Origin of the sequence: Aminobacter aganoensis, assembly GCF_014206975.1 — a bacterium.
GTDB lineage: Bacteria > Pseudomonadota > Alphaproteobacteria > Rhizobiales > Rhizobiaceae > Aminobacter > Aminobacter aganoensis.
The window spans coordinates 1-55252 of record NZ_JACHOU010000024.1; the positions used below are offsets into that span (position 1 = coordinate 1).

A 55252-nucleotide genomic window follows, 5' to 3' on the forward strand; every position below is an offset into this window, starting at 1 on the left:
ATCGGCCACCTCGTCGAAACCATCGAGGCAGCCGAATGCAGGAACTACTTCGAAAACGCCGGATACGCTTCCGTTAAAACATGAAGGGCTCTAGCGTCCGTACTGGCGGTCCAGGTCGTCGACGCCCCAGTTCACGCCCGGCAGCACGTTGCGGATGATGGCGTAGCCGACGAGCAGCGCCGGGATGGCGATGAAGCCGCCGATGGCGCCCCACAGCCAGATCCAGAATGCCAGGGCGAGCAGCACGACGAAGGGATTGAGCGTCATCGTGCGGCCGATGACCATCGGCGTGACGAACTGGCCCTCGATGGTGTTGACGCCGAGATAGAGCGCGACCGGCAGCAGGCTGGTGCCGATGGTGTCGAACTCGGTCAGGCCGACGGCGAACAGGATGACCACCATGACCAGGGGGCCGACGAAAGGCACGAAATTGGTGACGATCGCCAACGCCCCCCACAGGGGTGCCGAGGGCACGCCGAGAAGGTAAAGCCCGATGCCGACAGTCAGGCCTTCGGCGAAGTTGATCGCGGTGATCGACAGCAGATATTGCGAGACGAGCTGTTCGACGTCGCGGAAGATATGGGCGACGCGCCAGCGCAGGCGGCGGTTGAAGCAGACGCGAAGGACGGCGGTGCGGGTCTGGTAGCGGGTTGCTACAAAGAAATAGAGACTGGCGAAAAACAGCAGCACCTGGGCGACGACGGCAGGAGCGAGGGTCGCCATCGTCTCGACACCCATGCCTTCGTCGACGGAAACCGAAACGCCTTCGCCGCCGGTGACCTGGCGCAATTGCTCGCGCATGCTCTTGAAGGTTTCGAGAGGCCCCTGCAGTTCGGACAGCTGCCTGGCCAGCTGGGCCCATATCTGCGGCAGGCGCTGAAGCCAGAAGCTGAGCGGCGAGGCGACCAGAAGCGCAAAGATGCCGACGGCGAGGATGAACAGCAACACCACGACGGCGGCGGACAGCGCCGGCGGGACGCCGGGCCGCTCGAGCCGGGAGGCCAGCGGGCCCAGCATCAGGCCGATGACGACGCCGAGGCCGATCGGGGTGAGGATGAACTCGCCGGCGTGGAGCGCGAACACGGTGGCGATGATCCCGACGAAGATGATCGACACCTGCGAACCGCGCACCAGCAGCAGTTCGAAGTTCGATTTCGGCGGCAGGCGAACGGTCGGTGCCTTCTTGATGGTGCGGTTCGACATCGACGGTTTCCAGCTCGACGGGACTGGCAAAACGTCCGGCGGTCGGCGATGGTTCCTGCGGCGACGGGAACCGACGGGCGCATAGGGCGTTTCGACCCCATCGAACGCAAGGAGTATCGACATGGCGACAGCTGCAGGAAAGCCCGGCAACGGCACCAAGACGCCCCCGGACCTCGAAGCCGACATCAAGCAATTGAAGGCCGACATCGAAGCGCTCGCCAAGCAGCTGGCGGCGACTGGAGAGCACGGCTATGGCGCCGCGCGACGGGCGGCGGCGCAAGGCGCGGACCAGCTGAAGGCGCAAAGCGATGCAGCCGTCGAGGCCTTGCGCAGCAATGCCAGGGACATCGAGGAACAGTTCATGGCCACCGTGCGCGAAAAGCCGGTGACGTCCCTGGCCATCGCCGCCGGCGTCGGTTTTCTCGTTGCGCTTCTGGCGCGGCGCTAGTCGGTGGCCGGGGGACCCATGCTGGCATCACTGATTGCGGGTTTCGCCACCGGCGAGACGACACTGGCCCTGCGGCGCGCCCGCAGGGCGGCGGTCGCTTATCTGGCGGCCGGACTGGCCGCATTGTGCGGCGTGGGCTTCCTTGTCGGCGCCGCCTTCGTCTGGGCGGCACGAAGGTTTGGTCACGTCGAGGCAGCGCTCGGCTTCGGCCTGGGCTTCCTGGTGCTCGCCGGACTGATCCTGCTCATCCACAAGCTCGCCGCCGGCTCCCGCGCTCGCGCCGACCGGAACCGCCGGCGCACCGACCTTGCCGCACTCGGCACTACGGCGGCCGTAGCCTTGCTGCCGGCATTGCTGCGCAGCAAGGGCGGCATCGGCGCGATGCTGGGGCCGGTCGTGGCACTGGCTGCCTATGCCATCTACCGCGAAAACAGGAAGCCGGACGACAGCGACGGGGTGGCCGGCGAATGACCGCCTAGGCGGTGGTTTCTGCGGGCTCGCCGAACGGCAAGGAGATCTCCGCCCGCACGCCTTCGGGAGGGAATTCGTGCCTGACCTCGCTCGAGATCACCTTGGCCAGGCTGCGCCGGATGAGGATCGAACCGAAGCCATGATGCTGGGGCGGTTCGACTTCCGGGCCGCCGCGCTCCATCCATTCGAGGTGCAGGCGCTTTGCGCCCTTGCCGCCCCTGATCGTCCATGACAGGGACACCTTGCCGCCCGGCACCGACAGCGCGCCGTATTTCAGCGCGTTGCTGGCGAGTTCGTGGAGGATGAGCGCGAGGCCCAGCGCCTGGTCGGGCGTCAGCAGCGCATCCTGGCCGACGATCGAAATTCGCGGCACGTCGGCGTCGTCGAACGGGCTGAGCTCCATCCTGGAGAGATCGCGGATGCCGATGCCGCGCCACTCATATTCCGACAGAAGCCCATGGGCGAGGCCGAGGGCGCGCAGCCGCTGGCTGAAGGCGTCGAGGAACTCGCGCGGCTCGCGGGCATAGCGCACGGTCTGGGTGGCGAGCGCCTGCACGGTCGCCAGCGTGTTCTTGACGCGATGGTTGATCTCGCGCAGCAGCAGGCGCTGGCGCTCCTCGGCGTGGCGGCGTTCGGTGACGTCGTAGTTGACGCCGAAGACCAGCGTCGGCCGCCCGTCGGCATCGCGTTCGACGACCCGGCCGCGGGCCGCCAGCCAGCGCAGGGGATGGGGACCCTTGATGCGGTATTCGCCGGAGTAGTCGTCGCTGCCTTCGAGGGCCTCGCGGAACATCTTGCGCGTCTTGTCGATGTCGCGCCGGTCGATGGCAACGACGATGTCGCGCGCCCGCATCCTGGTTGCCGGGGGCATGTTGAAGAGTTCGGGCAGGAGCGTGTCGCATTCGACCACGCCCGTGCGCGGATCCCAGACCCAGCTTGCCAGCGCCGCCGCTTCGAGCGCGACCGCCCGGCGGGTCTCGGCATGGGCCAGGGCGGCCTCGGCGCGGGCGCCAGCCTGCGATCGGGTGCGCAGCATGACCAGGCTGGCGGCGATCCCGGCGATCGCCTCGAGGTGCTGGACCTGTACAGGCTCAGGCGGCGGACGCTGCTCGCGGTCGAGGATGATGAGCGATCCGACCTGGCTGCCAGCGGCGACAATCGGCACGGCGAAGCGGAAGGCGAAAGCCGGGCTCGGCGAAGCGGCAGCGATCACGTCGGCGGCCTCGCCGGCATCGATGCCGACATGCGAGTGGATCGATTGCACACCTGCCGTATCGACCAGCGTGAGCAGGACGGCGGGTGCCTGACAGAGTGCCGCCGCGAGGCTGGTCAGCCGGTCGAAATCCGGATCGGGCAGGGCTTCGGCAGCGCCGGCAACGCTTGCCTTGTCCTGGTCGCTTTCGACCACGCCAGCGTCGATGGTTTCGTTGTCCTGCACGACGGCCCCCTTCCCAGAATGGAAACTAGACGGGCGAAGCGCGCTTGAAAAGCCTTGGCCGAAACAGCGGAACCATGCCGGAAGACGGTCGTTAGCCCTATCCGAACCCGAAGGGAGAGTACCGATGACCAAGATCATTCCAGCCCGGAAAGCGCGTCAGGGGACGCGCGGCCGCCATGTGCTGCTCGTGCTCCTGGCGGCAATGCTGCTGGCCTTCGCTGCCTGGGGCGGCGCAGAATTCTACGGCGAGATGATCGACAAGAACGCCACCCAGTCGACCACGACGCCGGGCTAAATAGACGTCAGCAAAGAACTTTTCGAATTGCCCGCTGGGTCAGCGGAGCATGGTACCGGAACCCGTATCGGGGGAAATCAGCGGGGCAAAATTCGGAACCATGACGGGATCGCGACGTTGTGAACCGGTAAGGGCCGCGCCGGACCCTTCCCGCAAAAGACTGATCCAGGCGCGGCATGCATGAAACACGCACGAGGAGACTTTACCATGATCCGCAATCTTTTGGCCACGACCGCTATCGCAGCTCTGCTCGCCACCGGCGCCTATGCCCAGGACACCACGGCTCCTGCGCCGGCTCCGGCCACGCCGACTGAAGCAGCTCCGGCAACCCCGGAGGTGATTCCGCACGCCGACGGCTTCCTCGCCACCAACATCATCGGCGAGAAGGTCTACAACAGTGCTGCCGACGACGCCGAGAATATCGGTAACGTCAACGACATCGTGCTTGCCGCCGACGGCACGGCCGACCAGCTGATCATCGGCGTCGGCGGGTTCCTCGGCATCGGCGAAAAGAACGTCGCCCTGCCGTACAAAGAATTCGACTGGGCCGAGAAGAACGGCGACCGCTGGCTGGTGATGGCGACGACCAAGGAACAGCTGCAGGCGCTGCCCGATTTCGACCGCCGCGGCTATGATCCCGCCCCTGCACCCGTAGCGGCGACCGATCCGGCAGCGCCGGCGGCCGACCAGACCGCGCAGGCACCGGTTGCGCCGGCAACGCCGGAAGCCACGACCCCGCCGGCCGACCAGAGTGCCGAGGCCCCGGCGGCGACGACGCCTGACGCGGCCACGACCGACGACACCAAGACCGCGGCGATCGACAAGTCGACGCTCAAGGAAATGCCTGCCGCCGACCTGCGTGCCGAAGAGCTGATGGGCACCACGGTCTACGGTGCCGATGACGCCAATATCGGCGAGATCGGCGATATCCTGATGACGGCGGACGGCAAGATCGACGCCTATGTCATCGATGTCGGCGGCTTCCTCGGCATGGGCGAAAAGAAGGTCGCGGTCGGCAGCGACAACCTTGCCTTCATGGTCGACGCCGATGGCAACAAGTATCTCTACACGAACTTCAACAAGGAGCAGCTCGAGGCCCAGCCGGCCTACGACGCCAGCAGCTGGGCTGCGAAGCGTGACGAGCAGCGCCTGATCATCACCCAGTAGATGCGGCGGACCAGGTGCCGCGCGACAGAACCGTCGCGCGGCATCGGAGCCGGAAGGCCCGCGCTTCGGCGCGGGTCTTCTGCGTTTCAGGGCAGCCTGGCAAAATGGCCGGTAGCGCCGCCGGCGGCGAGTTCCGACAGGGCAAGCGACTGGTCGAGATGCCGTGCACGCCAGGCCAGCAGCCGCTCGGCGAATTCCAGGCGTATGCGTAGCCAGGCCGGATCATCGGCCAGGTTGCGCGTTTCGCCGGGGTCGTTGGCGAGGTCATAGAGCAGCGGCGGCAGGCCGCCGCCGAAATGCACATACTTGACCGCTTCCGTGCGGATGACAGCGAGGTTGAGGGCGCGCGAGCCGAGGCCGAAATACGCTTCGGTGGTGCCTTCGGCGACCGAGCGGAAATCATATTCCCAAAAGGCTGCGTCGCGCCAGTTTTCGGGTTCTTCGCGGTCCAGGAATGGTTTCAGCGACTGGCCGTCGAGATGCGGCAAGGGTTCGCCGCCGATCAGGTCGAGCAGGGTCGGCATGATGTCGACGGCACTGGTGAAATGGTCGACCCGGGTGCCTGCCGCCGCGTCGTGACCGGGGGCCTTGACGATGAGCGGGAGGTGATAGCTGCCGTCGAACCAGCCGCCCTTGCCGAGCATGAAATGGTCGCCCATCATCTCGGCGTGGTCGGAAGTAAGAATGACGATGGTGTCGTCCCAGTCGCCCTTGTCCCTGATGCCCTGCCAGATGCGGCCGAGCTGGGAATCGACCTCCGAGATCATGCCGTAGTAGAGCGCGCGGATCTTGCGGAACTCGTCCTCGCTCCAATCGCCGACGGTGCCTGTTGCCCCGGGGATGAAGCTCGATTTTTTCTGGTGATGCTCGAGGTGATAGGCGAGGAAGGGATGGCTGGCCTTCTCCGCTTCGACGCTTGCGGCGCCATGATAGGCAGGCCCTTCGGCCGGGTCGTACATGGTGTTGAACGGCTCCGGGACGATGAAGGGCGGATGCGGGCTGAGGAACGAGACATGGGCGAACCAGGGCTCGCTTTGGTCCTGTTCGCCGAGCCAGCGCAGGAATTCGCCGGCGAGGAAGGCGGCCGGGGTCTCGTCGGCGGAATAGACGGGCACGGCGGAGCTCACTTCCGGTGCCCCGGTGTCGGCCGGGCGATGAATGTCGGGGAAGCCGGCGCTGGAATCGATGCCGCGCATGGCGAGCCAGGACAGCCAGGCCTTCTGGTGTTCGGGCAGAAGCTGCCTGGTGGTGAAGCCGGGCAAGACGCCTTCATAGGTGCGCAGGAACGGGTCGCCGGGCGCGCGGGTGCGCGGGTCGGGGGAGACGTCGGTATAGCCGAACAGGGTCGGGTCATAGCCGACGCGGCGGGCGGCGCGGGCGATGTTGTCGTGCCTGTCGTCGAGCGGCGTGCCGTTGCGGCAGACGCGGTTGTTCATCTGATAGAGACCGGTATAGAGGCAGGCACGTGCCGGCGAGCAGGGCGCGGTGCCGGCGTAATGGCGGCTGAACAGCACGCCTTCGCGGGCGAGCGCGTCGGCATTGGGCGTGCGGACGACCGGATGGCCGACGGCCGACAGGCTGTCGCCGCGCCATTGGTCACAGGTGATGAGCAGGATGTTCTTTCGTCGGCCGGTGTTTGCCACGCTGGTCCCCAAATGTTCAGAAGCGTGGCCAAGGAAGCGGGATTCACCGGTCCGGACAAGCGCCATTGTGCGACGAACAACCATACCAAAAAGTGTGAACGGATTTGTCTTTATTGTTCACAAAATGAGTACAGACCATTCTGCGACCGGCGCCTATGCCGCACCGGTCGATGCGCCCATATTCCTCCCGACGCCGCGGCAAGGGCCGGGGCAAGCGAAAGGAGCGAGATCATGCTCAACCAGATCAAGGGCCTGCACCACGTCACTTCGATGGCCAGGGATGCGGCCGAGAACAATCAGTTCTTCACCCACAAGCTCGGTCTGCGCCGGGTCAAGAAGACGGTCAATTTCGACGCGCCCGACGTCTATCATCTCTATTATGCTGACGAGCTTGGCACGCCGGGTTCGGTGATGACCTATTTTCCGTTCCCCAATATCGGCAAGGGCCGCCCCGGCGTCGGCGAGGTGGGCACGACCGTGTTCTCCGTTCCCGAGGGTGCGCTGCCGTTCTGGGAAAAGCGTTTTGCCGATGCAGGCGTGAGAGGGCTCGCCCGCGATGAAAAGTTCGGCGAGCAGCGCCTCGGCTTTGCCGGCCCGGATGGCGACGGTTTCGCGCTCGTCGAGGCCAAGGGCGACAACCGCGCCCCGTGGGTCAAGGGTGGCGTGGCCGCCGACCAGGCGATCCGCGGCTTTCATTCGGCTTCGCTTCGGCTGCGCGATGGCGGCGCTACCGAGGAGTTGCTGAAGTTCATGGGTTATGAGGACGTCGATGCGTCGGGCAACACCAAACGCCTGGCGGTGAAGAATGGCAATGGCGCCGACTTCATCGACATCGAGACGCTGCCGGGTGCCGGCGCAGCGGGACTGGGCGCCGGGTCGGTTCATCACATCGCCTTTGCGGTGGAGAACCGGGCCAAGCAGCTCGAAGTTCGCAAGGCGCTGATGGATACGGGCTACCAGGTGACGCCGGTGATCGACCGCGATTATTTCTGGGCGATCTATTTCCGCACGCCTGGCGGCGTGCTGTTCGAGGTGGCGACAAACGAGCCCGGCTTCGACCGCGACGAGGATACGGCTCATCTCGGCGAAGCGCTGAAGCTGCCATCGCAGCATGCGCATCTGCGCGACTACCTGGAAAAGAACCTGCAGCCGCTGGGCGACTGAGGAGGGACAGATGAGCAAGGACGCCTACATTCACAAGCTGCTGCCCGGCAATCAGGGCAGCCCGCTGGTTTTTGCCTTCCATGGCACGGGCGGCGACGAAAACCAGCTGATCGGTTTTGCCAGGGACCTGGTGCCGGGGGCGACCGTTGTGTCGCCCCGCGGCGACGTTTCCGAGATGGGGGCGGCGCGCTTCTTTCGCCGTACCGGCGAGGGCGTCTACGACATGGACGACCTTGCCCGGGCGACGGCGAAGATGGCCGGGTTCGTGAAGGCTCATGTCGAGGCGGAGAAGCCTTCGGAGGTTTACGCGCTGGGCTATTCCAACGGCGCCAACATCCTGGCTTCGGTGCTGTTTGCCGCGCCCGATGCGTTCGATGCGACGGCGCTGATGCATCCGCTGATCCCGTTCGCACCCGACTTGAAAGGCAGCCTGGCCGGGCGCCGCGTGCTGATCACTGCCGGGCGGCGCGACCCGATCTGCCCGCCCGACATGACCAGCCGGCTCGAGTCCCATCTGCGGGACGCAGGTGCGACTGTCAGCCTGGAATGGCATGAAGGCGGGCACGAAGTACGGCCCAATGAAATCGAAGCCGCGAAGCGGTTCTTCGCCAAGACGGAGCAGGAATGATGTCGGAACAACTTCAAGAGATCGAGTTCGAGGATCATGGCGCCAAGGGACGCTACGTCATTCGCGCTCCGAACGGCGAAGAGGCGGAAATGACGTTCGTGAAGGTCGGCGACGACCAGATCATCATCGACCACACCGGGGTGCCCGATGCCTTCCGCGGCCAGGGCGCGGGCCTGAGGCTGGTGACCCGGGCGGTGCACGATGCGCGGGCCGCGGGCAAGAAGATCATCCCGCTCTGCCCATTCGCCGCGGCACAGTTCCGCCGACATCCAGAATGGGCCGATGTGCTGAAGAGCTGACAAAGGCGGTGGGCTTCAGGGCCGATCCGCACGAACGGGTGAACTCGAAAGGGCCGATGCAAGACCGTTGCGTCGGCCCTTTCGTTTGGTTCGAATTTTATCCGCTCACTGCAAGAGCTGTTACACGGGCGACGTGGGTCATTTCTCAAAATGGTACAGACAATTGCCCGATGTGACGGAAATTGCGGATTATTGTGACCGATTTGGCAGTATTACTGACTGGTTTTGTGGTTTCTGGATTGTTGCATTAGGTGCTTCTGATCAGCATCCGCGCGTTACAAAGCGCGGATATGTTCATTTTAATAGGGGAATGAAATTTAGCGAAAAAGGCAAATCCGATGTCCGGCACCAAGCAGGTTTCCGAATTCGACCGTCAGTTCCAGCCGCGCGCGCATATCTACCGCCGCCCGCGCCTGGCTCTTCGCCAGCGTGCGAACGAGCACCCGATGGCGATGTTTTCGGTGCTGGTCATCGCCTCGCTTTCGTCGATGGCCTGGGCGCCGGGCAGCGGGCCGGCATTCGCCTCGGTTGGCTCGGCGCCACGGATGATGGACGGTGCGCGCACGACGCCAAAGACCGACCGGCTGCCGCAGTCGGAGACCGATATCGCCTGCCGCGGGCAGGCCTGGGGTGTCGAGAACGAGATCTGCCTCGAGGCCATCGCCAAGGAGGCCGGCATTCGCGAGGCACGCAAGGTGCGGCTGATCGCCAGCGCCGAGCCGCTCCGCACCACACCCAACATCTTCTGATCAGCGTTCGGGGCGATGGCCCCGCAACGTGGCACGTTCCCTGCCGCGCACTCAGATCCTCCAGCGCGTACCTGCCCCTGCAGCTTCGGCTGTGGGGGCTTTTTTTGTCCGGTAGGCGGGGTCGACTCTGTAAAATGGGGGTGTCAGAGTTAGCGTGGGGAGAGCCTGTGCTGACCTCCGTGCCGCGTTTGCTGCGGACCCCGGGACGGGGTCGTCTACTCGTTGTCCGCGACCTGATCGCTGACTGCACTCAGGGCACTGCGCACGTCGAAGGTGCTGAACGGCTTTTCGAGAATGTGCGGCTTGAGGTTCGGCGGCAGCTGCTCGAGCTCGGCCTTGGCGCCGATCAGGTCGCCGGTGACGAGCACGAAACGCTGCGCCATGCCGGGCTGCTTGGCGACGATCTCGCGGAAAATGGTGATGCCGCTCCGGTCGGGCATGCGCAGATCGGAGAAGATGATGTCGACCGGCTGATCCAGCAGCGCTTCGGCATCCGAATCCCAGGTCGAGAAGATCCGCGCCTTGACGCCCATCAGTTCGAGGATGTCGGACAGCGAACCTGCGACATCGGGCTCGTCGTCGATGATGACCGCATGGCGCAGGCCGCTCGACTTGGGAACTGATTCCATGGCCGTGCCGTGGCCGGCCTGCATGGGAGGGAGCTCGACGACGAAACGCGCGCCGGCCGGCTCCACCGGCTCGAACCAGATCTTGCCGTTGTGGCGGTCGACGATGGCTTTCGAGATGGACAGGCCGATGCCGGTGCCGACGCCGACCGGCTTGGTGGTGAAGTAGGACTCGAAGATGCGGTCGCGGATGGTCTCGGCGATGCCGGGGCCTGAGTCCTCGACCGAGAAACCGGCGCTGCCGTCGGCATTGCGGAACGTCCGGACCTTGATGCTGCGCAGCTCGCTTGCGGCGGCAAGGGCATGCTGGCTGTTGACCAGGAAGTTGGCTGCCACCTGGGTCATGTGGTCGGCGTCGGCCATCACGCTGAGCGGGCCCGGCGCCAGGTCGGTGTCGATGCTGATGCCGCTCGAACGCGCGCCATAGGCGGTCACTTCGAGGGCGGCGCGGATGACCTGGTTGAGGTCCGTCTCGGAGCGGGCGGTGGGATGCAGGCGCACCATGCCAAGGAAGCTCTTGACGATGCGGCCACAGCGCTCGGCGGCTGCGCGCACCTTTTCGGCCCGCAGCTTGGTCTGCGGGTCGGGGGCAAACTCGTACAGCAGCGTCGACTGGGCAACGACGACCGCGAGCGGGTTGTTGAGTTCGTGCGAGACACCGGCGAGCAGCGAGCCCATGGCCGCCATCTTCTCGTTCTGGTGCAGCTTCTCGCGCTGGCGGTTGATCTCTTCTTCGGCGTGGTGCTTTTCCCTGAGGTCGCGGATCGAGCCGAGGATCAGCCGCCGGTCGGCAAGCCGCATCTCGTTGGCGGTGAGTTCGATCGGAATGATCTCGCCGGCCGCATTCTGGGTCACCGTCTCGAGCCGGTGGCCGACCATCGGCGAGCCGCGGCCCGCGAGGTATTCGGCGCCGTTGTTGTAGCCCTTGCGGTAGTAGGTGGGGATGACCGTATCGAGCAGGTCCTTGCCGAGGACCTCGTCGCGCGTCCAGCCGAACATCTTCTCGGCGGCCGGGTTGAACTCGATGATCGAACCAGTCTCGTCGACCACCATGATCGCGTCGAGAGAGGCTTGCAACATGGTGCGGCGGATGATCTCGCTGACATGGTATTCCGACAGCGAGCGTTCGACGGCGTCGCCAAGGGCTGCGGCGATGATTTCGAGGGCGGCGATTTCGTCGTCTGTCCAGTTGCGTTCGACGATGCAATCGTTGACCGCCAGCGTGCCCCAGAGATGGCCGTGTGCCGAGACCGCCACCGACAGAAACGACTTGATGTGCTGCTGTTCGAAATCGTTGCGCAGGAAGCCGGTCAGGTCCCGCGTCAGCCCGGCGAAGATCTTGCCCTGGCGGCCTTCCTCGGCGAGGCGTTCGAGCAGCGGGTCGGACTCCACCAGTGCCTGGTTGATCGTCGTCGGCGGTGCTGCGAAGGCGTCGATCCTGGGGTCGACCCAATAGGCGGCGATGGACTGCGCGAAGCCCTGGCCGGGCAGGTCGCGCAGCCGGAACAGGATGGTGCGATGGCCGCCGAAGCCGCGGGCAAAACATTCCAGGATGTGATCGATCTCGATCTGCCAATCCTGGGCCTGACGCAGCCGACGCACGATCTGTCCCGCCACGATGGTGGGGCTCGGCGTGCCCGACGGATTGTCGGTGCGTGAGACGGTCAACAAGGTCATCGCGGTTCCTGGCTGGGCCGGAGGCTTTGGAGCGCCGTGCGTCCCATCAGACGCACAAAGGACGCTCCAAGTGTCTAATATTGCGCATCGTGCTTTCCGAAAATCGACTCCGATTTTCGGGCCGATGCGCTAGTAGCCTTCGCTGCCGGGCAGGGAGAAGATATAGCCTTCCCCGCGTACGGTGCGCAGAAATTTCGGGTTCGCCGGATCGTCCTCGATCTTTTTCCTGAGCCGCATGATGCGGATGTCGACGGCGCGCGAGGATTCGGGGTCTTCGGCGAAGCCGATGGCCTCCGAGATCGTGGCGCGGCTGAGCAGCCGGTTGGGCCGGGTCAGGAAGACCTCGAGCATGTCGAACTCGCTCTTGGCCATGTCGATGATGGTGCCGGCGCTGCCGGTGACCAGGCGGCCGTCGAGATCGGCCTGGAAGGCGCCGAAGGCGATGGTGCGGCGTGGCGGCTGGGCGGCGAGCAGCGACTGCCTGAAGCTCTCGGGTTGCGGCACGCGTCGGATGACGCTGCGAACGCGCGCGAGAAGCTCACGCAATTCGTAGGGCTTGACCATGTAGTCGTCGGCGCCGATCTCGAGCCCGACGATGCGGTCGAGCGCGGTGCCCGCTGCGGTGGCGTAGATGATGCCGATCGGCATCCTGGAGCGCAGCCAGCGGCCAAGCGACAGACCGTCCTCGCCGGGCATGGCGATGTCGAGAATGGCAAGCTGGAACTGTTCGGTCTCGATCAGGGCGCGCAGGGCAGCTGCGCTTTCGACGGCGGTCACGTCAAAGCCGTTCGCGCCGAGATACTCGGCCACGGCATCCCTCAGGTCGGGCTCATCTTCAACGATGACAATCCGAGCGCGCAGTTTAGTCTCGCCTCCGCTATCGGCGGAAAGTAGATTGGGTATAAACATGATGTCCAGTGATCATTTGGCGTGGGCAGTTGCTAACGGCGTTGTGCCTCGTTAGGGGCGAATAGAGGCTTCGAACGTCCAGACTGGGGATCCATCCCCGGCCAAGCGCGTCTCGCGGCATCTTCTTGCCCCTGGGAGCGGCGACAAGACCGGCCCGGCAGGCAATGGTCGCGACGACACTGTTGCTGCGGGATGGAACATGGCTGGAAGATCGGTCGTAGCACTTGTTGCCATAGCGGAGGTCGTTGCCTCCGACCTGACCGATCATCTCGACCGGCGCGGCCATGACGTGCGCACGGCGCGTCGGCTGTGGGAGGCCGAGTCGCTGCTTTCGGCGCGCGGTATCGACGTGGTCGTGGTGGGCGACGGCCTGACGCCATCGCAAGGCCGCGACCTGCTGCGCTCCTTTGGCGGCGAGGGCGGACCCGATTTCATCCTGATCTGCCGGCCGACCGAACTGGTCGACAAGGTGCTGGCACTGGAACTCGGCGCCGCCGATGTCGTGGAGAGCCCTCTCAATGTCAGAGAGCTTGCCGCGCGCATCGGCGGTCTCCTGGCGCGCCGGGGACGCGGCACCCAGGAATTGGTGGTGCTGGAGAATTCGACCGTCGACCTGAGGTCGGCGCTGGTGATGCACCGTTCCGGCGAGGAGGAGCAGTTGTCGCCAGGACAGATCGCCTTGCTCAAGCTGTTCCTGTCGCAGCCCAGGAAGGTGCTGACGCGCGACGACATCATGGCCGCGGCGCCGGCCGAGAGCGCCGACGCCTTCGACCGCTCGATCGACTCGCGCATCGTGCGCCTGCGCCGCAAGCTCGATACGGAAAGCATCACCACGATCCGCGGATCGGGCTACCGGTTCGATCCGCCGACAAAGGCGGCCGGCCAGGAGGCCGGCTCTGCTCCAGCCGAAAATCCGAACTGACGTCGCTGCGGCGACCAAGATTTCAGCGCGCCGGCGCGGCTGCGGCCGGTACGGCCGTCTCGACGATGCCGGTCGTCATCGTTTCGGCGTGGGCCCTGTCCTTCAGGAGCACGCTCGCCACTGCGGCGAAGCCAAGAAGCCCCTGGGTGTAGAGAAGTGCCGAAAGCACGGATGCGACGAATTTGTTCTTCATGGTCGTGGGTTCCGTTTCCGTCCCAGGGGTTGGTGGTGTCGGCCTGCAATCAACCGAATACCCGCGCCGCCTGACCTGCCGTGGACGGCGCGGGTATCCTGTCCTCGCTGCGAGTGACGCGCGAGGTTCTGCTCACCCAGGCCAGGCACCCACGCCCATGGACCCGACCGATGTGCAGAGTTGCGACGAACAATGCTGTTGCGAAGACAAGAATGGCGTGGTCTGCCGGCGCCATGTCCTGCACCGGCAGCAAATCCGCTGCCATGGCGTTGCCCGGGTCGGCCAGAACTCCGATCCCCGACAGTATCGCCGTAGCGACGCCCACCCGCAGGAACCATCTTGCAGCCAACCGTTTCGCGCCCATCCTGCTTTCGCAACGTTCGTTTCGTCGGGAGTGAATTTGGCGGGCCGCTGTATCGGGAAGATGCCGCCGGGTTGTCCCTGACAGGCCTCTATTGTTGCAATGCTGTTGCGGATTCAGCCGTGGCGGCCATTTTTCGCCGGATGTGCGATGAGGAATGCCCGTCGCGCAGGTGCCAACGGATATCATGGGCTCTCCGCCAGCCAATTTTCGGTGGCGGATAGGTCAGAAACTGAAACGGCGTGTATAATTTATGAAACACAACCGAAACGAGAAAATAGCTCAAACGAAATATTAACGAAACATGGAGCGCGCATAACGCTGCCCATCAATTCAACGTCCGGCGTGGCCGGCAGATGGAGCAAGACATGCAGTTCGCCCTTTCCACCCGGTTCATCAACATCACGGCCGTCGCAATGACCGGCGCGGCCCTTCTCCTCGGGGTCGGGCAGGGTGCGGCGCAGGCTGCCAGCAAGATCGTCGCCCGTGTGTCGATCGGCGAGCAGAGGATGCATGTCATGATCGACGGACGCACCACTTTCGTCTGGAAGGTCTCCACTGGCGGCAAGGGCTATGTCACGCCGAAGGGCTCCTTCAAGCCGACGCGTATGCACGAGATGTGGTACTCGCGGAAATACGACAACGCGCCGATGCCGCATTCGGTGTTCTTCAACGGCGGCTATGCCGTACACGCCACCGACCACATCAGCCGGCTCGGCCGGCCGGCGTCGCATGGCTGCGTGCGCCTGCATCCTGACAATGCCGAGGATTTCTACGAACTGGTCGAGGCCTTCGGTCCGGCCAATACCAGCATCCAGATCGTCAAGTAGGCTCGCCGGATATCTGGCTCGAGCTTCGAGGCCCGCCCTGGGTCGGCCGCTACGCCGTTCCCGGGGCGGGCTTTTTGCTGCCCGCAGCGGGTGAAAACTCAACTTGCACGGCAGTGCACAATTTTCTCTGATCTCATGCTGCGTTGCCGACGGAAAGCTCATTGCAAACGAATAAATTAGGCTTTTCATCCAATTTTTGCTGTTTTGCACGCCTGTGCAAAAATATGACGAATCCGGATTGACATGAACGTGCCGCGGATGGAATGAATATGCCAACAGGCGCAGCGATGGGCCGGTCTGCCCGGAGGAGGGCGGGCGTGCCTGAAGCAAGGGCGGCGAGGAAGCAGCGGACCTAGTCCGCCAGGCCCAGCCACAGGCACCAGCGGAGGAGAATGCATGTTCGTGCCAACGCATGAAGGACTGGCCGCGCGTCCGATGGATCGCGGCTGTCGCCAAGGCGCCGTCCCGACTGGGGAAGGGAGGGGGGCTTCGTGAGCGGGCCTGCCCAGACATCGACCAAACCCGCAGTCATGGCACCCAGGTCGGCATCCCGGCTTGCGGCGCCGACGCGGGGCCAGCGCCTGCGCTATCGGATGAAGGTGGCGCTGCGCGAACCGACGACGACCATCGGAATCCTGGCCGCCGCGCTGTTTGCCTATCTCATCGTCGTGCCGATCATCTCGATGCTGTCGGACGCGATGCGCGTCCAGTTCGGCGACGAGCGCCGCATCAAGCAGGATGTCGGCGAGCTGACCTGGTATTATCTCGATCGCGTCTTTCTCTCGCGCATCTCGCACGATTTGTTCTGGGAGCCACTGGTCAACACGCTGAGCGTGGCGGCGGGCGCCATCGTGCTGTCGATGTTGGTGGGCGGCACGCTGGCCTGGCTGCTCAGCCGCACCGACATGTTCGGACGGCGCTGGTTCGCGACAGCCCTCATCGTGCCCTACATGCTGCCGGCCTGGACCTTCGCGCTGGCATGGACGACGCTGTTCAAGAACCGCACCGTCGGCGGCCAGCCCGGCTGGCTGGAGTCGCTTGGCTTTTCGCCGCCCGACTGGCTGTCCTATGGCCAGCTGCCGGTGACGATCATCCTGGCGCTGCATTACTCGCCCTTCGTCATCCTGCTGTTCGGCAACGCGCTGCGCCGCTTCGATTCCCAGCTCGAGGACTCGGCCCGCATCCTCGGTGCCGGCAGGCTGACAGTGGCGAGCAAGATCATCATGCCGCTGATGCGCCCGTCCCTGATGTCGGCGATGGTGCTGATCTTCGCCAAGTGCCTCGGCGAATTCGGCGTGCCCTACGTGCTCGGCCTGCCGGTCAATTTCGACGTGCTGGCGACATCGCTGTACCAGAACATCTCGTCGCGCCAGGTCGGCGTCGGTGCCGTGCTCGCAGGTGCGATCATGCTGATCGGCATCATCACCATCACCATCGACGCCCGGCTGATGCGCGAGGCGCGCCGCTTCGTCACCATCGGCTCGAAGGGCTCGATGAACCGGTTGAGCCCGCTCGGCATCCTGAGAATGCCGGCAACCGGCTTCGCGGCGCTGATGTTCGTGCTCAGCGTCGGCCTGCCGATCGGCACGCTGTTCCTGTCGACGATCATGCGGGTGCCGGGCCAGTTCAATCTCGACAATTTCACGCTCGACTACTGGATAGGCACCAACCTTAACACAGTAGCGCTCCAGACCGGCATCCTGTTGAGTCCAGACCTGTGGAATGCGGCGTGGAACAGCCTGCGCATCGTCGGCGTCGCCTCGATCACCTCCGGCATTCTTGGGCTTCTGGTCGGTTATGTCGTGGCCCGCACGCCGGTGAGGCCGCTCGGCACCTTCCTGCGCCAGGTGACGTTCCTGCCTTATCTGGTGCCGGGCATCGCCTTTGCCGCGGCCTATCTGTCGCTGTTCGCCGTGCCGCGCGGCCCGATCCCCGCGCTCTACGGCACGACGCTGATCCTGATGCTGGCGCTGATCGCCGACCAGATGCCCTATGCCTCGCGCGCCGGCATCGCCGCGATGACGCAACTCGGCAAGGACCCGGAGGAAGCGGCGCAGATCGCCGGCGCCGGCTGGTTCCGCCGCATGACCTCGATCGTCATCCCGATCCAGAAGGGGTCGCTGACGACGGGCATCCTGCTGCCCTTCATCTCGGGCATCAAGGGGCTCAGCCTGTTCGTCGTGCTGGCGGTGCCGTCGACCGACGTGCTGACCACCTATTCGCTCAGGCTGGTCGACTACCACTACACGCAGGCCGCCAATGCCGTCGTGCTCATCATCGCGGGCCTCGCCTATTTCGGTGCGCTGCTCGGCCAGAAGCTGACCAAGACCAATCTCGCGCAAGGACTGGGGAACTGACATGCCGAAGATCAACCTGAGCGGCGTCGAGAAGAACTACGGCGGCAATTCCGCCAATGCGGTGGCCGACCTCGATCTCGAAATCGGCGATGGCGAGTTCATGTGCCTTTTGGGACCGTCCGGCTGTGGCAAGACGACGACCTTGCGCATGATCGCGGGGCTGGAGCACCTGACGGCGGGCGAGATCCGCGTCGGGCCCAAGGTGGTCGATTCCGTGGTCGAGGGCGTGTTCGTGCCGCCGGAACGGCGCGAGATGGGGCTGGTGTTCCAGAGCTACGCGCTGTGGCCGCATCTGACCATCGAGCGTAACACCGACTTCGGCCTGCGCCTGCGCAAGATGCCGAAGGCCGAGCGCGAGGCGCGCGTCGACCAGGTGATGAAGACGCTGGGCATCGAGAAGTACCGCGACCGCTATCCCTCGCAGCTGTCGGGCGGCCAGCAGCAGCGCGTGGCTTTGGCCCGCATGCTGGCGGTCAATCCGGAGGTGCTCCTGCTCGACGAGCCGCTGTCCAACCTCGACGCTGCCCTTCGCCTGGAGATGCGGGCCGAGCTCAAGCGGCTGCATGCCGAGTTCAAGACGACGATCGTCTTCGTGACCCACGACCAGTGGGAGGCGATGACGCTCGCCACCACCATCGCCGTGATGAGCGAGGGCCAGCTGCAGCAGGTCGGTACGCCCAACGACATCTATGACCGCCCGGCCAACCGCTTCGTGGCGCAGTTCGTCGGCAACCCGCCGATCAACATCGTCGAACTGGACGATGGCAATTCGGAGGTGTCGCGGCGGGTCAATGCCTATCTCGGCACGCGCTTTGCCGAGCTGCGCGACGCCGGTTCGATCGGCATCCGGCCGGAGGCGATCCGCCTCGCCGACGCCGAGCGCGGCGTTGCGGAAGGGGCGCTGTCGGGCAAGGCGGAGGTGACCGGCATCCTGCCCACGGGCGGCAGCTGGATCATCGAGCTGACCGCTGCCGGCGAAAAACTGTTCTTGACCACCCACCAGTCGCCCGAGGTCGAGGTCGGCGAGGCCGTGACCTGGTGGGTCAAGCCCAAGGCGCTGCATGTCTTCGACAAGGCCGGCCAACGCGTGGAGGCGGCCGACCGGGCGACGCGACCGGCCAAGTTGCATTGAGACGTTCGGTGGGCGGCGGAGGACCGTCCGCCGGGAATGAAGCAGGACTATCGGGAAACAAGACGGCCGGCATGGAGCCGGCCCGAAAGAGGGAGGAAGAGATGAGCAGACATTTCGATGTGAAACGGCTCCTTGCTGCGACGGCGCTCGGCATTGCCGCCGGCCTGTTTGCCGGTGCAACGCAGGCCGAGGAGTTCGACCTCAACGCGCTGATCGAGGCGGCCAAGAAGGAGCCGCCGCTCAACGTCTATTCGAGCACCGGCAAGATCGTGAAACAGGCCGAGAATTTCACCAAGAAGTACGGCGTGCAGGCGACCGGCACCAAGGCCAATGCCGCGGCGCAGCTGGAAATGGTGATCCGCGAAGGCCAGGCCAAGAATGTGCAGGGCGACGTCATCCAGATCTCCGACGTGCCGGCCGGCGTGGCGCAGCTGGTGCCGCAGGGCTTCGTCGAGAGCTGGCTGCCGCCGGATCTCGCCGACAAGATTCCGGCGCAGTATCAGAACCCGCTGACCGTCTCCAACGAGGCCAACGTCTTTGCCTACAACACCCAGCTCAACGAAAGCTGCCCGGTGAAGAACATCTGGGAGCTGACGGAGGCCAAGTGGAAGGGCAAGCTCGCCATGCAGGACCCGCTCAACAAGGCGTCCTATGTCGACTGGTTCAACCAGATGGCGACCAATGCCGACGACAAGGTGGCTGCGGCCTACAAGGACCATTTCGGCAAGGAGCTGGTGACCGACGAGGAGGGCGCGACCGCCGCCTGGGTCAAGGCGCTGGCCGCCAACGGCCCGCTCCTGACCGATGCCGACGAAGGCGCGGCGCAGGCTGTCGGCGCACCCGACCAGAAGGAGCAGTTCATCGGCCTGATCAGCTCGGCCAAGTTCCGCAACAACCAGGATGTCGGTTCGAAGCTCGGCCTGTGCACCGGCCTGAAGCCGTTCGCCGGCTGGATGTATCCGAGCCTCGGCTTCATCGCCAAGGGCACCGACAGCCCGAATGCGTCCAAGCTGTTCATCCACTACCTGATGACCGAGGAAGGCATCGCCCCGCAGGCGGCCGACGGCAAGATGTCGACGAACACCGACGCCAAGCTGCCTGACGACGAGCCTTCGGGTATCGGCAAGGCGCTGGACCAGATCTTCCCCTACGACTCGGCGTCGGCCCAGGGCGACTGGGACGCGCGCCAGGATTGGCAGGACCTGTGGCGCATCAACTACAAGAAATAGTGCTTGCGATTGCCGCGCCCGGCGTTCGGCCGGGCGCGTTTCAGCCGGATTTTTCGGGAGGAAACAATGAAGCCGGCATTTGGAACGAGCAGGAAAATTGCACTCGCGACGACCGCGCTGGCGGGCATGATGGCGGCAGCGGTGCTGGCGTCGGCCCCGGCGCGGGCCGAGGCCTTCGACCTCAACGCGCTGGTCGAGGCGGCGAAAAAGGAAGCGCCGATCAACATCTACGACAGCACCGGCAAGATCGTCGAAATGGCCGAGAACTTCTCGGCCAAGTACGGCGTGAAGGCGACCGGCATCAAGGTGTCGGCGAGCGCGCAGCTCGAGATGATCGTGCGCGAGGGCCAGGCCAAGAACGTCAAGGGCGACGTGGTGCTGATCACCGATGCGCCGGCCGGGCTGGCACAGCTCCTGCCGCAGAAGTTCGTAGAAAGCTACCTGCCGCCGGACATGGCCGACAAGATCCCGGCCAAGTTCCAGAACCCGCTGGCGATTACCACCAATGCCAGCGTCTGGGCCTACAATACGGAAGTCCATGACGCTTGCCCGGTGAAGAACATCTGGGAGCTCACCGATCCCAAGTGGAAAGGCAAGGTCGCCTTCTACGACCCGCTGTCCAAGGGCACCTATCCCGACTGGTTCAACCAGACCGCGACGCATGACGACGACAAGATGAAGGCGGCCTACAAGGCACATTTCGGCAAGGACATCGAGGTCGGCGAAGACAGCGCCACGGCTGCCTGGGTGAAGGCGTTTGCGGGCAATGCACCACTGCTTTCCGATTCGGACGATGCCATATCGGAAAGCGTGGGTGCGCCGGGCCAGAAGGAGCCGTTCTTCGGATTGATGAGTTCGGCCAAGTTCCGCGACAACGCCGACAAGGGCTTCAAGCTCGGTCTGTGCGAAGGCCTCGATCCGTGGCCGGGCTGGACCTATGTCAAGCTCGGGCTGATCGCCACCGGCACCAAGAGCCCGAACGCCGCCAAGCTGTTCATCCACTATATCCTGACCGAAGAAGGCATCGCGCCGCAGGTAAAGGACGGCAAGCTGCCGACCAATCCCGATATCGGGCTGCCGGCAGACGAGCCTTCGGGCATCGGCAAGGTGCTGGACAAGCTGCAGCAATACGACGCCTCGACGGCGCTCGAAGACTGGGATGCGCGCCAGGATTGGCAGGACCTCTGGCGCGTCGCCTACAAGAAATAGTTTCCCGGTGGGCTAGGGACGGGGCCCGTCTCCTTCGGCTCCGTCCCGCTTTTTTCCACTGGCTCGATCTGGAGATCATGGCATGACCGAACCCTCGGCGAGAACCCTCGCGGCGCCAAAGGCGCTGTTGCTCGACTTTGGCGGCGTGATCGTTTCGACGGCGCATGTGCCGGGGTGGCGCGAACGGCTGGCCTCGCATGTGCACGGGCTGCTCGGCAAGGCTGGGGTATCAGGGCTTTCGGCCGAGCAGATCGCCGCCGACATCAAGGCGGGCGGCATTGCCGATTCGCATTGGAAGGATGCGATGTCGCGGCCGTTTGCGCCGCGCGAACTGAAGCACGAGGAATTCTGGGGCGATTTCGTTGCCGGCGACTGGCCAAAACAGGCACGCGACGTGGTGGTGGCCGAGGCCTACGACCTGTGCCGCAAGATGGGCAGCTGGAAGAGCGAGCGCGTGTTGCGCACCGGCATGCTCGACCTGCTCGATGCAGCGGATGCAGCCGGCGTGCCGGTCGGCATCGTCAGCAACGCGCTGTGCGGCCAGGTGCATGTCGATTTCCTCGACGCCCATGGGTTGACCGGGCGGTTCGCCACGGTCGTCCACAGCGACGAGGCGAAGGTGCGCAAGCCGAACCCGGAGATGATCTGGCTGGCGACGCGTGAGCTGGGCATAGAGGCTGGCGAGGCCTGGTATGTCGGCGACAATTTCGACCGTGACGTGCTGTGCGGCAAACGCGCCGGGGTCGGCGGCAACATCCTGATGGAGGACAAGGGCACCTATGACCTGCCCTACGAGTTGAAGCTCAAGCCCGATGCCGTCGTTGCCGATCCAGTCGGGCTGCTGGCGCTGTTCGCCAAGACGACGCGGGGGATCGCGGCATGACCGGCATCGAGGAATCCCGGCACCTGCGAGCGATTGCCGAGAGGGCGTCGCGGTTGATGCGCGAGCCGCTCCTGGCGGCGTTCCGCTCCAGCATGGCTGTCGACTACAAGGTCGACCTGCACGACGTGGTGACGAAACACGACAAGGAGGCGGAGGTGGCGATCCGCGCCTTCATCCTGGGCGAGGTGCCCGACTCCGTCGTGGTCGGCGAGGAGGCCGGCGAGATCGTCGCCGGCGCGGTCTACGACCCTGTTGCCGGCATGCTGTTTTCGGCCGACCTGACCGGTGCCTGGCTGAACGGCGCGCCCCTGCGTTCGCGCGCCATAGCCGACGAGCGGCATGCGACGCTGATCACTGGCTATCCGGTGGCGCGCGACCTCAGGCTGGACGGGCGCGAGCGGGCGCTGGAGAATTTCGGCGTGCTGGCCGAGACATTCTCGACCCTGCGGCGGCCGGGCAGCGGGGCGCTCAGCCTCTGCCACGTCGCTGCCGGCTGGGTCGATGCCTCCGCCGGGTTCGGCTCCAACCCGTGGGACGTGGCGGCGGCGGTGCTCATCCTCAAGCAGGCCGGCGGCAGCTATCACCCGCTGAGCCTAGGCAAGGTCGATGCCGGCACGCCTGACTTCATGTGTCCAGGCTATGTCGCGCTGGGCGAGGGCGCCGACTATCCGACACTGATGCGCGTGGCTCGCGAAATTTCCGACAGCCGCGATGCAGCGATGGTCGGCGGGCCGAAGCTTTCGGTTGCTGGAGGCGCGGCATGATCATGCCCGGCACGGCTGTGCATCAGCGCATTCGGTGCGGCGCCATCACCTTCCGTGCAACGGAAAAACATTATTCGTCTTATAACGTTGACCAATTTGCACACGTGTGCAACTTGACCTCGAAAGCCACACATGAGCATTGACATGACCGTTCACGCAGTCGCCCCGCAGCTGAATGCCGACGCCGAGCTGGACCGGCGTACCGCCTTCTGCCGCGAGATCGCCATGTCCGCCGGTGCCGTGGCGCTCGACGGCTTCAGGAACAGGACGCCGGGCTTTGGCATGAAGGGCCCGCAGGATTTCCTGACCGAGACCGATGCCGCGGTGGAGCGTCATCTCAAGGCGCGCATCGCCGAGGCGTTCCCCGACGATGGCTTTCTTGGCGAAGAAACCGGTGGCGCGATCAAGTCGGACGTATGGGTAGTGGACCCGATCGACGGCACGGCAAATTTTGCGCGCGACATCCCGCATTTCTGCATCTCCATCGCCTTTGTCAGCAAAGGCGAGATCGAAATCGGCGCGATCTACAATCCGGCGCTCGACGAGCTCTACGTCGCCAGGCGAGGCGAGGGGGCGACCCGTGACGGCAAACCGATCTCGGTGTCCAAGACCAGCGATTTCGATGCCGCCTGCGTCGAGTTCGGGTGGTCGAACCGCAAGACCAACACGCGTTACCTCGAAGTGCTGTCCAACATCCTCGAGCGTGGCGCCAATGTACGCCGCGGCGCCTCCGGTGCGCTCGGCCTCGCCTATGTCGCCGACGGCCGTTCCGATGCCTACGCGGAATTGCACATGCATGCCTGGGATTGCCTGGCCGGGCTTTTGCTGGTCAAGGAGGCCGGCGGTGTGGTCGCACCGTTTCTTTCGCTCGACGGCCTGACCAAGGGCGGGGCGGTTCTGGCGGCGGCACCCGGCGTGGCGCAGGGCATCAGTGAAGCAACGGGCATCAGCCTCGAAGGCGCGCGCTGACGGCGGCCGGACAACGACGAACGGAAGGCCAAACATCCATGGACATGACCAGCCCGCGCCATGAGCGGCCTGCACTCAGCCTGATCGAACGCGACATCGCCGGCTACGGCGTCGACATCTATGTCGGCGGCATGGATGGCGCGGGCGATCTCGAATTGCTGCGCGACAAGAACATCACCACCGTGGTGAACTGCGCCGTCAATCTCGACTTCAACTATGCGACCGAGCCATTCGGCGAAGGCGAGGCGGCAGACGCGATCTACGGTGTCGGTGCGGTGCGCTATTACAAGCTCGGGCTGATAGACGGACACGGCAACCCCGAGACCATGATGCTGTCGGGTTTCTACCTGCTGCGCGGCGCCTTCAGCCAGGTGCTGCCGGAGAAGGCGACCTATCGACGGCGCGAGAAGGGCAATGTGCTGGTCAATTGCCGCGGCGGCCGCAGCCGCTCGGTGTCGCTGGTCGCGCTGTTCCTGCATGTCGAGATGCCGGAGAAATTCCCGACGCTGGACGCCGCGCTCGACCATGTGCGGACCCAGCGCGAGTTGCGCCGCGACGAATGGCACGAGGCACCCAAGCCGATGCTGGTCGAGGCCGCCCGCAAGGCGGCGCAGTGGATCGCCATGATCGACAGGGGATTGCCGGCGCCGGTCACGGCGCTGGCCGACAACGACTGACGGCGAGGCCGCCCAGCTGTGAGAATGAAATGAAGATTGCCGTCATCGCCGACCCCCATTTCCACGATATCGACTACCGCCAGGGCGTGGGGCGCGGGGACAGGGTGGCGGTGCGGACGCTGGTCGACACAAGTGCCTCGACACGCGTCTTCAACGAGAGTTTCCATGCCACAAAGGCGCTGCTCGACGACATCGTGCGGCGTGGCATCTCGCTGGTCATCGTTGCGGGCGACCTGACCGACGACGGCCAGCAATCGACGATGGCTGCGGCGACGGCGCTGCTTGCGGACTACTCCCGGCGGTTCGGCCTGCGCTTCGTGGCGACCGCGGGCAATCATGACCTCTATGCCAGCCATGGCCGGCACCAGAGCAAGCGTTTCCTCAACGCAGACGGCTCGCACACGCTGGTGACCAGCGACCCTGCGATGGCGTATGGGGATTCCGTCGAGCGCATCGTTTCGGATGAGATGTACTGCGGTGGCTATGGCTCGGCGATCCCAGCGATGGGAGCATATGGCTTCTTTCGCAGCGAAGACGACAGGCACTGGGAATGTCCGTTCGGGACCGATGACAGACTGGAGGCGCGGACCTTCGAGATCGCCTCGGCCGATGGCCGGACAGTCCGGCGCATGGTGGACGCCTCGTTCCTGGTCGAGCCGGTGGACGGGCTTTGGTTGCTGTCGATCGACGCCAATGTTTTCGAGCCGAAGGACGGCGATCTCGATGAAAGGCTGGAGAAGAGCTATCACGACAGTACCGACGCCGGCTGGAACGCGATGCCGCGCAACAAGGGTTTCGTGCTCGACTGGATGAAGGACGTTGCCGCCCGGGCAAAGGCCTTGGGCAAGCGGCTGGTCGCGTTTTCGCACTATCCGGCCATCGACCCGCTGAACGGTACCTCGGCGGATGAGGCGAAACTGCTCAACGACACCAGTTTCCTGCGCCGGACACCGCTGCCGGAGGCGTCGAAGGCTGTGGCGGCGACCGGCATCAAGGTGCATCTCAGCGGCCATTTGCACATCAACGACACGGCCCTTTTCCGCGACGGCGACGACTGGCTGGTCAACATCGCCGTGCCGTCGATGGTTGGCTTTCCGCCGGCATACAAAGTCCTGGAGATCGGCGACCGGCGGCTGGAGGTCGAAACGGTGGTCGTCGCCGACGTGCCCGGCCATGACGCCGCCTTCGCGCACTACCGTGTCGAGGTGGCGCGGGAGGGGACGTCCGCTGCCGTCACAGAGGCCACAAGCCATGCCGATTTCCTGAGCCGGCATCTCGCCGAGATGGTCAGGCACCGCTACCTGCCCAAGGAGTGGCCCAGGGATCTCGCGGCGCTGGTGCCGCACGTGAACCTCGGCGATCTGGAACGGCTGGCGGAAACGGCTTCACCCTTGTCGGTGACCGACGCCCTGCCGCTTCTGGCCTCGTCTGCCCGCATGGCCGGCGACGATTGGCGCGCGCTGCCGTTCTTCGAAATGATCGTCGACTGGTACAGGCTGCGCAAGGGACGCGAGGTGGCGCTCGATTTCATCGATCCGCTGCGCATCGCCGCCTATCGACATCTCGCGGCGCGGTTCGCCGTCGGCGCGTGGCCGGAGGGCTGCCTGCAGGACCGGCTGGCATCGTTCATGCGGATGATGATGGATTGGCTGGCCAGCGCTCCGTCACGCGATTTCGCGGTCGACCTCGCGACCGGCGAGGTGACGTCGAGGGATCATCTGGGACGGACCGTGCGACGCCAGACCGGGTCGGCGTGAAAGCAGGCACGGCCGCCTTGCGCGGGTTCGGGGTCGTCGCTGTCGAGCAGCTTGGTGATATGGTCGGCGACCTGGGCGATTGGCTGGCGGAAGGTGGTCAGCTGGTATGATGCCCAGCCCGCCTGTTCGATGTCGTCGAAACCGACGACGCACAGCTCGGCCGGCACGTTCATGCCGAATTCGACGCGCGCGGCATCCATGAATCCGCAGGCGAGCAGGTCGGTGACGCAGAAGGCGGCATCGGGCCGGTCCGAGCCGCTGAGCAGCAGGCGCCCCGCCTCGAAGCCGGCGCCATAGCCGGTGGGCCCGGCACGGGTGATGGTGACCGACAGGCCGGCCTCGCCGGCGGCAGCCTCGAAGGCGCGCTCGCGCGCAACCAGGCTCGGCGTGCCTGCTTGCGACGACACCACGGCGATGCGGCGGCAGCCGGCGCGGTGCAGCATGTGGAAGGCTTCGCGGGCTGCGGCCGCATTATCGACGGTGATGTTTTCGGGGCCGTCGAGATGGTCGTCGCGGTTGATCAGGATAACGTGCTGACCGCTGTTGATGCAGGTGTTGATCAGGGACGCCGGCGGCGTGCCAGACAGCACCACGGTTGCGTTGGCCCGGTAGTTGAGCGTCTGGCGCAGCGCCGCATCGACGCTGTCGCTGTCGCCAGAAGTGTTGATGACCATGGCGACGCGGTTGATGGCCTGCAGGCGCCGCGTGATCGCGTCGAGCAGGCGCGAATGATAGGGCGTGTTGATGTCGGCGCCGATGAGGCAGACGATGCCGCTGTCTTCGTGGATCAGGCTGCGGGCGAGGTGGTTGACGTGGTAGCCGAGCGTCTCGGCAGCCTCGAGCACCTTCTTGCGGGTGGTCTCGGAAACGCTGGCGCCGTCGGTGAATGTGCGGGAGACCGCCGAGCGAGAAACGCCGGCGAGTTCGGCGACCTGCTGGGCGCTTACGAATGACCTGCCCGGCTTCAGTTCGGACATTGGCGGCTCCAGTTTGGGTCGGTCGTCAAACCGCTTCTGAGCCTTTGCACAAATGTGCAACGGCAGCCTCCTGATACAATCGGATTTGACGGCCTGCAATCCTGCAACTGGAATCTTGCAGCCGCGTATCACGCATCAGGCTGCGAGCCAGCACTCAGGCCAGTTCCGCCTCGGGCTGGACCAGATTGGCGACGGTCAGGCCGCGGATCAGGGTCGAGAGCTCGGGCTCGTCGATCAGCACCGCCGCATCCGAGGGCGTGAGCCAGGCGCGCTGGCGGGCACCCGCCTCCTGCCATTCCTCGAGCTCCTCGCTGACCTGGATAAGGTAAGCGGTGACTTCGACATGGACGAAGCTGGTCGACAGCCGCTTCCAGTAACAATAGCTGCCGGCCGGCTTTTTCAACGCCTTGCCACGGACGCCGGCCTCTTCGCGGGCTTCGATGAGCGCGGCCTGGCGGCCGCTCTTGCCTTTCATGGGCCAACCCTTGGGAACGATGAAACGACGGGTGCCGCGCGAGGTGACAAGCATGACCTCAAGTTCGCCGGCCTCGTTCACGCGGAACGGGATGGCAGCGACCTGGGCGATGATCTCGCCCCTGTTCGCCTTGCGTATGGTCTTCTTGTCCTTCGGCATTTTCGCCCCGGCGCTCCTTTCCTGCGGCCTCTCACGGCCGTCTTTCCCTTGCCTAGCACTTCGGCCAGATCGTGTTCATGACACCAAAGATAGTGCGATGAACACGATTGCAAAATGCGTAAAAACCACTCACTCTGCAATAGACCAAAGCGACACCAGATCGTTAGACGGCGAATAATTATGTGGAGGGAACTGGAATATGAAAACTGTCCTTTTGCGTTCGGCCGCGCTGGCCGCATTGATGATGGCCGGCGGCGCGTCGGCGCAGGCTGAAAGCCTGACGCTCTATTGCAGCGCCGACGAGGCCTGGTGCCAGCAGATCAAGACCGGTTTCGAGGAAAAGACGGGCATCACCGTCGACATGACCCGCAAGAGCTCGGGCGAGACCTATGCCCAGGTGCGCGCCGAAGCCAGCAATCCCAAGGGCGACGTGTGGTGGGGCGGCACCGGCGATCCGCATCTGCAGGCGGCCGAGGAAAACCTGACCGAAGAATACATGTCGCCGATGCGCGGCGAGCTGCACGACTGGGCGATCAAGCAGGCCGAGGCCGCCGGCAACAAGACCATCGGCGTCTATTCGGGCGCGCTCGGCTTCGGCTACAACAAGGACCTTCTGGCCAAGAACGGCCTGCCCGAGCCGAAGTGCTGGGCGGATCTCACCAAGCCGGAATTCAAGGGCCAGATCCAGATCGCCAACCCGAATTCGTCGGGCACCGCCTACACGACGCTGGCGACGATGGTGCAGCTGATGGGCGAGGACAAGGGCTTCGAATACATGAAGGCCCTGCATGCGAACATCAACCAATACACCAAGTCGGGCTCGGCGCCGATCAAGGCCGCGGGCCTCGGCGAAACCACTGTCGGCATCGTGTTCATGCACGACGCGGTGGCGCAGACGGCGGCGGGCTTCCCGATCGTCACGGTGGCACCCTGCGAGGGCACCGGCTACGAGATCGGCTCGATGTCGCTGATCAAGGGCGCCCGCAATCCCGAGGCGGCCAAGAAGTTCTACGACTGGGCGCTGTCGGCCGAGATGCAGGGCAAGGCCAAGGACGTGAAGTCGTTCCAGCTGCCGTCGAACAAGGCGGCTGCCGTATCCGAGCTGACGCCCGACCTGTCGACGATCAAGCTGATCGACTACGACTTCAAGAAGTACGGCTCGAGCGAAGAACGCAAGCGGCTGCTTTCGAAGTGGGACACGGAAGTCTCGACGCTGCCGCAATAACAGATGCGTTCCCGCGACTTTAGCGGCGGCCTGCACCCGACCGTCATCCTTTGGATGGCGGTCGGAATGCTCGGCTTTGCCGTGCTCCCCTGGTATGGCGTCGAAGACGGGTTCTTCGGCTTGTCCTGGCTGTTCGAGGGTTATCCCCTCGACAGCAAGCTCGCGCCGGCTTTGGTGCTCAATCTCAAGGGCGAGAAGCTGTGGCTGGCGCCGCTCGGCCTGCTGCTGGCTGCGCCGCTGTTGCTATGGGGGCGGCAAAAATCCGATCCGCTGTTCGGCAAGCTGCTGGTCGCGATAGGTGCTGCGGGCTTCGCCTGGCTGTTGTTTCAGGGTTTTGCCATCGGCTTGCGCGGCTGGCAGTTCGGCTGGCTGCAAAGCCTGTTCGGCGAACTGGGCGACCGCCAGTTCGGAATGGGCTATGGCGCGCTGCTGGTCGGGCTCGCCTTCCTGTTCCTGTTTTCCATCGGCCTTGCCGCGCGCGGGGCGGTTGGGGGCGATGTCTTCGTGGTCTCGACCATCGCCTTCGTGGTGGCGTCGGTCGGCCTGTTCATCTTCATGCCGATCCTGCAGATGCTGGCCAATGCGCTGATCACCGAGGACGGCAGCTATTCGTTGACGACGTTCCTCGGCAAGCTGTCCAGCCCGCGGCTGTGGAGCCTCGATTGCCTTGCCGGCGGCAGCCGCTGTGGCGTCGCCTGGAACTCGCTGTTCCTCGCAGTCCTCGTCGGCGTGCTGACCACCGTGCTCGGCCTCGTCTTCGCGCTGATGGTGACCCGCACCGGCTTCAGGCATGGCAAGCTGCTGAGGGCGCTGACGGTGCTGCCGATCATCACGCCGCCCTTCGTCATCGGCCTCGCCATCATCCTGCTGTTCGGCCTGTCGGGTGCCGTGACACAGACGTTTTCGGAGCTGTTCGGTATCCAGCCGACGCGTTGGATCTACGGCCTGCCCGGGCTGCTGATCGCCCAGTTGCTGGCGTTTACGCCGATCGCCTTCCTGGTGCTGATCGGTGTCGTCGAGGGTGTCAGCCCGTCGATGGAGGAGGCGGCGCAGACCCTGCGCGCCAACCGCTGGCAGACCTTCTGGACGGTGTCGTTGCCCTTGATGCGGCCTGGCCTCGCCAACGCCTTCCTGCTCGGCTTCATCGAAAGCATGGCCGATTTCGGCAATCCGCTGGTGCTCGGCGGCAATTTCGACGTGCTGTCGACGGAGATATTCTTCGCCATCGTCGGTGCGCAGAATGACGAGGCGCAAGCGGCGGTGCTGGCCATCGTGCTGCTGGCCTTCACGTTGCTGGCCTTCTATGCTCAGCGCTTCTGGCTCGGCAAGAAATCCTACACGACGATGTCGGGCAAGGGCGACGCCGGCATGCATCCGGAGCTGCCCACCGGCCTGAAGCGCGGCGTCTATGGCGTCGCCGGCTTCTGGGTCGCCTTCACCATCTTCGTCTATGCGACCATCTTCTACGGCAGCTTTGTCAAGCTCTGGGGCGTCGACCACAGCCTGACCTTCGCGCACTATGTGAAGGCCTTCGCGGTGGGCTGGAACGAGTTCGGCATCCACTGGAAAGGGTCGGCCTGGAGCTCGTTCTGGACGACGCTGCAGATCGCGCTGATCTCGTCGCCGCTGACGGCTGCCATCGGCCTGCTCACCGCCTATCTCCTGGTGCGGCAGAATTTTGCCGGCAAGAACGCCTTCGAGTTCGGCACGATGCTGTCGTTCGCCATTCCCGGCACCGTGATCGGCGTGAGTTATGTCATTGCCTTCAACGTGCCGCCGATCGAGCTGACCGGCACCGGCATCATCCTGGTGCTGTCCTTCATCTTCCGCAACATGCCGGTGGGGGTGCGGGCCGGCGTGGCGTCGATGTCGCAGATCGACAAGAGCCTCGACGAGTCGTCGCTGACGCTTGGCGCCAATTCCTGGCAGACCTTTCGCAAGGTGGTGCTGCCGCTGCTGAGGCCGGCGATCGTCGCCGCGCTGGTCTATTCCTTCGTGCGCGCCATGACGGCGATCAGCGCCATCATCTTCCTTGTCAGCGCCCGTTACGACATGTCGACGAGCTACATCGTCGGCCGTGTCGAGAACAACGAATACGGCATCGCGATCGCCTATTCGGCGGTGTTGATCGGCGTCATGCTGGCGGTGGTCGGGCTGATGCAACTCTTGGTCGGGCGGCGCAACATCGGCCGGCGCGGCCACGAGCTGTCGCAGTCGCGCACCAATGTGAGCCAACCGGCATTTTCAGGAGGTGGCTGATGAGCCAACTCTTGGTACCATTCGCGGACTTGATACCCCCACCCCAGACCCCTCCCTACAAGGTGGAGGGGAATTTCTGCGCCTTCGCCCCGACACCAGCAGTTTGCCTTGCACGCCGATTGGGAGCGAGAACCACGGCAGCGCGCCGGCAGTCCCCCTCCCCCTTGTGGGGAGGGGTTAGGGGTGGGGGTACAGCTCGCTACCCGCAAACAACCCCGAGGAGGCGCTGATGGCCGAGATCAAGAGCAACGCCGCTTCGGTCGAGTTCCGCGAGGTCACCAAGGTCTACGGCAAGAGCCCGGTGCCGGCGGTCAACAACGTGTCGCTGTTTGTCGAAGCGGGCAAGCTGGTGACGCTGCTCGGGCCATCCGGCTGCGGCAAGACGACGACGCTGCGCATGATCGCAGGCCTCGAGATGGCAACGCGCGGGCAGATCCTGATCGGCGGCGCCGACGTCACGCATCTGCCCGCGACCGACCGCGACGTCTCGATGGTGTTCCAGTCCTACGCGCTGTTCCCGCACATGACGGTCAACGAGAACGTCGAGTACGGGCTCAAGTTCTCCGGCTTCGCCAAGAAGGAGATCGGCGACCGGGCCCGTGCCGGGCTGGAGCTGGTGGGGCTTTCGGGCTATGGCGGCCGCTTGCCGAGCGAGCTGTCCGGCGGCCAGCAGCAGCGTGTCGCCGTTGCACGGGCGCTGGTTCTGGAGCCGCAGGTGCTTTTGTTCGACGAGCCGCTGTCCAATCTCGACGCCAAGCTCAGGCGCCGGGTGCGCGAGGAAATCCGCGACATCCAGACCAAGCTCGGGCTGACCGTGGTCTATGTCACCCATGACCAGGAGGAGGCGCTGGCCGTCTCCGACCGCATCATCGTGATGAACAATGCCGTCATCGCCCAGGATGGCACGCCGCGCGAACTCTACGATGCGCCGGCGGACGCCTTCGTCGCCGACTTCATCGGCGAGGCCAACATCTTCGACTGTGAGATCGCGTCGGTTGCCGACGGCCTGGCCAATGTGCGGCTGGGCGGGCTGGAGACGAAACTCGACGCGCGCGGCATGGCGCCGGGGCCGGCCAAACTCGCCGTGCGGCCGAGCCGCATCGAGATCAAGCCGGCAGGCAGTGCGCGCACGATTCCGGGCCGGCTCGACAAGGTCACCTATGTCGGCTCCGACCTGGAGTTCATGGTCGGGACCGAATTCGGCGAGGTGTTTGCCGTGTCGTCGGATGTCGATGCGCCGTTCGTGCCGGGACAGGACGTCGGGATTGGATTTGCCGCGCGCGGGCCGGTGCTGATCAGGGCTTGAGCGACAGGCTCAACTGACCCTCGTCCACTGCCGCCTCAAAGTCGGGGTGTTGCTGAGTTGAGGCTGCCAGGTCGTGCGTCCTTCGACAAGCTCAGGATGAGGAGCGCTGGTGCCGACGGATTTCGCATTGCGAGCCCGGTTTTCATGTCGCGAAAAAACCGGTAGCGGTTGCGCCCACGGTCCTCATCCTGAGCTTGTCGAAGGACGCACGGCCTAGCGGCCATCGAGTGTGCGGAGCCATGTGCTGCATCGGCCTTGGCTCTATCCATGCCGTGACAAAGTCACTGCCGATCCGGCCCAAGTCGGTCGACCAGTCGACGAATTTGGCTAGATGAAACTCTGCGCCGCCGCTGCCACTGCGAGGTAGCGCACGAGCTTGGCTATGCCAACCAACCCGAGAAAGCTCCATAGCGGCTCTTTCAGCGTGCCGGCGATCAGCGTCAGCGGGTCGCCGATGACGGGCACCCAGGAAAGCAGCAGCGACCAGCGGCCATAGCGGCGATACCAATTTTCGGCGCGGGCGAGCGCGGCGGGGCTGGCCGGGAACCAGCGGCGGTGCTTGAAGCGCTCGACCTGGCGGCCGAGCAGCCAGTTGATCCATGAGCCCAGCACATTGCCAAGCGTCGCGACGCCGATCAGCACGGCAAGCGAATACCCGCCATTGATGACCAGCCCGGCGAGCACGGCTTCGGACTGCGCCGGCAACAAGGTCGCGGCCGCGAAAGCCGCGACGAAGAGGCCGCCATAGGCGGCGAGGCTGGTCATGCCGAGGCCCGGCCTGCCGCTTACTGGGTCGCCTTGCCGGACAGCCCGTCGATGATCGGGCAGTCTGGCCGGTCGTCGCCGTGGCAATTGTGCACGAGGTGGCGCAGCGTGTTGCGCAGCTCGGTCAGCTCGGCCAGCTTGCGGTCGATCTCGACCAGCTTGATTTCGGCGATGGCCTTGACGTCGGCGCTCTCGCGTTCCTTGTCGCCATAGAGCGACAGCAGCTGGCGGCACTCCTCGACTGAAAAGCCGAGGCTGCGTGAGCGCTGCAGGAAGCGCAGGCGGTGCACGTCCGACATCGAATAGTCGCGATAGCCGTTGCCGGCGCGATCGGGGCGCAGCAGGCCGATGTCTTCGTAGTAGCGGATGGTCTTGGCCGGCAGGCCCGACTTCTCCGAAGCGGTACCAATGTTCATGGTCACTCCTCGATCAACTTGGGTCTCATATAAGGCTTCCAGTAACTGGAAACTCAAGGGGCTGGCGAAATCGTGATGCAGGCCGGCGCCATTGGTGCGCCGGCCTGCTGTTTCAGGTCAGTTGTCGTAGGCCATCGAGGTCATCATGCCGCCGGCCATGTGGTAGAGGTGGTGGCAGTGCAGCGCCCATTTGCCGGCATTGTCGGCGTCGAAGGCGATGGTCACCATGCCCATGTTGGCGGGGACCAGAACCGTGTCGCGCATGGCGCCGGCAAAGCGCTTGCCGTTGACCGCGACGACCTGGAACAGGTGGCCGTGCAGGTGCATCGGGTGCGACATGGTGGTGTGGTTCATGAAGGTGAGCTCGAAGCGGTCGCCGCTCTTCACCGCCAGCGGCTTGTCGGAGCCGTGCATGGCGCCGTCGAGTGTCCAGACATAGTTCTGCCCTTCGCCCAGCATCATGGTGTGCTGGCGCGTGGCGGTCTTTTCGGCCAGCGGACTGGCGGCGCGCAGCTTTTGCTCGAGCTCGACGCCGACAGCCGGGAAGTCCTCGTCGGCCACATCAGTGAGCTTGCCGACCGATGCGCCCTTGGCAGCGAGTACGACACCGGTGCGCATGCGGCCTCCTTCCTGGACGGCGAAGACCGGCCAGGCCGAGGCTTCCTTCGGCAGCTCGAGAACGATGTCGAGGCGCTGGGCCACGGCGAACTCGAAGCGCGAGCCCTCGATAGGCTCGACCGGCATGCCGTCCACGGCGACCAGCTTGCCCTGGAGCTTGCCGAGGTCGAGCCACATGTTGGTCGAGGCGGCACCATTGATGAGGCGCAGGCGGACGCGACCGCCGGGCTCGACGGCGAACACCTCGGGGTCGTCGAGGGTGCGGTCGTTGGCAAGCAGGGCGTCGTATTGCACGTCCTGTAGATGGGACATGCCACCCGGCTGGCCGTCCATCTGCGTGCCGCCCATGTTCATCGAGCCGCCGCTGCCCATAGACATGCCGGACATCCCCGACATGTCATGGCCTTCATGCCCGGCTGCCGCCGGGGTGGGGGCCTGCATGGCGCCCATGTCGTGGCCGCCGGCCTTGAGTTCGGCGAGGATTTCCCGCGGGTCGCGGAAGGTGAAGTCGTGGAACAGCACCACCACTTCCTGCATGTCCTGGCCGGCCTCCGCGGGGTCGCGCACGATCAGCGGAGCGGCGAGCATCAACTGCTCCTGCAGGCCGAAATGCGAATGCATCCAGAAGGTGCCGGGACGGGCGACAGGGAAGTCGTAGTCGTGGCTGCCGCCGTCGGGGATAGGTTCCTGCGAGATGCCGGCGACGCCGTCCTGCTGCCATGGCGGGGTGAGGCCGTGCCAGTGGATGACGGTCGGCTCGCCGATCAGGTTCTTCAGCGTGACGCGGAAGTTGTCGCCGGCATTCATGACGAGGCCGGAAGAGCCGTCGGCCTGGGTCAAGCCGAACACGTTGGCGGCCTTGCCCTTGACCTCGATGACGCGCTTGCCGGCCGTGATGACCTTGTGGGCATCGGCGCGGGCCTGGCGCACTGGCATCAGCAGCGACGGGATGGCGGCAGCCGAAAGCGTGGCCGCCGAGGCCGCGAGGAAGCCGCGGCGTGAAAGGGTATTCATTGCGATAATCTCCAAAACTGGTTGTCTCCCGGCCGTGGGCCGGGGTCGTGCGCATCGATGCGCGTCAGTTCAGGAGAAGGATGGCGGTCGCAGGTGAGGCGATGCCGTGGCCCCGTGCATGGGCTCGGTTACCGCGGGAGGCGGCGACTTGATCGTTGCGCCCGGGAATGCCGCAGGCACGGGGAGCGGCGTGCAATAGCTGCACGACGCCAGGCATTGGGCAAGGCAGGCATTGCCATCTTCGTCCTGCGAGTGATCGCCGCAGCAGGCTTCATCGGCCGCTTCGGCGTGATGCGACATGGTCTTCATGGCATGCGGCTGGTGCTGGCTGGCAGCCGGGTGGGCGGAGGCCGCCTGCCCGAGCGCGAGCAAGAACAGAAGCAGCAGCGGCAACATCAGTCGCAGGGCTCTCAGCGCCATGGAGCGGCCATCGGCGACAACGGCAACGCGCACGCCAGCCTGTCCGCGCTGGGTCGCGCGGTGGGGCTGGGTCGTGGCTGAAATGTGCCGCATCGAATGCATGCCTTATCAATGGGTACTGGACCCGCCGTGGTCAAGCGGCGTTGTTGTCGCTTCCCTCGGGCGTGAAGAAAACATCGGCGTGAATGTCCGCCGCCAAAACTCCACGGGCGCCGAGAACGGCCATGGCCGCGTCAACCATGGCCGGAGGGCCGGCGACATAGGCCTTGGCGCCGGTGAGGTTGCCATGATCTGCGGCGAGGGCATCGGAGACGAAGCCGCTGCGCCAGCCATCGGAAGCGGTCTGCGACAGCACCGGCACGAAGGCCAGGTTGGCGAATCTCCGTTCCAGCGCGCGGAAGTGTTCGACCAGATAGAGGTCGCGTTCGGCGCGGGCACCGAAATAGACATGGATCGGCTGGTCCATGCCGGCATGGAGCGCCGTCTCGACGATCGACTTGATCGGCGCAAGGCCGCTGCCGCCGGCAAGCGCCACGATCGGGCCGGCATGCGCCTCGCGCAGATAGGCGGAACCCGCAGGGCCCTCGATGCGGACCGTGTCGCCTGGCGCCAGCGACTCGTGAATCAGGCCGCTGGCGCGGCCGCCGGGTACTGCCCTGACGTGAAGCTCGACAATTTCCTCGTCGGGCCGGTTCGCCATCGAATAGCTGCGCGGCGGTGCACCCGGCACCGACAACGACAGATATTGCCCGGCGGCGAAGCGGAAGCTCTCGCGCTCGGTGAGTTCGAGCCGGATTGCCAGGATGTCGTGCGTCATGCGGTCGATGGCGATGACCTGTGCATCCTGTGCAGCAGGCTGCCCGGCAGCGAAAGCCTCGTCGAGCCATTCGACGACGACGTCATCGATCGGGATGGAGCGGCAGGCGAGGATGAGCCCGTCGGCGCGCTCCTGTTCGCTAAGCGCAAATGGCGAGTGCTTGCCGAGCTCGACGTGGCCGGAAACGAGGCGCGACTTGCAGGCGCCACAGCGGCCGGAGCGGCAGCTGTGCGGATAGCTGATGCCGGCCGCCTGCGCTGCCTGGAGGATCGTCTGGGCATCGCCGACCGCAATGCGGCGACCGGGCTGTGGCAGGGTAATGTAGGTCATGGTCATGCTGCCCGGGTCAGGTCCAGAAGCGCTTCGATCTCGGGGCGCTGGGTGGCGAAGGTGCCAAAGAAGACGTGCTTGTTGTCGATGATCGTGATGGGGGCGACGCGCACGCCGGTGCGGCGCTTGGCTTCGTCGGCGATGGCAGGATCGCGCAAGTCGCGCTCGACAAAAGGCAGGCTCTGCGCATTCAGCCAGCGCTTCAGCGCCAGGCAATCCGGGCAAGTGGGCGTGGTGAAGATTTCGATCCAGGGAGCGTTGGGCATGGCGGCCTCGCGTGATGAGGAGATTTGATTTGGGGCGGAGCGGCCTGCCTTCTTTGTTGGAGCATGATCTTGCCCGAAAACCGGGTCCCACTTTTCGGGATCATGCTCTGCGAGGCAGGCCGTAGGTGGAGTTACTCGGCCGGGACCAGCGATGGGGCGCCCGACGGGGCCGCAGCACGGGCCGGGGCCTTGAAGCGCTTCAGCCGCATCGCATTGCCGAGCACGAAGACGCTCGACATCGCCATCGCACCCGCCGCCAGCATCGGCGACAGCAGCGTGCCGCTGACCGGGTAGAGCACGCCCGCCGCGACCGGAATGAGGGCGGCGTTGTAGGCGAAGGCCCAGAACAGGTTCTGCCTGATGTTGGCGATGGTCGCCTTGGACAGCGCAATCGCGTTGGTGACGCCAAGCAGGTCGCCGGACATCAGCACCACGTCGGCGCTTTCGATGGCAACGTCGGTGCCGGTGCCGATGGCAATGCCGACCTCGGCCTCGGCGAGCGCCGGGGCGTCGTTGATGCCGTCGCCGACGAAGGCTACGGCCCTGCCACCGGCGCGGAGGCGCTTGATGGCATCGACCTTGCCGTCGGGCAGCACTTCGGCGACGACCTCGTCGATGCCGAGCTGGGCGGCGATGGCCTCGGCCGTGCGGCGGTTGTCGCCGGTGATCATCGCCACCTTCAGGCCCATGTCGTGCAGGGCGCGAATGGCCTGCGGCGTCGTCGCCTTGATCGGGTCGGAGACCGCGATGGCTGCTGCGAGCTTGCCGTCGATCGCCGCATAGAGCGGGGTCTTGGCCTTCAGGCCCATGCGGATCGCAGTTTCGGCAAACGCCTGCACCGAGATGCCGAGCTTGGTCATGTAGCGGTCGGCGCCGATGGCGATGCGGTGCGCACCGACGTTGGCGCTGACGCCGAAGCCGGGTTCTGCTTCGAAGGCCGCGATCTCGGCCAGGGCAACGCCTTCTTCCTTGGCAGCGGCGACGATTGCGGCGGCAACCGGATGCTCGGACTGGGCCTCGACGGAAGCGACGAGCGCCAGCACCTTGGCACGGTCAAAACCTGTGGCAACTTCCAGGTCGGTCATGACAGGCTTGCCGGCGGTCAGCGTACCCGTCTTGTCGAGCGCCACGACTTGCGTCGACTTCAGTGACTGCAACGCTTCGCCGTTGCGGTACAGGACGCCCATCTCGGCGGCGCGGCCCGTGCCTACCATGATCGAGGTCGGCGTCGCCAAACCCATGGCACACGGGCAGGCGATGATGAGCACGGCAACCGCGTTGACCAGCGCGAAGGTCGCGGCGGGCTCGGGGCCGAAGACCAGCCAGACGAGGAAGGTCAGTGCGGCAGCGACCATGACGGCAGGCACGAACCAGGACGTGACCTTGTCGACCATCGCCTGGATCGGCAGCTTCGAGCCTTGCGCTGTCTCGACCATGCGGATGATCTGGGCCAGCAGCGTGTCGGCGCCGACCTTGGTGGCACGGTAAGTGAAGCTGCCGGTCTTGTTGATCGTGCCGCCGACGACTTCCGCGCCCTCGCCCTTGCTGACGGGGATCGGCTCGCCGGAGATCATGGATTCGTCGACGAAGGACGAGCCGGACAGAACCATGCCGTCGACCGGAACCTTGTCGCCGGGGCGCACCTGGACGACGTCACCGGCGGTGACTTCCTCGAGCGGAATGTCGACGAACTCGCCATTGCGCTCGACCCGTGCCGACTTGGCCTGCAGGCCCATCAGCCGCTTGATCGCTTCCGACGTGCGGCCCTTGGCCTTGGCTTCGAGCACGCGGCCGAGCAGGATCAGCGTGATGATGACGGCCGACGCCTCGAAATAGACGTTGACCGTGCCTGCCGGCAGTACGCCGGGCGCAAAGGTGGCGACGACCGAATAGGCCCAGGCGGCGGTGGAACCGAGCACCACCAGCGAGTTCATGTCGGGCGCGAGGCGCAGCAGGGCCGGGACACCCTTGCTGTAGAAGCGCAGGCCGGGGCCGAACTGGACGATGGTCGCCAGCACGAAGTAGGCAAGGTACAGGCTTTGCTGGCTAATGTTGGCCAGCAGCCAGTGGTGCATCGCCGGGAAGGCGTGCGAGCCCATTTCCAGCACGAAGATCGGCAGGGTCAGGATTGCGGCGATGCCGAAGTCGCGCTTGAGGTTGGAGAATTCGCGGTTGCGGGCGTCCTCGCGGCTGTCGCCCTCGACGCCCGCGGTGTCGCTGCGGCGCGGCTCGTAGCCTGCCTTGCGGATGGCGGCATCGATGGCAGCGCGGGTGGTGCCGGCCAGGGTCTCGACGGTGGCGCGTTCGGTAGCGAGATTGACCGAAGCGCTCTTCACGCCGGGGACGGCTGCGATGGCCTTTTCGACGCGGCCGACGCAGGAGGCGCAGGTCATGCCCTCGATCTCGACCTCGATCTTTTCGACCGGCACGTCATAGCCGGCGTTGCGGATGGCGGCGATCACGCCGTCGGAATTGATCTCGCCGCCGAAGCTCACATCGGCGCTCTCGGTGGCAAGATTGACGGCAGCGGTGGTGACACCCGGGACTGCCGCGATGGCCTTCTCGACGCGGCCGACGCAGGAAGCGCAGGTCATACCCTCGATCGGGAAACTTTGCCGTGTGGTTGTCAGGTTCAAGGGAGCGTTCATGGGTACCGGACCTCTATTTCATCACTTTCGGCCCAGAGGTCTAAGGGTTCCAGCGTTGGGAAGGTCAACAGGATTTTTCCGGAATTTTCCAGTTTCAGCCAACTCGCTGAAAATATTATGTTTTCATACGGGCGTCAGTCCATTGCCGGGTTTTGAGGCGTGATCCAGGTCCGGTAACAAAGCCGTGATCGAAAAGCCAATTGACCTTACAGTGGCTGGAAACACCACATTGCGGTTACGGCGCTGTGCCGGCCCGAAACAAGGTTCTTGAAATGCTGAAGATGAATGTTCCCGACATGACCTGTGGCCATTGCGCCGGCATGGTCACCAAGGCTGTGCAGAGCGTGGATGCGGCCGCGCGCATCGAGATCGACCTGAAGTCGCAGACGGTCTCGATCGAGACTTCGGCCGATGCCGCCAAGGTGGCGCAGGCGCTCGACACTGCCGGCTATCCAGCCCAGGCTGTCTGACAGGCGACCGAACATCAGGGCGGTGCGGCGGGGAAATCCAGCCGCACCGCCTTTTGTATTTCGTCCGGCCGGCAACAACATAACGCCGGTCGCGCAACAGTTTTCGCGACGCGGTCAAGGCGGTTGCAACATGACGCGACCTTGCCTGGACCGGCTCCCCTAGTATTTCGACGACAAATCAAGCTATGATGCGGCCGGCCTTCCTCAGGGGACAGCGTCCCCCGGAATGCCGGGAGGACAGAGGATGGCCATAGCGCTCGTACTCGTTCTTGTTGTCATCGGCTCGGTGCTGTTCCATGTGCTGAGCCCCTGGTGGTGGACGCCGATAGCCTCCAACTGGGGCTACATCGACAGCACTCTCGTCGTCACTTTCTGGATCACCGGCGCCGTCTTCTCGGCGGTCGTGCTGTTTATGGCCTATTGCGTCTACCGCTTCCGCCACAAGGAAGGGCAGAAGGCCGCCTACGAGCCTGAAAGCAGGAAGCTCGAATCCTGGCTGACCCTGATCACGGCGGTCGGCGTGGCGGCGATGCTGGCTCCCGGCCTCTATGTCTGGAAGCAGTTCGTCACCGTGCCGAAGGATGCGACCGAGGTCGAGGTCGTCGCCCAGCAGTGGCAGTGGAGTTTCCGCCTGCCCGGCGCCGACGGCAAGCTCGGCACGTCGAATGCCCGGTTGATCAATTCCGACAACCCGCTCGGCATCAATCCCGAGGATCCGAACGGCCAGGACGATGTCGTGGTCGAGGCGGCCGACCTGCACCTGCCGATCGACAAGCCGGTCAAGATGCTGCTGCGCTCGATCGACGTGCTGCATGATTTCTACGTGCCCGAGTTCCGCGCCAAGATGGACATGGTACCGGGCATGGTCACCTATTTCTGGTTCACGCCGACGCGGACCGGCACGTTCGAAGTGCTGTGCGCCGAGCTCTGCGGAACAGGGCACGGCTTCATGCGCGGCATCGTCATGGTCGACACCGCGCAGGACTACACGACGTGGCTGCAGCAGCAGTCGACATTCGCCCAACTGACCGGGCCCGCCAAGGTGGGCGCGCTGGTCGAGAAGGCGAAGGCTGCGGCGAAACTGGAATAGGAGACACGGCGCGACCGCTTGAAGGCGGCCTCACCGCGACAGGCAGAGGCAAGAGCAACAGGTGCACGCATGGTCGATGTCACGCCCCACGGAGCAGACCTGATCCCGCCGGCCGAAGTGGGCGAGATGGATCTCTACCATCCGCACAGCTGGTGGACGAAATACGTCTTCTCGCAAGATGCCAAGGTCATCGCCATCCAGTATTCCGGAACCGCGATGGCCATCGGACTGGTGGCGCTGGTGCTGTCCTGGTTGATGCGGCTGCAACTCGGCTTTCCCGGCACCTTCGATTTCATCACGCCCGAGGCCTACTACCAATTCATGACCATGCACGGCATGATCATGGTGATCTACCTGCTCACGGCTCTCTTTCTCGGCGGCTTCGGCAATTACCTGATCCCGCTGATGGTCGGCGCGCGCGACATGGTGTTCCCCTATGTCAACATGCTGAGCTACTGGATCTACCTGCTCGCGGTGCTGGTCCTGGTGTCGAGCTTCTTTGCGCCGGGCGGGCCGACGGGAGCGGGATGGACGCTCTATCCGCCGCAGGCGATCACCTCGGGCACGCCGGGCGGTCAGGACTGGGGCATCATCCTGATGCTGGTGTCGCTGATCCTGTTCATCATCGGCTTCACCATGGGCGGGCTCAACTACGTGGTAACCGTGCTGCAGGCGCGCACGCGCGGCATGACGCTGATGCGGATGCCGTTGACCGTGTGGGGCATCTTCACGGCGACCGTCATGGCGCTGCTCGCCTTCCCGGCGCTGTTCGTCGCCTGCGTGATGATGCTGTTCGACCGCATCATCGGCTCGAGCTTCTTCATGCCGGCCATCGTCGAGATGGGCGAGCAGTCGCCGCACAATGGTGGCAGCCCGATCATGTTCCAGCACCTGTTCTGGTTCTTCGGCCACCCCGAGGTCTACATCGTGGCGCTGCCCGCCTTCGGTATCGTCTCCGACCTGATCAGCACGCATGCGCGCAAGAACATCTTCGGCTACCGCATGATGGTGTGGGCGATCGTCGGCATCGGCGCGCTCAGCTTCGTCGTCTGGGCGCACCACATGTACGTGTCGGGCATGCACCCGTATTTCGGCTTCTTCTTCGCCACGACGACGCTGATCATCGCGGTGCCGACCGCGATCAAGGTCTACAACTGGGTGCTGACGCTGTGGCGCGGCGACATCCACCTGACCTTGCCGATGCTGTTTGCGCTCGCCTTCATCGTTACCTTCGTCAATGGCGGGCTGACCGGCCTGTTCCTCGGCAACGTGGTGGTCGACGTGCCGCTGTCGGACACGATGTTCGTGGTGGCGCATTTCCACATGGTGATGGGCGTGGCACCGATCATGGTCGTCTTCGGCGCGATCTATCACTGGTATCCCAAGATTACCGGCCGGATGCTCAACGAGGCGATGGGCCGCTTCCACTTCTGGGTCACGTTCGTCGGCGCCTATCTGATCTTCTTCCCGATGCACTATGTCGGGCTGGTCGGCGTTCCCAGGCGCTATCCCGAACTCGGCGATACGGCGTTCATCCCACCGTCGGTGCATACGCTGAACGAATTCATCACCATCGCCGCGCTGACCGTCGGTTTTGCCCAGATGGTGTTCCTGTTCAACCTGTTCTGGAGCCTGCGCAACGGCAAGGACGCCGGCGACAATCCATGGCGGGCGACTTCGCTCGAATGGCAGACGGCGGGGACGCCGCCGCCGCACGGCAATTTCGGCAAGGAACTGCCGGTCGTCTATCGCTGGGCCTACGACTACAGCGTGCCGGGCGCGCCCGAGGACTTCATTCCGCAGAACGACCCGCGTCCGATGACGCAAGGCGGGCCGGCATGAGCGTCATCCTGGTCTTCCTCGCGCTGATCACGGCCATTGCGGGCTGGTGGCTGTCGCGCCAGCGGCTGATGTCCAAGCCGTGGCTCGAAGCGGGGCCGGTCACTGCCTTCCCCGAGACCGAAGCGCCGATCGTGCATCCGGCCAAGCTCGGGCTCGGGGTGTTTCTCGCCGTGGTCGGCGCGCTGTTCGCGTTGATGATCAGCGCCTATTTCATGCGCATGGTCTATGCCGACTGGCAGCCGGCGCCGGTGCCCGGGCTGTTGTGGCTCAACACCGCGATGCTGGTGCTGGCCAGCGTGGCACTGCAATGCGCGGTCGTGGCCGCGCACAAGGGGCAGGCCGACAATCTGCGGCTTGCGCTGCTGGCCGGCGCGCTGACCTCGACGGTCTTCCTCGGTGGCCAGCTGCTGGCTTGGCGCGATCTTGCGGCACAAGGCTATTTCGCGACCGAGAACCCGGCGGTCAGCTTCTTCTATCTGATTACCGCGATGCACGGGCTGCACATCATCGGCGGCATGGTGGCGCTCGGCCGGACCAATGTCAGGGCATTGCGGGGTGAAAGCGCGGCACGTCTCGTCCTCTCGACGGAACTGTGCGCCATGTACTGGCACGTGCTGCTGGTCGTCTGGCTGGTGCTGTTTGCCGTGCTGATGGGCTGGGCGGCCGACTTCATCGACATCTGCCGCCGGCTGTTGAGCTGAGGAGAACAGGGATGGCCGAGACCACGCTGGGACATGCCGACCAAACCGCGCCACGGCCGCCGGGCCTGCGCGGCTTCGTTGCCGACTGGTCTTCGGACCAGAGGGCGTTCAAGGGCGTCTCCTGGGGCAAGGCGATGATGTGGATCTTCCTGCTCAGCGACACCTTCATCTTCGGCTGCTTCCTGCTGTCTTACATGACCGCGCGCATGTCGACCGTGGTGCCATGGCCGAACCCGAGCGAGGTCTTCGCGCTGCACCTGTTCGGCCAGGACATCCCGCTGATCCTGATCGCGATCATGACCTTCGTGCTGATCTCTTCCTCGGGCACGATGGCGATGGCGGTCAATTTCGGCTACCGCCGCGACCGCCGCAAGACGGCGATCCTGATGCTGTTGACGGCGGCGCTTGGCGCGACCTTCGTCGGCATGCAGGCCTTCGAGTGGACCAAGCTGATCACCGAGGGCGTGCGGCCGTGGGAGAACCCATGGGGCGCGGCGCAATTCGGCTCGACCTTCTTCATGATCACCGGCTTCCACGGCACCCATGTGACGATAGGCGTGATCTTTCTTCTGATCGTCGCGCGCAAGGTCTGGCGGGGCGACTACGAGACCGGCGCGCGCGGGTTCTTCACCAGCCGGCGGGGCCAGTATGAGAGCGTCGAGATCATGGGGCTCTACTGGCACTTCGTCGATCTGGTGTGGGTGTTCATCTTCGCGTTCTTCTATCTTTGGTGAGGTGAAGCGATGGCACAGGTAGAAGCGCGGGATCATGGCCTCCACGGGCACGCCGCACCGGCTCAGGCGGGCGCGCATGCGCAAGGGCAGCAGCACCCGATCAAGCTTTATCTCGTGGTCTGGGGCTGGCTGTTCATCCTCAGCGCCTGTTCCTATGCCGTCGACTATTTCGCCCTTCAGGGCATGCTCAGATGGAGCCTGATCCTGATCTTCATGATGCTGAAGGCCGGGCTCATCGTTGCCGTGTTCATGCACATGGCCTGGGAGCGGCTGGCGCTTGCCTATGCGATCATCGTGCCGCCGCTGGTGATCCTGGTGTTCGTGGCGATCATGGTCGTGGAGTCACGCTACACCGAAATCACGCGCGTGCTGTCGTTCGGCGCTGGACAGTAGGCATGGCCGCTCCAGGCGGCCGGCGCGTTCTTCGTTGACAGGAAAAAGGATGGGAGGAGAATGTGGGTTCTCGTTCTTCGAGGATCCCCCCAACAGAAGGACGCCCAAGATGACGATCGCAAGGAAACTTCAAGACTACATAGCCGGCAAGGGTATCCCCTTCGATACCGTTGCCCATCACCGGACCTCGACCAGCAGCCAGACGGCGCAGGCGGCACACATTCCGGGCAGGCGGCTTGCCAAGCCGGTGCTGTTGCACCACGAAATGGGCTACGCGCTGGCCGTGGTTCCGAGCAGCCACAGGGTCGAGCTCAACACGCTGCAGGACGTGCTTGGCAAGCGGCTGGGCCTCGCTTCGGAAGACGAGGTCGGGCAATTGTTCAGCGACTGTGACATCGGTGCCGTGCCCCCGGTGGGCGCTGCCTATGACGTACCCGTCATTCTCGACGAAAGCTTCGGCGCGGAAGGCGACGTCTATTTCGAAGGCGGCGACCACAAGACGCTGGTGCATGTCAGCGGCGGCGATTTCCGTAACCTGCTGCAGGGCGCGCAAGTGGCGCGTTTCAGCCACCCGGCCTGACAGGGCCCGGAAACTTCAACGCCCGCCCCTCATCAGGGCGGGCGAAGTTTTTCTAGACAGAACCGGCGGCAGGGCCGCCACCGGCGAAGTGAGGGTCAGGCGCGATTGCCCGTCGATGCCGGTGCTGCCTCGATCACCTTGCGGTAAAGGTGCCAGGTCGAATGGCCGAGCACGGGCAGCACAATTGCCAGTCCGACGAGCAGGGGCAGCGTGCCGATCACCAGTCCGACCGCGACGATCAGGCCCCAGAGCAGCATCGGCATCGGGTTGGCCATGATCGCGCGTGCCGACGTCTCGACGGCGGCGTAGGCGCCGATGTCACGATCGAGCAGCAGCGGGAAGGCGATGACCGTCGTGCTCAACGCGACGAGTGCGAACAGGAAGCCGATGACGTTGCCGAGGATGATCAGCGTCCAGCCTCGCTGGGTGGTCAGCACGTCGCTGGCGAGACCGAAGAAGGTCGCCGGAGCGCTGTCGCCGTATAGCCACGAGAACAAGGCCTGCGCGGTGAACAGCCAGACGATGAACAGCGCCATCAGCATGACGCCGAGCACGGCAATGGCCGGCATGGCGGGCGAGTTCCTGACTTCGAGCGCATGCCACCAGGAGGTGTCCATGTTCTGCTCGCGCCGACGGCTGATCTCGTAGAGGCCGATCGCGGCGAATGGTCCAAGCAGCGCGAAGCCCGTCATCAGCGGGTAGATCAGCTGCAGTGCGTTGCCGCCGGAGGTCCATGTAATGAGGAACACGCCAACGACCGGATAGATCAGGCATAAAAAGACGTAGTGTGAAGGTTTGTCCCAAAAGTCTTCAAATCCTCGGCGAAGCGCGTCAAACACATCCGAAACCCCTATCCGACGTATGGCGGGATGTTCGACGTTGCTGCCGGTTCCTGCTGCGTAAACGTGGAAGTTTGCCATGAACCATTCCTCCGAGATCGGGCCCGGTTCGGTCGCGGCTTCGCGGTGCTGCCGTCCAGCGTGACTGGTCACGCGAACCGCGACCTGCACCGTGGACGATGATAGCAATCATCGCGGCCCTTGTCGCCCCTGCCGCACGGCCTCCTATTTCGGCCGTGCTGGCTCCAGAAGCTGCAACGCAATGGAGCATGGCGCGTTACCACAGCCGGGGATAGTATCGCTGGCGTCGACGTGGAGCGCCGACCCTGACTTAGGAGATAGCCATGAGACTGACGGCATGGGGCGCATTCGCCCTTCTTGCAGCTTCGGTTCTAGCCAACAATCCGGTCCATGCGGCAGGCGACGCGGCCGCCGGCAAGAAGGTGTTCAGCAAGTGCATGGCCTGCCATGACCTGGCGGTCGACAAGAACAAGATAGGCCCGTCCCTGCACGGCGTGGTCGGCCGCACGGCGGGAACGCTCCCCAGCTTCGAGGCCAAATATTCCGATGCCATGAAGCAGGCTGGTGCCGGCGGCCTCGTCTGGGACGAGACCAACATCGCCGCCTACATGAAGGCGCCGAAGGAAAAGGTGCCCGGCAACAAGATGGCCTTTCCCGGTCTCAAGGACGATGCCGACATCGCCAATGTGATCGCCTATATCGAGGAAGCCTCGAAATAAACTGCCAGCGTGGTTGCGTGTGGGCATCAGGTGGCCCGTCGCTGCGCGGCGACCGCGCGGACCATGCCTAATTTTTGGGCGGCATACTCCAAACGGGGGATGCTGCAGAATTTGGAATCGTGTTGGTAGTTTGGGTGCTCTAACAACGCATGACATATGCAGAAACAAGATATTGCCGTTGGCGCACAGCCATTTCTACCTAAGTCTGTATTGCAGACCTGCGTTTTAAATAATCTAGCTATTACAGCCTCTGTGAGGGGGGAAACTGCGGCTTCTTGGGGGACCCTCGGAAGCCGCGACATTTTCCTTTAGCCGCGAGCTTCCTTCATCTCCGAATTGTCCAGACTCAGCCATACGTCAGCTGCTGGCGACCGGCGCGACCTCAGTCCGGCGCATCGAAATCCGGCGTGACGGCTGCGATGTTGTAGGCCTCGAGCCGCGCTGCTGGCGCATCGGCGGTATCGAAGCTCAGGATCGTCGCGGTACCCGGCGTCACCGGAACCACGCGCGAGGGCGGAAGCCCCAGGAAGGCGTGGCAGGCGGCTCGGATGACGCCGCCATGGACGATGGCAAGCGTGTCGCCGCTGCATGTTCTGAGACAATCACGCAGGCCCTCGACGATGCGGGCGCAGAAATCCGCCCATGGCTCGCCCCTGTCGGGCGTGAAGGTGCCGGCGCGCCAGGCGAGATATTCATGTGGACGCTCGGCCTCTAGCTCGTGCTTGATGCGGCCGGTCCAGTTGCCCATGTCGATCTCGCGCAGCCGCGGATCGAGCGGCGCATCGCCATAGCCGAGCAGGCTGGCCGTCTCGCGGGTTCGGCCAAGATCGGAGACCACGACATGGTCGGGCTCCATGGCCTTCGCGAAATCGATGAAACGCTGGACCTGCCTGATGCCCCGTGGCGACAGCGGCGCGTTGTCGTGGCCCTGGAGCCTGTGTTCGGCATTCCAGGTGGTCTCGCCATGGCGCACCATTATCAATCTCATCAGTCGATCCTTTCACCAGTCATTGCAAAAACCGCGCTCGGCTCACTCAGAAAGCTGAGGCGTATCGTGTCGCCGCTTGCGGCGCGGAAGTAGCCGTCGGCCATGGCGGTAAGCCGCTTGCCGCCGGAAAAGGCCGTCACCATGGTGCGTCCTGCGATCGGCGCCGCCTCCTCGAAGCGTGCCGTGATTGCCGGCCGTCCCGGCACGTCGCCGACCGCCAGGCCGTGGGCGGGATAGAGAAGCTGCAGGCCCTCCTGCGCTTCGGCCCGCCTGGCGTCGGCCAGACGCAGCCCTTCATAGACGAGGCCGTCGCCGCTTCGTGTCACCTCGATCAGATTGGCAGGCGGCGTGCCGAGGAAGGTGGCAACGAATGTGGTGCGCGGGTTTTCGAGCAGGTCGAGCGGCGCGCCGAACTGCTCGACCCGTCCGTTGTTCAGCACCGCGACATGGCTCGCCATGGTCATCGCCTCGACCTGGTCGTGGGTAACGTAGACAGAGGTCGCGCCGGTGGCCCGGTGGATGCGCATCAGTTCGCTGCGCATCTCGATGCGCAGCTTGGCGTCGAGGTTGGAGAGCGGCTCGTCGAACAACAGGATGCTCGGCTTGGGGCCGATGGTGCGGGCGATTGCCACGCGCTGTTGCTGGCCACCGGATATCTCCGCGGGGTAGCGCTCCTTCAGGGCCGAGATGCCGAGAAGGCCGAGCACCTCGTCGACGCGGGCGGCGCGATCGGCCTTGCTCCATTTCGCGACCTTGAGCGGCCATTCGATGTTGCCGGCGACCGTCATGTGCGGCCACAGCGCGTAGCTCTGGAAGACCAGGCCGGCATCGCGGGCACCGGCGTCGGCGACTAGGCCGCGCGTGCCGTCGGAGACGGTGCGGCCCATGAAGACGAACTCGCCTTCGCTGGGCGTCTCCAGCCCGGCCAGCATGCGCAGCAAAGTGGACTTGCCGCAGCCGGACGGGCCGACCAGCACCAGGAACGATCCCTGCGGCACCGAAATGTCGACATTGTCGACGGCGGTGAAGCCGCCGAAACGCTTGGTGACGCCGCGGATCGCGATCGCCGGGACGGACGTGCCGTTTTGCGTGTTCATGCGGATTTCCACTTCTGGACGCGGTTCTGGAGGCGATGCGCCAGAAGCGTGGCGACGACGCAGAGGACGAGGATCACCATGGTGATGGCGTTGGCGAACTGCATGAAGCCTTCGGCGGCGTAGCGGTAGGCGAGCATGCTGAGGACCGGCGAGGTCGAGGTGAACAGAAGCACCACCAGCGACAGGTCGCGGACGATCTTGACGAAGACCAGCAGCGCACCGGCAAGCAGGCCGCGGATGGCGAGCGGCATGATGATGGCGCCCATGCGACGGAAGAAGCCGGCGCCGGTCAGCCGGGCGCTTTCCTCGATGTCGGCTGAGATCTGGCCGAGCACCGAGCGGCCCGACTGCACCGCGTAGGGCAGCAGATGTGCCGAGGCGGCCAGCACCAGAAGCAGGAAGGTGCCGTAGAGCGAGGGCAGCGGGCCGATGGGCGCGCCGAACAGCGCGATGTATGCCGCTGCGAAGGCGATGCTCGGGATGAGGATAGGGGTGAACGACACCTGGCCGAGGACGGTGGCCAGCACCGAACCCTTGTTGCGGGCGATGGTGTGGGCCAGCGCCAGGCCGAGCGCCATCGTGGTGAATGCCACGGTGACGGCGAGCTTCAGCGTCATCCACAGGGCTTCGATCAAGACAGGGTTGCGGAAGATACCGGCCTGGCCCTGCGCCATGTCGGTACCGCCTTCGCCGATCCAGAAATGTGTCGTCCAGTTGGAGAACAGCGAGCCGTTCTGCAGCGCGAAACTCGATGCGGTGAGGATCACCGCCGGCAGGAAGGTGGTCAGCGCGCACATCAGTACGGCGACCGTAAACAGTGGCCAGCGCCATTTGCCGAGTGGAAAGCGCTTGGTGCGGCCGCCCTTGCCGGTGACGGTGACGTAGCTCTTGCGGCCGGCGACGAGGCGCTCGCCGAGCCACAGGAAGGATGCGGAGACGATGATCAGCAGCAGCGCGATGACGAAGCCGCGTTCGGTCTGGCCGGTCTCGATCATGCCGAACAGTCGCGTCGACAGCGTTTGCATCCTGACCGGCAGGCCGAGCAGGGCAGGGGCGGCGAAGTTGGAGACCGCACCGGCGAAGGTGAGTGAGGCCGCCGCAATCAGCGCGGGCGTGACGACAGGCAGGATGATACCGAAGAAGATCCGCGACCGCTTGGCGCCGGCCACCTGTGCCGCCTCGACGAGGTCGGCGCCGACAGAGCTGAGGGCCGCCGAAATGACGGTGAAGGCCAGCGAATAGTAGTGCGCGATCAGCACGATCAGGGTCGGCAGCAGGCCCCAGGCGAGCCAGTCGGGCACGATGTAGCCGTTGGCTTCGAAGAAGCCGACCGAGCCGCCAAGCCGGCTGTTGCGGAACAGGGCGCCCCAGGCGAGGGCAGCGGCAAAGCTCGGGATCATGAAGGGCAGCGTGGCGAGCAGGCCAAGGGTCTTCGGCGCCGGCACGTCGGTCAGCACAACCAGCCAGGCGAGGAAGCCGCCCATCAGGATGCAGCCGGCTGCGACGCCGATGCCGAGCAGGATGGTGTTCCAGAGCGGACGCCACCACAGGTTCTCGGACATCTTGCTGGCAAGCACGGCCTGCCAGGCATCAAGGCCCTCGACCGTCAGCGTCGACAGGACGATCTTGACCAGCGGCGCGATGACCAGGATGCCGACGACCAGGATGAGGATGATGGGTACGAGCGTTTCGGAGCGCAAAAAGCCTCTCCGGGACAACACGGATGTTGCAGCGGCGGACATGACAATCTTTCTCGCGGAATTGAAGCGCGGGGCAGCCGGGCCGCGGCGACGCGGTCGGAAAGGCAAGGGGAACGGACCGGCGCCTCCCCCAAGGCGCCGGTCCGGCCGCAGTCATTGCAGCGTCAGCACCAGGTCGGCGATACGCTTGCGGGCGGCGGCAGTCTTCACCGGATCGATGCGCCAGGCCTTGAGGTCCTTGAGCGGTACCGAATCCGGGCTGTCCTTCACCGACGGTCGCACGGCATAGTCGCCCGGCACATTGAAGGGCTCGAAGGCCGGTCCGCCAGTGGCCGAGTCGTCGCCCATCATGAAGTCGATCAGCAACCGAGCCGCAGCCGGGCTCGGTGCCTTGTCGACCAGTGCAAGGACTGCTGGAAACAGAATGCCATTGGAAGGCGCGACGTCGTTGGCAACCTGCAACGCCCAGCCTTCCTTTTCGTTGTCGCGGCGGTCGGAATAGGTGGCGAAACCGACCGGCGGGTTCGCCGTCGTCTTGTCGCCGATGGCCTTGTTGATGGCGTCGCTGTTGGGCACCAGCACGAGGTCGTTGGCGAAGAGGTCGCGGATGAACTGTTCTCCCGCGCCCTCAAGGTCGCTGTCGACGGCGATCGGCTTGCCGAACTGGGCCTCGTAGGCCTTTGCCATGTCGTCGGGCCGCAGCGAGAACTCGACAAGAAGGTCGAGCAGTTCGCCACGTTGCATCGGGTCGACCATCAGCACGCGGCCCTTCCACTCGGGTGTGGTCAGCTGCCAGAGGTTGTTGATCGGCGCGCCATTCGGGTTGGCCGCCTCGTTGTACATCAGGACCTTGGTCGACAGGCGCTGGGTCAGCAGCGGCGTCTTGTGTTCGTCGGCGAGTTCGCCCGCCACGCGCGGCGGGATGTAGGGCACGACGCGGTTGGTCTTGACCAGGTCTTCGTAGACCACGGGCGTGTCGGCGATGTAGAGCACGTCGACGGCGTTGACGCCGGCGGTCTGCTCGGCGACGACGCGGGCGATCTGCTTGACCGAACTCATGTCGACGCCGACGAGGTCGATGCCCGGATAGGCTTCCTCAAATGCCTTCTCGACCTTGGCGATGCGGCTCGACAACGAGAAGACGGTGACCTTGCCTTCCTTCTGCGCGAGCGGCAGCAGTTCGGCCGTGCTCATGGTGTCGAGCTCGGCAGCGCTGGCTGCAAGGGGCAGTATGGCGACCGTTGCAAACAGCGCCCATTTCATCGACTTGAGCATGGTTCCCTCCCAGGTTTTCTCAATCGAATTCGTCGAACAGACCCGATAGCCGCTCCAGGGCACTCATGACGCGGGGCTGGTGGCGGCCGGCGATGGTCAGAAGGATGGCGTTGACGATGGCGAACGGCACCGTCGGTGTCTGGAACTCGCTGCCCGAACGGCCGCGCGGTGCTGCCAGCACCAGGTCGGCCTGTGGCTGCATCATGGTTCCGGCAAGGTCGGTGACCAGCATGGCCTTGGCGCCTTGCGCATGGCAGTGCTCGACAAGCGGCGCGTAGCTGGTCGGCTGCTTGCGGAAGGCGAGCGCCAGGACGAGATCGCCCTCGCGCATGCCGACGACGCGCTCGGCGATGTCGCGGCCGCGGCCCTCGAGCACGATCGGGGTCATGCCGAAGCGGTCGAGCCGGCGGCGCAGGAACTGGGTGATCGACTGGGCGTGGCCCTGGCCGAACAGGAACACCCGCTTCGCCTCGACGATCATGTCGGCGGCGCGGTTGATGCTGTCCTGGGGGACGGCAAGGCGGAGATGTTCGAGCGCCGCGATCTCGGTGCCGATCAGGTCGAGCAGGAAGTCGCCATGCTCGACCTTGGCAACGGAGCGGCGCATGCGCTCGGCGGCATCCTGGCTTTCGACCAGTTCGCGCTGCAGCTGCGAGCGCAGCTCCGGGTAGCCCTTGAAGCCAAGCTTCTGGGCAAGCCGGGTGGTTGCAGCCTCATGCACGCTGGCGCGCTCGGCAAGGCGGGCGCTCGACAGGAAGGCGGCTTCGGCGGCGTTTTCAAGCAGGGCGGAGACGAGTCGCTGGTCGGCCTCGGTGAGGCGGGTCGAATGGCTTTTGATGCGATCCAGCAGCGTCATCATCTTGCATCCACATTGCACTCGACTCTTAGAATGCAAGATATCTTGCAGTCAAGCGCAAAGATTGCAAGATCGACTTTTCTGTCTTGCAGGGGCCATGCGGGAAAAGAAAAGGCGCCCCAAGGGGCGCCGTTTCCCGAGGACGATCAGCCACGCGCGAAGCGGTTATTTGTATTCCAGGTACCCGACGAAACCGGTGATCTTCCAGCGGTCGCCGGCCTTGCGGCAGAAATAGAGCGTCTGCCAGTTCAGCCGATCGTCGCTGCCGTCGGCACGGCGGATGGTGCCGTCAAATTTCTTGCGGGCCACGGCGACGTCGTTCGTGATGTCGATCTGCGTCAACCGCGTGGCACGGAAGATCGCGTCTGCCAGCGGCTCGGCATAGGCGGTGGCGGCCGTCTCCGCCGCCTGGCGCAGCCACTCGTCGCGATAGGTTGCGAGCGAGGGGAAGGCGGCATCCCAGTGGTCGGGGTCGGTCGAGTTGTGGGCGTGGACGCCGAGAAAGCGCTGCTCGTCGAAATCGCCTGCGACTATGGCCCAGTCCTGGCCGACAAACGCTGCGATGTCGCGGCGCACCAGCATCTCCCAGATCGCGGTGCGATCCGGGTCGTTGGGGAAGGGGTTTTCGGCAGGGGGCATGGTGACGTCTCGCGGCCCGGCGACTTATGTCGCCGGACGGAATGGCTTTGCCAGCGATGCCGGGAAGTGCAGGGCGAGCATCTGCCGGTTCTGCGAGATGATGACCAGCACGACGATCGTCGCGAGATAGGGCAAAGCGGAGAGCAGTTCGGAGGGAACCGCAATGCCCAGCGCCTGGCCCTGAAGCTGCAGGATGGTCATGCCGCCGAACAGCCAGGCGCCGAGCAGCACGCGCAGCGGCCGCCAGGTGGCGAAGACCACGAGCGCCAGCGAGATCCAGCCCTTGCCGGCCGTCATGTTTTCGACCCAGAGTGGGGTATAGGCGACCGACAGGTAGGCACCGGCAAGCCCGGCCATCAGCCCGCCGAACAGCACCGCGAGATAGCGGATCCTGATCACCGGATAGCCGATGGCGTGCGCGGTCTCCGGCGACTCACCGATGGTGCGCAGGATCAGCCCGCCCTTGGTGCGGTAGAGGAACCAGCTGATGACGGCGAACATGACGATGGCGAAATAGACCATCGGGTCGAAACGGAAGAACATCGGCCCGATGACGGGGATGTCCGACAGGAACGGGATGCTGATGCGGTCGAGCGCGTCGATCGGAGCGGAGCCGAAATTGCGCCCGAGGAAGGCCGAGACGCCGGAGCCGAAGATGGCGAGGGCCAGGCCGGCGGCATACTGGTTGGTGAGGAACGTCAGCGCCAGCACGCCGAACAGCAGCGAGGCGGCTGCCCCGCCGAGCGCGCCGGCGAGGATCGCCACCGGCATCGGCAAGCCTGCGATGACCGCCCAGAAGGCGAAGGCGGCGCCGATCAGCATCATGCCTTCGATGCCGAGGTTGAGGACGCCGGATTTTTCGACGACGAGTTCGCCGAGGGCCGCGAAGATCAGCGGCGTGGCGGCAATGATGGTGCCGGTGAAGATGGCAATGAACAGGTCCATCAGGCGTGCTCCGGGATGCGGCGAAGTCGATAGAAGATGAAGAAGTCGGCGGCGAGCAGGAAAAACAGCAATATGCCCTGGAAGATTCGCGTCAATGCCGCCGACAGGCCAAGGTTCATCTGCACTGCCTCGCCGCCGAGGAACAGCAGCGACATCAGCAGGCCGCCGAGGACGATGCCGAAGGCATTGAGACGGCCGATGAAGGCGACGATGATCGCGGCGAAGCCGTAACCGGGCGAGATCTGCGGCGACAACTGCCCGAGCGGTCCGGCCACTTCGGCCATGCCGGCAACGCCTGCGGCAGCGCCGCCGGCCAGCAGGCCGATCCAGACGGCCGAGGATTCGCGGAAGCCCGCATAACGTGCCGCCAGGGGGGCGGCGCCGCTGACCGACATCTTGTAGCCGAGGAAGCTGCGGTCGGTGAACAGCCACATCAGGAACACCGCGACCACGGTGATGAAGACCGAGGCGTTGAGCCGGTAGGCATAGTCGAAGGGCTCGAACATCGCAGCGGCAGACAGAAGTGCGGTCTGCGGATAATTGAAACCGGCGGGGTCGCGCCACGGCCCGTGCACCAGCCACGACAGGAGAAGCGTCGCGATATAGGTCAGCATCAGCGTGACCAGGATCTCGTTGGTGTTCATCCGCGCCCTGAGGAAGGCCGGGAT

General features: G+C 64.9%; 55 protein-coding genes (1 of these 55 cut by a window edge). 31 read left to right on the forward strand and 24 right to left on the reverse strand.

The window, feature by feature from the left end; all coding sequences use genetic code 11:
• Positions 1-90: 90 nt before the first annotated feature.
• Positions 91-1203, reverse strand: coding sequence for an AI-2E family transporter (locus GGR00_RS25615; protein ID WP_184702155.1), 1113 nt, complete (start codon positions 1201-1203; stop codon positions 91-93).
• 121 nt (positions 1204-1324) lie between these two features.
• On the opposite strand from GGR00_RS25615, the gene GGR00_RS25620 reads away from it, so the two are divergent.
• On the forward strand, positions 1325-1651 hold the full coding sequence (locus GGR00_RS25620; RefSeq protein ID WP_184702157.1) for an ElaB/YgaM/YqjD family protein: 327 nt from the start codon (positions 1325-1327) through the stop codon (positions 1649-1651).
• 18 nt (positions 1652-1669) lie between these two features.
• On the forward strand, positions 1670-2122 hold the full coding sequence (locus GGR00_RS25625; protein ID WP_055974146.1) for a hypothetical protein: 453 nt from the start codon (positions 1670-1672) through the stop codon (positions 2120-2122).
• Between the two features lie 4 nt (positions 2123-2126).
• Here the strand turns inward: GGR00_RS25625 and GGR00_RS25630 are convergent, their stop codons facing one another.
• Positions 2127-3560, reverse strand: coding sequence for a sensor histidine kinase (locus GGR00_RS25630; protein ID WP_377865375.1), 1434 nt, complete (start codon positions 3558-3560; stop codon positions 2127-2129).
• A gap of 124 nt (positions 3561-3684) precedes the next feature.
• Between GGR00_RS25630 and GGR00_RS25635 the strand changes: the two genes are divergently transcribed.
• The gene (locus GGR00_RS25635; RefSeq protein WP_184117371.1) at positions 3685-3855 is read left to right on the forward strand and encodes a hypothetical protein; all 171 of its coding nucleotides are present in this window, start codon (positions 3685-3687) and stop codon (positions 3853-3855) included.
• 207 nt (positions 3856-4062) lie between these two features.
• Positions 4063-5022 (forward strand): PRC-barrel domain-containing protein, encoded by a 960-nt coding sequence (locus GGR00_RS25640; RefSeq protein ID WP_184702161.1) that lies wholly within the window; start codon positions 4063-4065, stop codon positions 5020-5022.
• Positions 5023-5108: 86 nt separating this feature from the next.
• Here the strand turns inward: GGR00_RS25640 and GGR00_RS25645 are convergent, their stop codons facing one another.
• Entirely contained in the window at positions 5109-6665 is a 1557-nt protein-coding gene (locus tag GGR00_RS25645) for a sulfatase-like hydrolase/transferase (protein WP_184702163.1), read from the reverse strand.
• A gap of 231 nt (positions 6666-6896) precedes the next feature.
• Between GGR00_RS25645 and GGR00_RS25650 the strand changes: the two genes are divergently transcribed.
• From GGR00_RS25650 to GGR00_RS25665, 4 genes are all read left to right on the forward strand, one after another.
• Complete coding sequence (locus tag GGR00_RS25650) at positions 6897-7829, forward strand: VOC family protein (protein ID WP_184702165.1); 933 nt, start codon at positions 6897-6899, stop codon at positions 7827-7829.
• A 10-nt stretch (positions 7830-7839) separates the two neighbouring features.
• Complete coding sequence (locus tag GGR00_RS25655) at positions 7840-8457, forward strand: alpha/beta hydrolase (protein WP_184702167.1); 618 nt, start codon at positions 7840-7842, stop codon at positions 8455-8457.
• A complete protein-coding gene (locus GGR00_RS25660; RefSeq protein WP_055974129.1) occupies positions 8457-8756 on the forward strand; it encodes a GNAT family N-acetyltransferase in 300 nt (99 codons plus the stop codon). The genes GGR00_RS25655 and GGR00_RS25660 overlap by 1 nt, the downstream gene beginning before the upstream one ends.
• A gap of 338 nt (positions 8757-9094) precedes the next feature.
• Complete coding sequence (locus GGR00_RS25665; RefSeq protein ID WP_055974124.1) at positions 9095-9505, forward strand: hypothetical protein; 411 nt, start codon at positions 9095-9097, stop codon at positions 9503-9505.
• A 215-nt stretch (positions 9506-9720) separates the two neighbouring features.
• Here GGR00_RS25665 and GGR00_RS25670 read toward each other — a convergent pair whose 3' ends face one another.
• Positions 9721-11808 (reverse strand): sensor histidine kinase, encoded by a 2088-nt coding sequence (locus tag GGR00_RS25670; protein ID WP_184702169.1) that lies wholly within the window; start codon positions 11806-11808, stop codon positions 9721-9723.
• 129 nt (positions 11809-11937) lie between these two features.
• Positions 11938-12717, reverse strand: a complete 780-nt coding sequence (locus GGR00_RS25675) for a response regulator (protein WP_184117370.1) — start codon at positions 12715-12717, stop codon at positions 11938-11940.
• 199 nt (positions 12718-12916) lie between these two features.
• Here GGR00_RS25675 and GGR00_RS25680 point away from each other — a divergent pair, with 199 nt between their 5' ends.
• Entirely contained in the window at positions 12917-13639 is a 723-nt protein-coding gene (locus tag GGR00_RS25680) for a response regulator transcription factor (protein ID WP_184702171.1), read from the forward strand.
• A gap of 22 nt (positions 13640-13661) precedes the next feature.
• Here the strand turns inward: GGR00_RS25680 and GGR00_RS25685 are convergent, their stop codons facing one another.
• Positions 13662-13832, reverse strand: coding sequence for a hypothetical protein (locus tag GGR00_RS25685; protein WP_184117369.1), 171 nt, complete (start codon positions 13830-13832; stop codon positions 13662-13664).
• 49 nt (positions 13833-13881) lie between these two features.
• Positions 13882-14382, reverse strand: coding sequence for a hypothetical protein (locus GGR00_RS25690; RefSeq protein WP_156381192.1), 501 nt, complete (start codon positions 14380-14382; stop codon positions 13882-13884).
• 179 nt (positions 14383-14561) lie between these two features.
• On the opposite strand from GGR00_RS25690, the gene GGR00_RS25695 reads away from it, so the two are divergent.
• The 10 genes from GGR00_RS25695 to GGR00_RS25740 all read left to right on the forward strand — a co-directional run bounded on the left by GGR00_RS25695 (position 14562) and on the right by GGR00_RS25740 (position 26000).
• Positions 14562-15023 (forward strand): L,D-transpeptidase, encoded by a 462-nt coding sequence (locus GGR00_RS25695; RefSeq protein WP_184702173.1) that lies wholly within the window; start codon positions 14562-14564, stop codon positions 15021-15023.
• 530 nt (positions 15024-15553) lie between these two features.
• Positions 15554-17380: an ABC transporter permease gene (locus tag GGR00_RS25700; RefSeq protein ID WP_184702212.1), complete on the forward strand. Its 1827-nt coding sequence runs from the start codon at positions 15554-15556 to the stop codon at positions 17378-17380.
• Between the two features lies 1 nt (position 17381).
• Positions 17382-18512 carry an ABC transporter ATP-binding protein gene (locus tag GGR00_RS25705; RefSeq protein WP_184702175.1) on the forward strand — a complete coding sequence of 377 codons (1131 nt, stop codon included), beginning with the start codon at positions 17382-17384 and terminating at the stop codon, positions 18510-18512.
• 101 nt (positions 18513-18613) lie between these two features.
• On the forward strand, positions 18614-19741 hold the full coding sequence (locus GGR00_RS25710) for an ABC transporter substrate-binding protein (protein WP_184702177.1): 1128 nt from the start codon (positions 18614-18616) through the stop codon (positions 19739-19741).
• 66 nt (positions 19742-19807) lie between these two features.
• Positions 19808-20950: an ABC transporter substrate-binding protein gene (locus tag GGR00_RS25715; protein WP_184702179.1), complete on the forward strand. Its 1143-nt coding sequence runs from the start codon at positions 19808-19810 to the stop codon at positions 20948-20950.
• An 82-nt stretch (positions 20951-21032) separates the two neighbouring features.
• Positions 21033-21833: an HAD family hydrolase gene (locus GGR00_RS25720; protein WP_055974104.1), complete on the forward strand. Its 801-nt coding sequence runs from the start codon at positions 21033-21035 to the stop codon at positions 21831-21833.
• The gene (locus GGR00_RS25725) at positions 21830-22597 is read left to right on the forward strand and encodes an inositol monophosphatase family protein (protein ID WP_184702180.1); all 768 of its coding nucleotides are present in this window, start codon (positions 21830-21832) and stop codon (positions 22595-22597) included. The genes GGR00_RS25720 and GGR00_RS25725 overlap by 4 nt, the downstream gene beginning before the upstream one ends.
• Before the next feature lie 144 nt (positions 22598-22741).
• On the forward strand, positions 22742-23566 hold the full coding sequence (locus GGR00_RS25730; protein ID WP_377865384.1) for an inositol monophosphatase family protein: 825 nt from the start codon (positions 22742-22744) through the stop codon (positions 23564-23566).
• A gap of 38 nt (positions 23567-23604) precedes the next feature.
• The gene (locus tag GGR00_RS25735; protein ID WP_184702183.1) at positions 23605-24243 is read left to right on the forward strand and encodes a dual specificity protein phosphatase family protein; all 639 of its coding nucleotides are present in this window, start codon (positions 23605-23607) and stop codon (positions 24241-24243) included.
• A 29-nt stretch (positions 24244-24272) separates the two neighbouring features.
• Entirely contained in the window at positions 24273-26000 is a 1728-nt protein-coding gene (locus GGR00_RS25740; RefSeq protein ID WP_184702185.1) for a metallophosphoesterase family protein, read from the forward strand.
• Here GGR00_RS25740 and GGR00_RS25745 read toward each other — a convergent pair.
• Both GGR00_RS25745 and GGR00_RS25750 read right to left on the reverse strand, forming a co-directional pair.
• Complete coding sequence (locus GGR00_RS25745; protein WP_055974096.1) at positions 25958-26977, reverse strand: LacI family DNA-binding transcriptional regulator; 1020 nt, start codon at positions 26975-26977, stop codon at positions 25958-25960. The genes GGR00_RS25740 and GGR00_RS25745 overlap by 43 nt on opposite strands.
• A 154-nt stretch (positions 26978-27131) precedes the next feature.
• On the reverse strand, positions 27132-27611 hold the full coding sequence (locus GGR00_RS25750; RefSeq protein WP_184702187.1) for an NUDIX hydrolase: 480 nt from the start codon (positions 27609-27611) through the stop codon (positions 27132-27134).
• A gap of 214 nt (positions 27612-27825) precedes the next feature.
• On the opposite strand from GGR00_RS25750, the gene GGR00_RS25755 reads away from it, so the two are divergent.
• The 3 genes from GGR00_RS25755 (at position 27826) to GGR00_RS25765 (ending at position 32401) form a co-directional block, all read left to right on the forward strand.
• Positions 27826-28836: an ABC transporter substrate-binding protein gene (locus tag GGR00_RS25755; RefSeq protein ID WP_377865401.1), complete on the forward strand. Its 1011-nt coding sequence runs from the start codon at positions 27826-27828 to the stop codon at positions 28834-28836.
• A 3-nt stretch (positions 28837-28839) separates the two neighbouring features.
• The gene (locus tag GGR00_RS25760; RefSeq protein WP_184702190.1) at positions 28840-31095 is read left to right on the forward strand and encodes an ABC transporter permease; all 2256 of its coding nucleotides are present in this window, start codon (positions 28840-28842) and stop codon (positions 31093-31095) included.
• A 229-nt stretch (positions 31096-31324) separates the two neighbouring features.
• On the forward strand, positions 31325-32401 hold the full coding sequence (locus tag GGR00_RS25765) for an ABC transporter ATP-binding protein (protein WP_184702192.1): 1077 nt from the start codon (positions 31325-31327) through the stop codon (positions 32399-32401).
• Positions 32402-32728: 327 nt separating this feature from the next.
• On the opposite strand, the gene GGR00_RS25770 is transcribed toward GGR00_RS25765, so the two are convergent.
• From GGR00_RS25770 to GGR00_RS25780, 3 genes are all read right to left on the reverse strand, one after another.
• Complete coding sequence (locus GGR00_RS25770; protein WP_184702194.1) at positions 32729-33166, reverse strand: YqaA family protein; 438 nt, start codon at positions 33164-33166, stop codon at positions 32729-32731.
• A 20-nt stretch (positions 33167-33186) separates the two neighbouring features.
• Complete coding sequence (gene cueR, locus GGR00_RS25775) at positions 33187-33582, reverse strand: Cu(I)-responsive transcriptional regulator (RefSeq protein ID WP_055974078.1); 396 nt, start codon at positions 33580-33582, stop codon at positions 33187-33189.
• A 117-nt stretch (positions 33583-33699) separates the two neighbouring features.
• Positions 33700-35214 carry a multicopper oxidase family protein gene (locus GGR00_RS25780; protein ID WP_055974074.1) on the reverse strand — a complete coding sequence of 505 codons (1515 nt, stop codon included), beginning with the start codon at positions 35212-35214 and terminating at the stop codon, positions 33700-33702.
• A gap of 216 nt (positions 35215-35430) precedes the next feature.
• On the opposite strand from GGR00_RS25780, the gene GGR00_RS25785 reads away from it, so the two are divergent.
• Positions 35431-35715 carry a hypothetical protein gene (locus tag GGR00_RS25785; RefSeq protein WP_156381189.1) on the forward strand — a complete coding sequence of 95 codons (285 nt, stop codon included), beginning with the start codon at positions 35431-35433 and terminating at the stop codon, positions 35713-35715.
• Positions 35716-35767: 52 nt separating this feature from the next.
• On the opposite strand, the gene GGR00_RS25790 is transcribed toward GGR00_RS25785, so the two are convergent.
• The 3 genes from GGR00_RS25790 to GGR00_RS25800 all read right to left on the reverse strand — a co-directional run bounded on the left by GGR00_RS25790 (position 35768) and on the right by GGR00_RS25800 (position 39695).
• Positions 35768-36787 carry a 2Fe-2S iron-sulfur cluster-binding protein gene (locus GGR00_RS25790; protein WP_055974068.1) on the reverse strand — a complete coding sequence of 340 codons (1020 nt, stop codon included), beginning with the start codon at positions 36785-36787 and terminating at the stop codon, positions 35768-35770.
• Positions 36784-37047, reverse strand: coding sequence for a glutaredoxin family protein (locus tag GGR00_RS25795; protein WP_055974066.1), 264 nt, complete (start codon positions 37045-37047; stop codon positions 36784-36786). Before GGR00_RS25795 ends, GGR00_RS25790 begins: the two co-directional genes overlap by 4 nt.
• Before the next feature lie 131 nt (positions 37048-37178).
• Positions 37179-39695 (reverse strand): heavy metal translocating P-type ATPase, encoded by a 2517-nt coding sequence (locus GGR00_RS25800; RefSeq protein ID WP_184702196.1) that lies wholly within the window; start codon positions 39693-39695, stop codon positions 37179-37181.
• Positions 39696-39967: 272 nt separating this feature from the next.
• Here GGR00_RS25800 and GGR00_RS25805 point away from each other — a divergent pair, with 272 nt between their 5' ends.
• From GGR00_RS25805 to GGR00_RS25835, 7 genes are all read left to right on the forward strand, one after another.
• A complete protein-coding gene (locus tag GGR00_RS25805; RefSeq protein ID WP_055975343.1) occupies positions 39968-40165 on the forward strand; it encodes a heavy-metal-associated domain-containing protein in 198 nt (65 codons plus the stop codon).
• Positions 40166-40409: 244 nt separating this feature from the next.
• Positions 40410-41255: a cytochrome c oxidase subunit II gene (locus tag GGR00_RS25810; RefSeq protein WP_055974055.1), complete on the forward strand. Its 846-nt coding sequence runs from the start codon at positions 40410-40412 to the stop codon at positions 41253-41255.
• A gap of 69 nt (positions 41256-41324) precedes the next feature.
• Positions 41325-43097 carry a cytochrome c oxidase subunit I gene (gene ctaD, locus GGR00_RS25815; protein WP_055974053.1) on the forward strand — a complete coding sequence of 591 codons (1773 nt, stop codon included), beginning with the start codon at positions 41325-41327 and terminating at the stop codon, positions 43095-43097.
• A complete protein-coding gene (locus tag GGR00_RS25820; RefSeq protein WP_184702198.1) occupies positions 43094-43798 on the forward strand; it encodes a cytochrome c oxidase subunit 3 in 705 nt (234 codons plus the stop codon). Before ctaD ends, GGR00_RS25820 begins: the two co-directional genes overlap by 4 nt.
• 11 nt (positions 43799-43809) lie before the next feature.
• Positions 43810-44532, forward strand: a complete 723-nt coding sequence (locus GGR00_RS25825) for a heme-copper oxidase subunit III family protein (protein ID WP_184702200.1) — start codon at positions 43810-43812, stop codon at positions 44530-44532.
• Positions 44533-44541: 9 nt separating this feature from the next.
• Positions 44542-44925, forward strand: coding sequence for a cytochrome C oxidase subunit IV family protein (locus GGR00_RS25830; protein ID WP_184702202.1), 384 nt, complete (start codon positions 44542-44544; stop codon positions 44923-44925).
• Between the two features lie 109 nt (positions 44926-45034).
• Entirely contained in the window at positions 45035-45505 is a 471-nt protein-coding gene (locus tag GGR00_RS25835) for an aminoacyl-tRNA deacylase (RefSeq protein ID WP_184702204.1), read from the forward strand.
• A 95-nt stretch (positions 45506-45600) separates the two neighbouring features.
• On the opposite strand, the gene GGR00_RS25840 is transcribed toward GGR00_RS25835, so the two are convergent.
• On the reverse strand, positions 45601-46425 hold the full coding sequence (locus tag GGR00_RS25840; RefSeq protein WP_184702206.1) for a DUF2189 domain-containing protein: 825 nt from the start codon (positions 46423-46425) through the stop codon (positions 45601-45603).
• 263 nt (positions 46426-46688) lie between these two features.
• On the opposite strand from GGR00_RS25840, the gene GGR00_RS25845 reads away from it, so the two are divergent.
• Positions 46689-47084: a c-type cytochrome gene (locus GGR00_RS25845; RefSeq protein WP_055974032.1), complete on the forward strand. Its 396-nt coding sequence runs from the start codon at positions 46689-46691 to the stop codon at positions 47082-47084.
• 382 nt (positions 47085-47466) lie between these two features.
• On the opposite strand, the gene GGR00_RS25850 is transcribed toward GGR00_RS25845, so the two are convergent.
• From GGR00_RS25850 to GGR00_RS25885, 8 genes are all read right to left on the reverse strand, one after another.
• Positions 47467-48072, reverse strand: a complete 606-nt coding sequence (locus GGR00_RS25850) for a histidine phosphatase family protein (protein WP_055974028.1) — start codon at positions 48070-48072, stop codon at positions 47467-47469.
• The gene (locus GGR00_RS25855) at positions 48072-49169 is read right to left on the reverse strand and encodes an ABC transporter ATP-binding protein (RefSeq protein ID WP_184702208.1); all 1098 of its coding nucleotides are present in this window, start codon (positions 49167-49169) and stop codon (positions 48072-48074) included. The genes GGR00_RS25850 and GGR00_RS25855 overlap by 1 nt, the downstream gene beginning before the upstream one ends.
• On the reverse strand, positions 49166-50911 hold the full coding sequence (locus GGR00_RS25860; RefSeq protein ID WP_055974022.1) for an ABC transporter permease: 1746 nt from the start codon (positions 50909-50911) through the stop codon (positions 49166-49168). Before GGR00_RS25860 ends, GGR00_RS25855 begins: the two co-directional genes overlap by 4 nt.
• 111 nt (positions 50912-51022) lie before the next feature.
• The gene (locus tag GGR00_RS25865) at positions 51023-52144 is read right to left on the reverse strand and encodes an ABC transporter substrate-binding protein (RefSeq protein WP_082496504.1); all 1122 of its coding nucleotides are present in this window, start codon (positions 52142-52144) and stop codon (positions 51023-51025) included.
• A 19-nt stretch (positions 52145-52163) separates the two neighbouring features.
• Positions 52164-53003 (reverse strand): MurR/RpiR family transcriptional regulator, encoded by an 840-nt coding sequence (locus GGR00_RS25870; RefSeq protein WP_210309433.1) that lies wholly within the window; start codon positions 53001-53003, stop codon positions 52164-52166.
• A 162-nt stretch (positions 53004-53165) separates the two neighbouring features.
• Positions 53166-53639, reverse strand: a complete 474-nt coding sequence (locus GGR00_RS25875) for a hypothetical protein (protein WP_055974017.1) — start codon at positions 53637-53639, stop codon at positions 53166-53168.
• A 24-nt stretch (positions 53640-53663) separates the two neighbouring features.
• Positions 53664-54584 (reverse strand): ABC transporter permease, encoded by a 921-nt coding sequence (locus GGR00_RS25880; protein WP_055974014.1) that lies wholly within the window; start codon positions 54582-54584, stop codon positions 53664-53666.
• Positions 54584-55252 carry the 3' portion of an ABC transporter permease gene (locus GGR00_RS25885; RefSeq protein ID WP_184117368.1) on the reverse strand. It continues 399 nt past the right edge of the window, so 669 of the gene's 1068 nt are visible here — the last part of the coding sequence; its start codon lies beyond the right edge, outside the window; it ends in the stop codon at positions 54584-54586. The genes GGR00_RS25880 and GGR00_RS25885 overlap by 1 nt, the downstream gene beginning before the upstream one ends.

What these genes read in the sequence shown, in the direction of transcription:
- GGR00_RS25845 (WP_055974032.1), top strand. Translation starts at nt 46,689, where the DNA reads ATGAGACTGACGGCATGGGGCGCATTCGCCCTTCTTGCAGCTTCGGTT.
- GGR00_RS25790 (WP_055974068.1), bottom strand. Translation starts at nt 36,787, where the DNA reads ATGACCATGACCTACATTACCCTGCCACAGCCCGGTCGCCGCATTGCG.
- GGR00_RS25725 (WP_184702180.1), top strand. Translation starts at nt 21,830, where the DNA reads ATGACCGGCATCGAGGAATCCCGGCACCTGCGAGCGATTGCCGAGAGG.
- GGR00_RS25860 (WP_055974022.1), bottom strand. Translation starts at nt 50,911, where the DNA reads ATGTCCGCCGCTGCAACATCCGTGTTGTCCCGGAGAGGCTTTTTGCGC.
- GGR00_RS25635 (WP_184117371.1), top strand. Translation starts at nt 3,685, where the DNA reads ATGACCAAGATCATTCCAGCCCGGAAAGCGCGTCAGGGGACGCGCGGC.
- GGR00_RS25870 (WP_210309433.1), bottom strand. Translation starts at nt 53,003, where the DNA reads ATGATGACGCTGCTGGATCGCATCAAAAGCCATTCGACCCGCCTCACC.
- GGR00_RS25615 (WP_184702155.1), bottom strand. Translation starts at nt 1,203, where the DNA reads ATGTCGAACCGCACCATCAAGAAGGCACCGACCGTTCGCCTGCCGCCG.
- ctaD (WP_055974053.1), top strand. Translation starts at nt 41,325, where the DNA reads ATGGTCGATGTCACGCCCCACGGAGCAGACCTGATCCCGCCGGCCGAA.
- GGR00_RS25855 (WP_184702208.1), bottom strand. Translation starts at nt 49,169, where the DNA reads ATGAACACGCAAAACGGCACGTCCGTCCCGGCGATCGCGATCCGCGGC.
- GGR00_RS25675 (WP_184117370.1), bottom strand. Translation starts at nt 12,717, where the DNA reads ATGTTTATACCCAATCTACTTTCCGCCGATAGCGGAGGCGAGACTAAA.
- GGR00_RS25680 (WP_184702171.1), top strand. Translation starts at nt 12,917, where the DNA reads ATGGCTGGAAGATCGGTCGTAGCACTTGTTGCCATAGCGGAGGTCGTT.
- GGR00_RS25875 (WP_055974017.1), bottom strand. Translation starts at nt 53,639, where the DNA reads ATGCCCCCTGCCGAAAACCCCTTCCCCAACGACCCGGATCGCACCGCG.
- cueR (WP_055974078.1), bottom strand. Translation starts at nt 33,582, where the DNA reads ATGAACATTGGTACCGCTTCGGAGAAGTCGGGCCTGCCGGCCAAGACC.
- GGR00_RS25685 (WP_184117369.1), bottom strand. Translation starts at nt 13,832, where the DNA reads ATGAAGAACAAATTCGTCGCATCCGTGCTTTCGGCACTTCTCTACACC.
- GGR00_RS25715 (WP_184702179.1), top strand. Translation starts at nt 19,808, where the DNA reads ATGAAGCCGGCATTTGGAACGAGCAGGAAAATTGCACTCGCGACGACC.
- GGR00_RS25650 (WP_184702165.1), top strand. Translation starts at nt 6,897, where the DNA reads ATGCTCAACCAGATCAAGGGCCTGCACCACGTCACTTCGATGGCCAGG.
- GGR00_RS25720 (WP_055974104.1), top strand. Translation starts at nt 21,033, where the DNA reads ATGACCGAACCCTCGGCGAGAACCCTCGCGGCGCCAAAGGCGCTGTTG.
- GGR00_RS25825 (WP_184702200.1), top strand. Translation starts at nt 43,810, where the DNA reads ATGGCCGAGACCACGCTGGGACATGCCGACCAAACCGCGCCACGGCCG.
- GGR00_RS25730 (WP_377865384.1), top strand. Translation starts at nt 22,742, where the DNA reads ATGACCGTTCACGCAGTCGCCCCGCAGCTGAATGCCGACGCCGAGCTG.
- GGR00_RS25795 (WP_055974066.1), bottom strand. Translation starts at nt 37,047, where the DNA reads ATGCCCAACGCTCCCTGGATCGAAATCTTCACCACGCCCACTTGCCCG.
- GGR00_RS25880 (WP_055974014.1), bottom strand. Translation starts at nt 54,584, where the DNA reads ATGGACCTGTTCATTGCCATCTTCACCGGCACCATCATTGCCGCCACG.
- GGR00_RS25865 (WP_082496504.1), bottom strand. Translation starts at nt 52,144, where the DNA reads ATGCTCAAGTCGATGAAATGGGCGCTGTTTGCAACGGTCGCCATACTG.
- GGR00_RS25800 (WP_184702196.1), bottom strand. Translation starts at nt 39,695, where the DNA reads ATGAACGCTCCCTTGAACCTGACAACCACACGGCAAAGTTTCCCGATC.
- GGR00_RS25835 (WP_184702204.1), top strand. Translation starts at nt 45,035, where the DNA reads ATGACGATCGCAAGGAAACTTCAAGACTACATAGCCGGCAAGGGTATC.
- GGR00_RS25745 (WP_055974096.1), bottom strand. Translation starts at nt 26,977, where the DNA reads ATGTCCGAACTGAAGCCGGGCAGGTCATTCGTAAGCGCCCAGCAGGTC.
- GGR00_RS25710 (WP_184702177.1), top strand. Translation starts at nt 18,614, where the DNA reads ATGAGCAGACATTTCGATGTGAAACGGCTCCTTGCTGCGACGGCGCTC.
- GGR00_RS25820 (WP_184702198.1), top strand. Translation starts at nt 43,094, where the DNA reads ATGAGCGTCATCCTGGTCTTCCTCGCGCTGATCACGGCCATTGCGGGC.
- GGR00_RS25765 (WP_184702192.1), top strand. Translation starts at nt 31,325, where the DNA reads ATGGCCGAGATCAAGAGCAACGCCGCTTCGGTCGAGTTCCGCGAGGTC.
- GGR00_RS25770 (WP_184702194.1), bottom strand. Translation starts at nt 33,166, where the DNA reads ATGACCAGCCTCGCCGCCTATGGCGGCCTCTTCGTCGCGGCTTTCGCG.
- GGR00_RS25705 (WP_184702175.1), top strand. Translation starts at nt 17,382, where the DNA reads ATGCCGAAGATCAACCTGAGCGGCGTCGAGAAGAACTACGGCGGCAAT.
- GGR00_RS25805 (WP_055975343.1), top strand. Translation starts at nt 39,968, where the DNA reads ATGCTGAAGATGAATGTTCCCGACATGACCTGTGGCCATTGCGCCGGC.
- GGR00_RS25695 (WP_184702173.1), top strand. Translation starts at nt 14,562, where the DNA reads ATGCAGTTCGCCCTTTCCACCCGGTTCATCAACATCACGGCCGTCGCA.
- GGR00_RS25670 (WP_184702169.1), bottom strand. Translation starts at nt 11,808, where the DNA reads ATGACCTTGTTGACCGTCTCACGCACCGACAATCCGTCGGGCACGCCG.
- GGR00_RS25625 (WP_055974146.1), top strand. Translation starts at nt 1,670, where the DNA reads ATGCTGGCATCACTGATTGCGGGTTTCGCCACCGGCGAGACGACACTG.
- GGR00_RS25840 (WP_184702206.1), bottom strand. Translation starts at nt 46,425, where the DNA reads ATGGCAAACTTCCACGTTTACGCAGCAGGAACCGGCAGCAACGTCGAA.
- GGR00_RS25660 (WP_055974129.1), top strand. Translation starts at nt 8,457, where the DNA reads ATGTCGGAACAACTTCAAGAGATCGAGTTCGAGGATCATGGCGCCAAG.
- GGR00_RS25830 (WP_184702202.1), top strand. Translation starts at nt 44,542, where the DNA reads ATGGCACAGGTAGAAGCGCGGGATCATGGCCTCCACGGGCACGCCGCA.
- GGR00_RS25640 (WP_184702161.1), top strand. Translation starts at nt 4,063, where the DNA reads ATGATCCGCAATCTTTTGGCCACGACCGCTATCGCAGCTCTGCTCGCC.
- GGR00_RS25850 (WP_055974028.1), bottom strand. Translation starts at nt 48,072, where the DNA reads ATGAGATTGATAATGGTGCGCCATGGCGAGACCACCTGGAATGCCGAA.
- GGR00_RS25750 (WP_184702187.1), bottom strand. Translation starts at nt 27,611, where the DNA reads ATGCCGAAGGACAAGAAGACCATACGCAAGGCGAACAGGGGCGAGATC.
- GGR00_RS25620 (WP_184702157.1), top strand. Translation starts at nt 1,325, where the DNA reads ATGGCGACAGCTGCAGGAAAGCCCGGCAACGGCACCAAGACGCCCCCG.
- GGR00_RS25665 (WP_055974124.1), top strand. Translation starts at nt 9,095, where the DNA reads ATGTCCGGCACCAAGCAGGTTTCCGAATTCGACCGTCAGTTCCAGCCG.
- GGR00_RS25780 (WP_055974074.1), bottom strand. Translation starts at nt 35,214, where the DNA reads ATGAATACCCTTTCACGCCGCGGCTTCCTCGCGGCCTCGGCGGCCACG.
- GGR00_RS25655 (WP_184702167.1), top strand. Translation starts at nt 7,840, where the DNA reads ATGAGCAAGGACGCCTACATTCACAAGCTGCTGCCCGGCAATCAGGGC.
- GGR00_RS25690 (WP_156381192.1), bottom strand. Translation starts at nt 14,382, where the DNA reads ATGATATCCGTTGGCACCTGCGCGACGGGCATTCCTCATCGCACATCC.
- GGR00_RS25810 (WP_055974055.1), top strand. Translation starts at nt 40,410, where the DNA reads ATGGCCATAGCGCTCGTACTCGTTCTTGTTGTCATCGGCTCGGTGCTG.
- GGR00_RS25735 (WP_184702183.1), top strand. Translation starts at nt 23,605, where the DNA reads ATGGACATGACCAGCCCGCGCCATGAGCGGCCTGCACTCAGCCTGATC.
- GGR00_RS25740 (WP_184702185.1), top strand. Translation starts at nt 24,273, where the DNA reads ATGAAGATTGCCGTCATCGCCGACCCCCATTTCCACGATATCGACTAC.
- GGR00_RS25700 (WP_184702212.1), top strand. Translation starts at nt 15,554, where the DNA reads ATGGCACCCAGGTCGGCATCCCGGCTTGCGGCGCCGACGCGGGGCCAG.
- GGR00_RS25760 (WP_184702190.1), top strand. Translation starts at nt 28,840, where the DNA reads ATGCGTTCCCGCGACTTTAGCGGCGGCCTGCACCCGACCGTCATCCTT.